Annotated in this window: 42 protein-coding genes and 1 tRNA gene (1 of these 43 cut by a window edge); 18 read left to right on the forward strand and 25 right to left on the reverse strand. The window is 29.5% G+C overall.

All coding sequences use genetic code 11. The features are described from left to right. On the reverse strand, nucleotides 1–747 hold the 5' portion of the coding sequence (gene prfB / locus ABY863_RS00255; RefSeq protein WP_372792142.1) for a peptide chain release factor 2. The gene continues 360 nt to the left of window position 1, outside the view; 747 of the gene's 1,107 nt are visible here — the first part of the coding sequence; the start codon lies at nucleotides 745–747; its stop codon lies off the left edge, out of view. Between the two features lie 44 nt (nucleotides 748–791). On the opposite strand from prfB, the gene ABY863_RS00260 reads away from it, so the two are divergent. The 3 genes from ABY863_RS00260 (at nucleotide 792) to ABY863_RS00270 (ending at nucleotide 2,858) form a co-directional block, all read left to right on the forward strand. Beyond that, a complete protein-coding gene (locus ABY863_RS00260; protein ID WP_372792144.1) occupies nucleotides 792–1,814 on the forward strand; it encodes a low specificity L-threonine aldolase in 1,023 nt (340 codons plus the stop codon). 175 nt (nucleotides 1,815–1,989) lie between these two features. Then, nucleotides 1,990–2,535, forward strand: coding sequence for a peptide-methionine (S)-S-oxide reductase MsrA (msrA, locus tag ABY863_RS00265; protein ID WP_372792222.1), 546 nt, complete (start codon nucleotides 1,990–1,992; stop codon nucleotides 2,533–2,535). Between the two features lie 47 nt (nucleotides 2,536–2,582). Next, nucleotides 2,583–2,858 (forward strand): hypothetical protein, encoded by a 276-nt coding sequence (locus ABY863_RS00270; protein ID WP_372792146.1) that lies wholly within the window; start codon nucleotides 2,583–2,585, stop codon nucleotides 2,856–2,858. Here ABY863_RS00270 and ABY863_RS00275 read toward each other — a convergent pair. Beyond that, complete coding sequence (locus tag ABY863_RS00275; RefSeq protein WP_372792148.1) at nucleotides 2,855–3,166, reverse strand: DUF6787 family protein; 312 nt, start codon at nucleotides 3,164–3,166, stop codon at nucleotides 2,855–2,857. The genes ABY863_RS00270 and ABY863_RS00275 overlap by 4 nt on opposite strands. Before the next feature lie 106 nt (nucleotides 3,167–3,272). After that, nucleotides 3,273–3,911 carry a DUF937 domain-containing protein gene (locus ABY863_RS00280; RefSeq protein WP_372792150.1) on the reverse strand — a complete coding sequence of 213 codons (639 nt, stop codon included), beginning with the start codon at nucleotides 3,909–3,911 and terminating at the stop codon, nucleotides 3,273–3,275. Nucleotides 3,912–4,087: 176 nt separating this feature from the next. Between ABY863_RS00280 and ABY863_RS00285 the strand changes: the two genes are divergently transcribed. Both ABY863_RS00285 and ABY863_RS00290 read left to right on the forward strand, forming a co-directional pair. Beyond that, nucleotides 4,088–4,582 carry a hypothetical protein gene (locus ABY863_RS00285; protein ID WP_372792152.1) on the forward strand — a complete coding sequence of 165 codons (495 nt, stop codon included), beginning with the start codon at nucleotides 4,088–4,090 and terminating at the stop codon, nucleotides 4,580–4,582. A gap of 108 nt (nucleotides 4,583–4,690) precedes the next feature. Continuing rightward, entirely contained in the window at nucleotides 4,691–5,995 is a 1,305-nt protein-coding gene (locus ABY863_RS00290) for a dicarboxylate/amino acid:cation symporter (protein ID WP_372792154.1), read from the forward strand. A 64-nt stretch (nucleotides 5,996–6,059) separates the two neighbouring features. Here the strand turns inward: ABY863_RS00290 and ABY863_RS00295 are convergent, their stop codons facing one another. After that, the gene (locus tag ABY863_RS00295) at nucleotides 6,060–6,473 is read right to left on the reverse strand and encodes a thiol-disulfide oxidoreductase DCC family protein (protein ID WP_372792156.1); all 414 of its coding nucleotides are present in this window, start codon (nucleotides 6,471–6,473) and stop codon (nucleotides 6,060–6,062) included. 100 nt (nucleotides 6,474–6,573) lie between these two features. On the opposite strand from ABY863_RS00295, the gene ABY863_RS00300 reads away from it, so the two are divergent. The 5 genes from ABY863_RS00300 (at nucleotide 6,574) to ABY863_RS00320 (ending at nucleotide 11,575) form a co-directional block, all read left to right on the forward strand. Continuing rightward, nucleotides 6,574–7,266 carry an ABC transporter ATP-binding protein gene (locus tag ABY863_RS00300; RefSeq protein ID WP_372792158.1) on the forward strand — a complete coding sequence of 231 codons (693 nt, stop codon included), beginning with the start codon at nucleotides 6,574–6,576 and terminating at the stop codon, nucleotides 7,264–7,266. 2 nt (nucleotides 7,267–7,268) lie between these two features. Next, nucleotides 7,269–8,498, forward strand: a complete 1,230-nt coding sequence (locus tag ABY863_RS00305) for an ABC transporter permease (RefSeq protein WP_372792160.1) — start codon at nucleotides 7,269–7,271, stop codon at nucleotides 8,496–8,498. A gap of 4 nt (nucleotides 8,499–8,502) precedes the next feature. Beyond that, on the forward strand, nucleotides 8,503–9,747 hold the full coding sequence (locus ABY863_RS00310) for an ABC transporter permease (RefSeq protein WP_372792224.1): 1,245 nt from the start codon (nucleotides 8,503–8,505) through the stop codon (nucleotides 9,745–9,747). Nucleotides 9,748–9,890: 143 nt separating this feature from the next. After that, nucleotides 9,891–11,006 carry an efflux RND transporter periplasmic adaptor subunit gene (locus ABY863_RS00315; protein ID WP_372792162.1) on the forward strand — a complete coding sequence of 372 codons (1,116 nt, stop codon included), beginning with the start codon at nucleotides 9,891–9,893 and terminating at the stop codon, nucleotides 11,004–11,006. Between the two features lie 188 nt (nucleotides 11,007–11,194). Continuing rightward, nucleotides 11,195–11,575: a hypothetical protein gene (locus ABY863_RS00320; protein WP_372792164.1), complete on the forward strand. Its 381-nt coding sequence runs from the start codon at nucleotides 11,195–11,197 to the stop codon at nucleotides 11,573–11,575. Nucleotides 11,576–11,607: 32 nt separating this feature from the next. Here the strand turns inward: ABY863_RS00320 and ABY863_RS00325 are convergent, their stop codons facing one another. Genes ABY863_RS00325 through ABY863_RS00335 form a run of 3 tightly spaced genes read right to left on the reverse strand, consistent with a single transcriptional unit; the run spans nucleotide 11,608 to nucleotide 14,242 of the window. Then, complete coding sequence (locus ABY863_RS00325; protein WP_372792166.1) at nucleotides 11,608–12,495, reverse strand: 3-hydroxyacyl-CoA dehydrogenase family protein; 888 nt, start codon at nucleotides 12,493–12,495, stop codon at nucleotides 11,608–11,610. A 9-nt stretch (nucleotides 12,496–12,504) separates the two neighbouring features. After that, the gene (locus tag ABY863_RS00330) at nucleotides 12,505–13,281 is read right to left on the reverse strand and encodes a PhzF family phenazine biosynthesis protein (protein ID WP_372792168.1); all 777 of its coding nucleotides are present in this window, start codon (nucleotides 13,279–13,281) and stop codon (nucleotides 12,505–12,507) included. A 1-nt stretch (nucleotide 13,282) separates the two neighbouring features. Next, nucleotides 13,283–14,242 (reverse strand): Gfo/Idh/MocA family protein, encoded by a 960-nt coding sequence (locus ABY863_RS00335; RefSeq protein WP_372792226.1) that lies wholly within the window; start codon nucleotides 14,240–14,242, stop codon nucleotides 13,283–13,285. A gap of 85 nt (nucleotides 14,243–14,327) precedes the next feature. Between ABY863_RS00335 and ABY863_RS00340 the strand changes: the two genes are divergently transcribed. Next, the gene (locus tag ABY863_RS00340; protein ID WP_372792170.1) at nucleotides 14,328–14,969 is read left to right on the forward strand and encodes a protein-L-isoaspartate(D-aspartate) O-methyltransferase; all 642 of its coding nucleotides are present in this window, start codon (nucleotides 14,328–14,330) and stop codon (nucleotides 14,967–14,969) included. A gap of 54 nt (nucleotides 14,970–15,023) precedes the next feature. Here the strand turns inward: ABY863_RS00340 and ABY863_RS00345 are convergent, their stop codons facing one another. From ABY863_RS00345 to ABY863_RS00390, 10 genes are all read right to left on the reverse strand, one after another. Then, on the reverse strand, nucleotides 15,024–15,458 hold the full coding sequence (locus ABY863_RS00345) for a DUF2147 domain-containing protein (RefSeq protein WP_372792172.1): 435 nt from the start codon (nucleotides 15,456–15,458) through the stop codon (nucleotides 15,024–15,026). Nucleotides 15,459–15,492: 34 nt separating this feature from the next. Continuing rightward, the gene (locus ABY863_RS00350) at nucleotides 15,493–16,017 is read right to left on the reverse strand and encodes a KdsC family phosphatase (protein ID WP_372792174.1); all 525 of its coding nucleotides are present in this window, start codon (nucleotides 16,015–16,017) and stop codon (nucleotides 15,493–15,495) included. Next, nucleotides 16,001–16,762: a Rossmann-like and DUF2520 domain-containing protein gene (locus ABY863_RS00355; RefSeq protein WP_372792176.1), complete on the reverse strand. Its 762-nt coding sequence runs from the start codon at nucleotides 16,760–16,762 to the stop codon at nucleotides 16,001–16,003. Before ABY863_RS00355 ends, ABY863_RS00350 begins: the two co-directional genes overlap by 17 nt. An 88-nt stretch (nucleotides 16,763–16,850) precedes the next feature. Further along, nucleotides 16,851–19,571 (reverse strand): pyruvate, phosphate dikinase, encoded by a 2,721-nt coding sequence (gene ppdK / locus ABY863_RS00360; RefSeq protein WP_372792178.1) that lies wholly within the window; start codon nucleotides 19,569–19,571, stop codon nucleotides 16,851–16,853. Nucleotides 19,572–19,768: 197 nt separating this feature from the next. Continuing rightward, nucleotides 19,769–21,085, reverse strand: coding sequence for a TolC family protein (locus ABY863_RS00365; protein ID WP_372792180.1), 1,317 nt, complete (start codon nucleotides 21,083–21,085; stop codon nucleotides 19,769–19,771). Then, nucleotides 21,075–24,368 (reverse strand): efflux RND transporter permease subunit, encoded by a 3,294-nt coding sequence (locus ABY863_RS00370; RefSeq protein ID WP_372792182.1) that lies wholly within the window; start codon nucleotides 24,366–24,368, stop codon nucleotides 21,075–21,077. Before ABY863_RS00370 ends, ABY863_RS00365 begins: the two co-directional genes overlap by 11 nt. Beyond that, complete coding sequence (locus ABY863_RS00375) at nucleotides 24,368–25,489, reverse strand: efflux RND transporter periplasmic adaptor subunit (RefSeq protein ID WP_372792184.1); 1,122 nt, start codon at nucleotides 25,487–25,489, stop codon at nucleotides 24,368–24,370. The genes ABY863_RS00370 and ABY863_RS00375 overlap by 1 nt, the downstream gene beginning before the upstream one ends. 26 nt (nucleotides 25,490–25,515) lie before the next feature. Beyond that, on the reverse strand, nucleotides 25,516–25,977 hold the full coding sequence (locus ABY863_RS00380; RefSeq protein ID WP_372792186.1) for a MarR family winged helix-turn-helix transcriptional regulator: 462 nt from the start codon (nucleotides 25,975–25,977) through the stop codon (nucleotides 25,516–25,518). A gap of 140 nt (nucleotides 25,978–26,117) precedes the next feature. Next, the gene (locus ABY863_RS00385; protein ID WP_372792188.1) at nucleotides 26,118–26,981 is read right to left on the reverse strand and encodes a hypothetical protein; all 864 of its coding nucleotides are present in this window, start codon (nucleotides 26,979–26,981) and stop codon (nucleotides 26,118–26,120) included. A gap of 356 nt (nucleotides 26,982–27,337) precedes the next feature. Then, entirely contained in the window at nucleotides 27,338–28,186 is an 849-nt protein-coding gene (locus ABY863_RS00390; protein WP_372792190.1) for a Two component regulator three Y domain protein, read from the reverse strand. Nucleotides 28,187–28,422: 236 nt separating this feature from the next. Between ABY863_RS00390 and bshB1 the strand changes: the two genes are divergently transcribed. Together bshB1 and ABY863_RS00400 are read left to right on the forward strand one after the other, a co-directional pair. Beyond that, on the forward strand, nucleotides 28,423–29,139 hold the full coding sequence (gene bshB1 / locus ABY863_RS00395) for a bacillithiol biosynthesis deacetylase BshB1 (protein ID WP_372792192.1): 717 nt from the start codon (nucleotides 28,423–28,425) through the stop codon (nucleotides 29,137–29,139). Between the two features lie 49 nt (nucleotides 29,140–29,188). Next, nucleotides 29,189–29,264: transfer RNA gene (locus ABY863_RS00400), tRNA-His, on the forward strand. A 19-nt stretch (nucleotides 29,265–29,283) separates the two neighbouring features. Here ABY863_RS00400 and ABY863_RS00405 read toward each other — a convergent pair. From ABY863_RS00405 to ABY863_RS00430, 6 genes are all read right to left on the reverse strand, one after another. Then, nucleotides 29,284–29,676, reverse strand: a complete 393-nt coding sequence (locus ABY863_RS00405; protein ID WP_372792194.1) for a response regulator — start codon at nucleotides 29,674–29,676, stop codon at nucleotides 29,284–29,286. A 47-nt stretch (nucleotides 29,677–29,723) separates the two neighbouring features. After that, on the reverse strand, nucleotides 29,724–32,840 hold the full coding sequence (locus tag ABY863_RS00410; RefSeq protein ID WP_372792196.1) for a PAS domain S-box protein: 3,117 nt from the start codon (nucleotides 32,838–32,840) through the stop codon (nucleotides 29,724–29,726). 14 nt (nucleotides 32,841–32,854) lie between these two features. Continuing rightward, nucleotides 32,855–33,283 carry a response regulator gene (locus ABY863_RS00415; RefSeq protein WP_372792198.1) on the reverse strand — a complete coding sequence of 143 codons (429 nt, stop codon included), beginning with the start codon at nucleotides 33,281–33,283 and terminating at the stop codon, nucleotides 32,855–32,857. 11 nt (nucleotides 33,284–33,294) lie between these two features. Next, nucleotides 33,295–35,766 carry a PAS domain S-box protein gene (locus tag ABY863_RS00420; protein ID WP_372792200.1) on the reverse strand — a complete coding sequence of 824 codons (2,472 nt, stop codon included), beginning with the start codon at nucleotides 35,764–35,766 and terminating at the stop codon, nucleotides 33,295–33,297. 37 nt (nucleotides 35,767–35,803) lie between these two features. Next, nucleotides 35,804–36,919: a PocR ligand-binding domain-containing protein gene (locus ABY863_RS00425; protein WP_372792202.1), complete on the reverse strand. Its 1,116-nt coding sequence runs from the start codon at nucleotides 36,917–36,919 to the stop codon at nucleotides 35,804–35,806. A 74-nt stretch (nucleotides 36,920–36,993) separates the two neighbouring features. Beyond that, a complete protein-coding gene (locus ABY863_RS00430) occupies nucleotides 36,994–37,968 on the reverse strand; it encodes a PAS domain-containing protein (RefSeq protein ID WP_372792204.1) in 975 nt (324 codons plus the stop codon). Nucleotides 37,969–38,392: 424 nt separating this feature from the next. Here ABY863_RS00430 and ABY863_RS00435 point away from each other — a divergent pair, with 424 nt between their 5' ends. Further along, on the forward strand, nucleotides 38,393–39,073 hold the full coding sequence (locus tag ABY863_RS00435) for a tetratricopeptide repeat protein (protein WP_372792206.1): 681 nt from the start codon (nucleotides 38,393–38,395) through the stop codon (nucleotides 39,071–39,073). A gap of 28 nt (nucleotides 39,074–39,101) precedes the next feature. Here ABY863_RS00435 and uvrA read toward each other — a convergent pair whose 3' ends face one another. Beyond that, nucleotides 39,102–41,885, reverse strand: a complete 2,784-nt coding sequence (gene uvrA, locus ABY863_RS00440) for an excinuclease ABC subunit UvrA (RefSeq protein ID WP_372792208.1) — start codon at nucleotides 41,883–41,885, stop codon at nucleotides 39,102–39,104. A 271-nt stretch (nucleotides 41,886–42,156) separates the two neighbouring features. Here uvrA and ABY863_RS00445 point away from each other — a divergent pair, with 271 nt between their 5' ends. Beyond that, nucleotides 42,157–42,741, forward strand: a complete 585-nt coding sequence (locus tag ABY863_RS00445) for an RNA polymerase sigma factor (RefSeq protein ID WP_372792210.1) — start codon at nucleotides 42,157–42,159, stop codon at nucleotides 42,739–42,741. Between the two features lie 236 nt (nucleotides 42,742–42,977). On the opposite strand, the gene nth is transcribed toward ABY863_RS00445, so the two are convergent. Then, on the reverse strand, nucleotides 42,978–43,613 hold the full coding sequence (gene nth, locus ABY863_RS00450; RefSeq protein ID WP_372792212.1) for an endonuclease III: 636 nt from the start codon (nucleotides 43,611–43,613) through the stop codon (nucleotides 42,978–42,980). 142 nt (nucleotides 43,614–43,755) lie between these two features. On the opposite strand from nth, the gene bcp reads away from it, so the two are divergent. From bcp to ABY863_RS00465, 3 genes are all read left to right on the forward strand, one after another. Beyond that, the gene (bcp, locus tag ABY863_RS00455; RefSeq protein WP_372792214.1) at nucleotides 43,756–44,208 is read left to right on the forward strand and encodes a thioredoxin-dependent thiol peroxidase; all 453 of its coding nucleotides are present in this window, start codon (nucleotides 43,756–43,758) and stop codon (nucleotides 44,206–44,208) included. Between the two features lie 232 nt (nucleotides 44,209–44,440). Continuing rightward, nucleotides 44,441–44,833 (forward strand): HU family DNA-binding protein, encoded by a 393-nt coding sequence (locus ABY863_RS00460; RefSeq protein WP_372792216.1) that lies wholly within the window; start codon nucleotides 44,441–44,443, stop codon nucleotides 44,831–44,833. A gap of 177 nt (nucleotides 44,834–45,010) precedes the next feature. Further along, a partial coding sequence (locus ABY863_RS00465; RefSeq protein ID WP_372792218.1) for an endonuclease occupies nucleotides 45,011–46,779 on the forward strand: 1,769 nt, incomplete at its 3' end.

A 46,779-nucleotide genomic window follows, 5' to 3' on the forward strand; every position in this document is an offset into this window, starting at 1 on the left:
GTTTACATTTTGCCCACCAGCGCCACTAGATCTCATAGTTTCCCATGTAATTTCGGTAGGATTTATCTCAATTTCAATAGTGTCATCTACTAAAGGATAGACATAAACCGAAGCAAAAGTAGTATGACGTTTTGCATTGCTGTCAAAAGGAGAAATACGAACCATTCTATGAACACCATTTTCACCTTTTAAATATCCAAAGGCATATTCACCTTCAATTTCTATGGTAACTGTTTTAATTCCAACAACATCACCAGCTTGAAAATTGAGTTCTTTTACTTTATAGCCTTGGTTTTCGCTCCACATTAAATACATTCTCATTAGCATTTGAGCCCAATCACAGCTTTCTGTACCACCAGCACCTGCAGTAATTTGAAGTACAGCACTTAAATTATCACCTTCATCAGAAAGCATATTTTTAAACTCTATTTTTTCAATTAAAGAAAGTGTTGTATCGTATAATTTTTCAATTTCTTCTTCAGAAGCTTCACCATCAGCATAAAAATCAAGCAGGATTGAAACTTCTTCAAAATTTGTTTTTATTTTATTGTAATCTTCAATCCATTGTTTTTTAGATTGAAGTGTTTTCATAACCATTTCAGCTTCTTTCGGATTGTTCCAAAAATTAGGATTTGCAGTTTTTTCTTCTTCGTTTGAAATTTCAATTATTTTCTTGTCAATATCAAGGTAAGTTTTTAACTTGCCAATGCGTTCCTGTAATTTATTTATATGTTCGTTAGCTATCATTTCTTTAATTAAGTAATACAAAAATAACCTTTCATTTTTAAACTATGCAAATAAATTTAATAAGCGATACTGTAACAAAACCAACTAAAGGAATGTTGCAAGCAATGATGAATGCTGAAGTTGGTGATGATGTTTTTAAAACAGACCCAACTGTTAATAAATTACAAGATAAACTTGCTGAAATGTTTGGTATGGAAGCTGCATTGTTTTTTCCTTCAGGAACAATGGCAAATCAAGCTGCCATAAAATTACATACACAACCAGGTGATAAAATGTTTTGTGATAAATGGGCTCATGTATATAATTTTGAAGGCGGAGGACCTGCTTTTAATGCAGGAGTTACTTCTTTTTTAATTGATGGAGATAGAGGAATGTTCACAGCTAAACAATTGCAAGAAGTTGTTTCAGGAAGTAGATCAGATATACACACACCATATTCTAGATTAGTTGCACTTGAAAACACTACAAATAAGGGGGGTGGAGCTTGTTGGAGTTTTGAAGAAATATTAAAAGTAAAAAAAGTGAGTACTGAAAATAATTTAGCATTCCATTTAGATGGTGCACGTTTATTTAATGCGATAGTTGCTAAAAATGAAACACCTGAACAATATGGAAAAGTATTTGATACCATCTCAATTTGTTTGTCTAAAGGTTTAGGTGCTCCAGTTGGTTCTGTTTTATTAGGCACTAAAGATCACATGGAAAAAGCTTTACGGATTAGAAAATTGTTTGGTGGTGGTATGCGACAAGCTGGTTATTTAGCAGCGGCAGGTATTTATGCTTTAGACAATCATGTTGAAAGATTGGCAATAGATCATACAAGAGCAAAAATATTGGGCACTTCGCTTCAAAATTGTGAACTTATTAAAAATGTTGAACCAATTGAAACTAATATTGTTATTTTTAACGTTATAGATTCTATTAATGAACAAGATTTTATAAGTCGTTTAAATGATGCTGGAATAGGACTTATTTCAATGGGACAAGGTAAATTACGTATGGTAACGCATTTAGATTTTACAGAAGAAATGTTAGAAAGTGTTGTTCATACTATTGAACATATTTAATTGAAACATAAATAGAAATTAAAATATTTTTTAACGACATGTAATTTTGAGCTAGAAGAATCGACTTATTTCAAAAAGATTAAATATAATGAGACAAAAAGCAGTAGTAATTATAGTTTTAATTTTTGGAATTATTAATTTTTATGGACAATCTTTAATTACAAAAAAATCTAAAATGTCAAATAAATTAGAAATAGCAACCTTAGCAAATGGATGTTTTTGGTGTACAGAGGCAATTTTTCAACGCTTAGAAGGAGTTGAAAGTTTAAAATCTGGATATTCAGGTGGAACAATTAAAAATCCAGCTTATAGAGAAGTAACTACAGGAAGAACAGGTCATGCAGAAGTAATTCAAATAGAATTTAATCCTTCGATAATAACATTTCAAGAAATTTTAGATGTTTTTTTTAGTACTCATGACCCAACAACTTTAAATAAACAAGGTTATGATAAGGGAACTCAGTATAGATCTGCTATTTTTTATCATTCAGAAGAACAAAAAAATGTTGCGGAAGAGTTTATTAAGAATTTAAATGAAGCTAAAGTTTTTGAAAGCCTAATTGTTACAGAAGTAACTAAATTTGATGCTTTTTATGAAGCTGAAGAATATCATCAAAATTATTATAACAATAATAAAACACAAGGATATTGTATGGCTGTGATAAATCCAAAATTAGAAAAGTTTATAAAAAAATACAAGACTAAATTAAAGAAGCAATAGACTTGGCATTTAAATTGTTAAGGAGATAAGATGGTATATATTAGTATATGAATAAAAAATACAAATTATTAATACTCAGTATTCTTTTTGATGGAATTGGAATGCTTTCTTTTGTAGTTCCTTTATTTGGTGAATTTTCTGATGTTATTTGGGCACCATTATCTGCCTTTTTAATTTATAAAATGTATCAAGGTATTGAAGGTAAAGTAGGAAGTCTAGTTAGTTTTGTTGAAGAAGCCGGTATTTTTGGAACCGATTTTTTACCAACCTTTACCTTAACATGGATTTATAAATATGTAATTAAAAAAGGTAAGAATGTTTAATTTTTTACAAAAAACTTTTTAAAACCCATTCTCATCAACATTTTTTTAGTGAAAAAATTCCAGAAGAATTTAAATTGTCCAAAAATGAAACCAACTAAAGGTAATGTAAGTTGGTAAATGAAGAAAATTAAAAGAATTCTAACTGGCCAGAATAACCAAGGATTTGTAGTGTTGTAATCTAAACCAATAGTTTCAGTTAAAGGTCTTACAATTAAAGTAGCGAAGGAGCCATTTACAGAAAATACTATTAAAATTAATAGCACTTGAAAATTGGATGTTAATCCCCAGCGTTGTTTTAATTTTTCCATTTTAAATATTTTCGGTACAAAAGTACATATACATTTTAATAATAAAAATAATCGAATAAAAAAGGTTAAATAGTTAAATTTGACCTTTTTTATATCATTTAAATTTTTATTTTCCAAAAAGTCCACCAAGCATACCACCTAATCCACCTTTCTTTTTATCACCACTTAATATCATTCCTGCAACATCATCAATTATACTTCCGTCACCATCAGCATCTAATAATTTAGTAATTAAACTTTGTTGATCATTTGAGGCACCAATAAGCATTCCACCTAATAAATCTCCAATACCATTTTGGTCAGAAATATCTTTTTGACGAGTTTCTTTTCCTAAAGCTCCCATTACTAGAGGTCCAGCAACTTTTAAAATGTTCATTGCAGTATCCATATCAATTCCGCTAGATTTACTTACCGCATTTGCAACCCTTTGCTCTTTACCTCCAAAAATATGACCTAAAATTCCAGCACCATCATCAAGCACATCTTGATTAACTTCACCACCGCCTAAAATGCTTCCTAAGTTGTCTAAAATTCCACCGCTATGTTTATCGTTACCAAGTGCACTTAATAATCCCGAAGCTCCTTCTGGTGTAGAAGCATTGTTTTTCATTGCCCCTAAAATTAAAGGTAAAGCAGTACTTAAAGCGATAGTTGTTTTCCCTTCATCTTGTCTAAATTGTTTACTTGCTCCACTAATAAGAGTTTTACCAGTGTCACTGTTTAAAATATCTAGTATTCCTGCCATTTTTTTGTATTTAATATTATAATTATTTGACCAAAATATAAATATTTTTTTTATTCTATATAGATTAATTTACAAAATTATAAAAAGGTCATTTATTTACAACTAAAATATTAATTTAGAGTTTAAATGGTATAGTATTTGTTAATAATTTCGCTATTAATTTAACGAGTTTTATTATGAAAAAAATATTTTTGATGTCTATATTTCTACTTGGTTTTATTTTAACAATAAATGCCCAAGAAATTTCTAAGAATGCAATTGGTGTTAGATTTGGTGATAATGATGGTTTTGGTGGTGAGATTTCCTATCAAAATCAATTATCAGAAATGAATCGCTTTGAACTGGATTTAGGCTACAGAAATCATAAAGATTATGATGCATTTAAATTAACTGGGATCTATCAATGGGTTTGGAACATTGATAAAGGTTTTAATTGGTATGCTGGTTTTGGTGCAGGTTTAGGTTCTTGGAATTATGCTAATAGTTACGTTGGAGATGGAAATGAGGGACTATTTATAAATGCTGATGGAAATATAGGTATTGAATATAACTTTGAAGAAGCACCGATATTAATTTCCCTTGATTTTAGACCCGAAATAGGTATTATAGGTGATTATGGCAAAGACACTAATTTGGATTTAGCACTATCAATTAGATACCAATTCAATTAAATTTATGGTTTTTTGCATAAAAAAAGCACCTCGAGTGCTTTTTTTATGCAAAAAAATGACATAAGCTTTATGTTTTTTTTATCTTTCAACAAATTTTAAAAGTTTTAGATGAAAAAATTAGCATTACACTGGCAAATATTACTTGGAATGGTTTTGGGTGTTTTACTGGGGTTAATAATGACACAGTTTGATGGAGGTAAAGAAATAGTGCAAGATTGGATAAAACCTTTTGGAAAAATATTTATTAATGCTTTAAAATTAATTGCAGTACCATTAATATTAGCTTCACTTATAAAAGGTGTTTCTGATTTAAAAGATATTTCAAAATTATCTAAAATGGGAGGGCGTACCATTGGTATTTATTTAATCACTACAGTTATAGCTGTTTCAATAGGATTATTATTGGTTAACATTATTAAACCAGGAAATTCAATTTCAAATGAAACACGTCAAGAATTAGTTCAAAATTATAGTGGTGATGCAGGAAAATATGCAGAAGAAGCGGCAAAACAAAAAGAAAGTGGTCCTTTACAAGCTTTAGTTGATATTGTTCCTGAAAATATTTTTGGGGCAGCTTCAGAAAATAAAAATATGCTTCAAGTTATATTTTTTGCAATAATCTTTGGTATTGGGTTAATATTAATTCCTGAAGAAAAATCAAAAGTTGTTAAAGATTTCTTTGATGGTTTTAATGAAGTCATTTTAAAAATTATCGACCTTATTATGCTTGCAGCTCCGTACGGTGTTTTTGCATTATTAGCGGCTTTAGTTGTTGAATCACCAAGTTTAGATTTATTTAAAGCGTTGGTTTGGTATGCTTTTACAGTTATTCTAGGACTGCTTATTATGATAACTTTCTATAATTTAATTGTATGGATAGTAACTAAACAAAAGCCATCAACATTTTTAAAAGGAATTTCACCTGCTCAATTACTTGCATTTTCAACAAGTAGTAGTGCCGCAACTTTGCCAGTTACTATGGAAAGAGTAACAGAACATTTAGGTGTAGATGAAGAAGTAAGTAGTTTTGTATTACCAATTGGAGCCACCATAAATATGGATGGAACAAGTCTATATCAAGCAGTAGCAGCAGTATTTATTGCACAAGCTTTTGGAATGGACTTATCTTTAGGTATTCAATTAGGTATTATTGTAACTGCAACTTTGGCAAGTATTGGTTCAGCAGCTGTACCTGGAGCAGGAATGGTTATGCTGGTTATTGTTTTAGGACAAGCGGGTATTCCGGAAGCAGGTTTAGCTTTAATTTTTGCAATTGATAGACCTTTGGATATGATGAGAACTACTGTTAACGTAACAGGAGATGCATCAGTAGCAATGTTGGTTGCTAAATCATTAGGGAAACTGCATACTCCAAAAGTAAAAGAGTGGGATGATAATTATCCTAAAAAATAATAATGAATAAAAAAGAGAAGTATTAATACTTCTCTTTTTTATAAAAACAACAATAGATTAGAAGTTAGTCCGTTAAAAATCTGTTTTTAATTTCTTCACTCGGAATCATACATGTATCTTTTTTGCCAAACCAATTATATCGATTTTTTGCAATATAATTATATATCCAATCTCTTATAAATTTGGGTAAAATTATAAAAAGATAAAGTAATTGATAACCATTATATAGATGCTTCGAAATTTTTAAAGCAGCTGTTGATTTTTCATAGATTAATCCGTTTTCAATAAGTATAATTGAATCTAAATTGAAAATTTTCATTGGGAACTGTAACAAAATTTTCTTTGCAGCGTCTGATTGAAGAGAGGTAAATATAAATTGTTTTTTTTTATCGTGTTTTAGGATAAAATTTACAGTTGAATTGCAAAGATTACAAACACCATCAAAAAGAATAATTGATTTGCCTTTAAAATTGTTCATAAAACAAAGTTACATTTTAAAAAATATAATTGTGTTTTAACAAAAAATTAATAACTATTTAAAGGAGCAATTCATAAATTCGTTTAAAACAACAAACCAAATGATTAAGATTGAAAAACTGCATAAATCTTACCCAATGGGAAAAGATTCTCTTCATGTATTAAAGGGTTTAGATTTACATATTAAGGAAGGTGAATTTGTAGCTATTATGGGTTCATCAGGTTCTGGAAAATCAACATTGTTAAATATAGTTGGTTTATTAGATACTCATGATGAAGGAAAATATTATTTAAACGGACAATTAATTGAAAATTTAGATGAAACAAAAGCAGCAATTCTTAGAAATAAGTTTTTAGGTTTTGTATTTCAATCATTTAACTTAATAACCTATAAAACAGCTGTTGAAAATGTAGCACTTCCTTTATATTATCAAGGTATAGGAAGAAAAGAACGCCAAGAAATTGCTTTAAAATATTTAGATAAAGTTGGTTTAAAAGATAGAGCAAACCATTTGCCAAGTGAACTTTCAGGAGGAGAAAAACAACGTGTAGCTGTTGCTCGTGCCTTAGCTACAAGTCCAAAAGTTGTATTAGCAGATGAGCCAACAGGAGCTTTAGATTCTGCTACATCAGATTCTGTAATGCAATTGTTAAAAGATATTAACAGAGAGGGAATGACCGTTTTTGTAATTACACACGAAGAGGATATTGCAGAACAAACAGATAGAATTGTTCGCTTAAAAGATGGTGTAATTATAAGTGATGAAAAAGTTAATAAAAATGTAAACGCTTAATTATGTTCGATTTAGATCGTTGGCGCGAAATTTTTCAAGCCATTAGTAAAAATAAACTAAGAACTGCTTTATCGGGTTTTACAATATCTTTTGCTATTTTACTTTTTACTCTTTTATTTGGAATAGGGAATGGCTTAAAGCATACATTTGAGAAACAATTTGCGGGAGATTCACAAAATTCAATTTATATAAATTCTGGGAGTACAACAAAACCTTATAAAGGATTGCAAAGTGGAAGGCAAATTCAATTTAGAAATGATGACTCTAAATTTATGAATGAAAAGTTTGAGGATGAAATTCAATATTTCAGCCCAAATATTCAAAGGAGCATGCAAGTAATCTATAAAGGAGAACAAAATAGATATACTATTAGAGGTGTTTATCCAGATTATCAACCTTTAGAATCTGCAGTGATTCAAGATGGAAGATTTTTATCGTATTTAGATATTGAAAATAGAGCCAAAGTTGCTGCTGTTGGAAGATTGGTTGAAAAAGATTTGTTTGGTAGTTTAAGTGCTGTTGGAAAAAATATTAATATGGAGGGGATTTCCTATAAAATTGTAGGAGTATTTAATGATCCAGGAGGTGACAACGATGAACGTTTTATTTATACACCTTTTACTACAATGCAAGGAATGTATAAACCTAATGATGAGTTAGATTATATAGGACTTACATTTAATCCTAAATTAAGTGTAGATGAAGCTTTAGCTTTTAGTAATTTGTTAACAAAAATGTTAAAAGAGAAACACAATGTAGATCCTAGAGATCAAGCTGCAATTCGTGTTAGAAATTATGCTGAAGGAACTAAAAATGTACAACAATTTATGACAGTACTTAATGTTATTATATTGTTTATTGGAATTGGAACTTTAATTGCAGGGATTATAGGTATAAGTAACATTATGGTTTATATAGTAAAAGAACGAACTAAAGAATTAGGTATTAGAAAAGCATTGGGTGCAACACCAAAATCAATTATTGGAATGATTATGATGGAATCCATATTTGTTACTGGTTTAGCAGGATATTCAGGTTTAATGTTAGGTGTTTTTGCTTTAAAAGCTTTAGGAACTAGTTTAGAAAAATATTTTATAATTAATCCAAGCGTTGAAACATATGTTGTTGTTGGCGCAACAGTGATATTAATAATTGCTGGAACAATTGCAGGCTATATACCAGCTAAAAGGGCAGCAAGCATTAAACCAATTGTAGCATTAAACGACGAATAATATGATTAAATTTTTATTTGATAAAGATACTTGGCAAGAAATATTTAGCAGTATTCGTAAAAATAAAATGCGAACTGGCATTACAGTTATTGGTGTAATGTGGGGAATATTTTTATTGGTAGTGTTATTAGGAGCAGCAAAAGGAGTTGAAAATAATTTTAATAAATTATTTGGAAGTTTTGCAACTAACAGCGTTTTTGTTTGGGCACAACAAACAAGCAAACCTTTTAAAGGGTTCCAAGAAGGTAAAAGTCTTACTTTAAAAATGTCAGATTTAGAAAATATTAAAAATGAAATTAAAGGTTTAGAATTTGTAGTCCCACGCCATCAAACACAAGCAATGGCAACCAATAATTTTAAATCGGGTACTTTCGGTATTTTTGGTGATTATCCTGAGTTAGATAAAGTACAAAAGAAAGATCTAGTATATGGAAGGTTTATTAATGATAATGATATAAAGGAAAAGAAAAAAGTATGCGTAATTGAAGAAGAAATTTACAAGCAACTTTTTGATAAAGATGAGTATCCTATAGGAACTTATATTAAAATTAACGATATCAATTATAATATTGTTGGTATGTATAAGCAAGGTCAAGTAGGAACAGGTGGGCCTCAAGGTAATATACATATTCCTTTTACTACATTTCAACAAGTATATAATAGAGGAGACAGTATTGGCTGGATGATGATAACTGGAAAGCCTGAATTTGATATTACTCAAATAGAAGCAGACATAAAATTATTGTTAAAAAACTTGCATAAAGTTCACCCTAAAGACGAAAGAGCTTTCGGTAGTTTTAATTTAGGAAAAGAAATAGCGAAAGTAACCGGTTTTTTAACAGGAATGCAATTTTTAACGTGGTTTGTAGGTATTGCAACTTTAATTGCTGGAGTTTTTGCCATTGGAAATATTTTATTAATTACTGTAAAAGAGCGTACTAAAGAGATTGGAATTAGACGAGCAATAGGTGCAAAACCTTGGGAAATTAAACGTCAAATTATATTAGAATCTGTATTTTTAACCAGTATTGCGGGTGCTTTAGGAATTATATTTGGAGGTTTGGTTTTAATGTTAATTGATGCTACTTTAGGGCAAGGACCAGAAGCAGCATTATCAAATCCTACAGTAGATATACCAGTAGTGTTAATCGCAGTATTAACATTAATTACGTTAGGTACTTTAATTGGATTAATTCCTGCACATACAGCTGTTAGTATACGCCCAATTGAAGCACTAAGAGAAGAATAAATATAAATAAACAGATTAGAAAGGATTACATAATAAAAAGAAAATCAACATTAATGAAATAAATCTTATCTATGTTGTGAATACATTCAAAATAAACTATAAGATGAATTTCATAGACCTTAAAAACAATAAAAAATAAACAAATGAAAAAAACATTAATTTTTGGAGGAATAGGATTGGCACTTATTGCTATTTTAGTCTGGTTTGGAGTTAAGAATAGCAAATCTCCAATACAATATGAAACAGAAAAACCATTTAAAACGAATATTGTTAGAAAAACGGTAGCTACGGGTAAAGTGGTTCCTTTGGAAGAAGCTGAAATAAAACCTAAAGTATCAGGAATTATTGAAGAAATATTTGTCGAAGAAGGAGCACAAGTTAAAATAGGTGATTTAATAGCTACTATTAGAGTAGTTCCAAATGTACAATCATTAAATAGTGCCCAAGGAAATGTTAAAACATCTCAGCTTCGTTATGATAACACTAAAATATTATTTGAAAGAAATAAAGGATTATTTGAAAAAGGTGTAATTTCTCGTCAAGAATTTGAAACTACTGAATTAAACTTTAATAGTGCAAAGCAAGATTTAAATAGTGCTCAAAATAATTTGGATATTATTAGAAAGGGATCCGCAGCAGGTATGGGGAAAACAGCAAACACTTATGTGAAAGCTGAAATTTCTGGTACAATTTTAGAAATCCCAGTTCGTAGAGGTACTCAAGTAATTGAAAGCAATACTTTTAATGCAGGTACTACTATAGCAACTATTGCAGATATGACAAAAATGATTTTTGAAGGGAAAGTTGATGAAGCTGAGGTTGGAAAAATTAAAAACGGCACTGTATTAGAAGTCTCTTTAGGCGCAATTGAAAAGAAAAAATATCCTGCTAAATTAAACTTTATTGCTCCAAAAGGAACAGAAGAGAATGGTGCTGTACAGTTTAAAATAAAAGGTGATGTAACTTTAGATGATGAATTTTTTGTTAGAGCGGGCTATAGTGCAAACGCAGATATTGTTTTAGAAAAGAAAGATAGTGTACTTTCTATTAAGGAAGCTTTATTGCAATTTGATAAAAAAACTGAGAAACCTTACGTTGATGTTAAAACTGGTGATCAGGAATTTGAAAAACGTGATGTGGAATTAGGAATTTCTGATGGGATTAATGTAGAAATACTATCGGGAGTTACTATTGAAGATGAAATAAAAATTTGGAATAAAACATCTAAAAAAGAAGAAGAGGAAAATGGCAATGACTAATGAGTAACTTTTTATAAAATTTAAAAGCGTTTTAATATCTATTAAAACGCTTTTTTTATATCTTTATAGAAATACTTTTAGAGATATAAATTATTTTGTTCATTTAAATCTTTTATGATTTTTATCAGCGGAAAATTTAAATTAAAGTAAGAAATTTATAGTATTAAAATTTTAAAAGCAGATAGCGTATGGAAAGTCAGTTAGTTTACTTAAGTGATTTAAACTTCAATTTAGATGTATGGAAAAGAGAATTGAAGTTTCAGGAAAGTGAAATGGATTATTTTGAAGAAAAACTAGAGCATATTGCAATTCGTAACCTTGGAAGTGATGTTATGGTGCAGTTAGAAGGTTTTCAAAATAAAATAATTCGTGAACGAGAGGTGATGGGTCATTTAAGACATAGAATTAGAATGAAGAAGAGAGAATTAGCACAATCAAAATTTGAAAAAAATGCAGAAGTTTTATTTCAAGAAAAACAGGTAATGTTAAAAGATGAAATGGCAACATTTGTAAAAATGCATTATGAACTGAAAGAAAGCATGATGGATTTTTTCTTAAAGTATCTATAATAAAAAAAGAGCCGCAATTTGCGGCTCTTTTTTTATTTAAATTGTTGGGAGATAATTTCTGCTTTTCGTGATTCTGAATAATCATAAAAACCTTCACCAGATTTTATTCCTAGTTTCCCAGCTTGTACCATATTCACTAATAAGGGGCAAGGTGCATATTTAGGATTTTTAAATCCGTCATACATTACATTTAGAATAGATAAGCAAACATCTAGACCTATAAAATCGGATAATTGCAGTGGTCCCATTGGGTGTGCCATTCCTAATTTCATTACTGTATCTATTTCATAAACTCCAGCAACGCCATTGTACAATGTTTCAATAGCTTCATTAAGCATTGGCATTAATATTCTGTTAGCAACAAAACCAGGATAATCATTAACTTCAACAGGTACTTTTTTTAAACTTTCTGAAAGCTTCATAATGGTTTTAGTAACTTCATTAGAAGTATTATAACCTCTAATAATTTCTACTAATTTCATAATTGGAACAGGATTCATAAAGTGCATTCCTATTACTTTATCTGGACGGTTTGTAACCGCTGCAATTTTAGTAATTGAAATTGACGAAGTATTTGTTGCTAAAATAGTTTTTGAAGGAGCTTCAGCATCTAATTGTTTAAATATTTTTAATTTTAAATCAACATTTTCAGTGGCAGCTTCAATAACTAAATCTGCATTTTTAACCCCTTCAGAAATAGAAGTGAATGTGGTCAAATTGTTTAGCGTACTAATTTTAGTAGCTTCAGTAATAATATCTTTAGAAACTAATCGATCTAAATTTTTGGTAATTGTTGCTAAACCAAGGTCTAAAGCATCTTGAGAAATATCAACTAAGTTTACAATGTAATTATTTTGAGCAAAAACATGTGCAATACCATTGCCCATTGTTCCAGCACCAATAACGGTTATATTTTTCATAATTTATATTTATAGTGTAATTTTTCCTTTTAAATAGGTGGATGCTTGTCCACTCATTTCAACTCGATTGTTTAAATAGGTGCATTTTAAAATGCCAACTCGTTTTGAAAGTTGAACAGCGTTTAATTTAGTTTTATTTAACTTTTCAGCCCAAAATGGAATTAATAAACTGTGTGCTGAACCAGTAACAGGATCTTCGTTTATACCAAGTTTTGGGGCAAAGAACCTTGAAACAAAATCTACTTTGTCCCCTTTTGAAGTGACTGCAATTCCGTTTGATTCTAATTCAGATAAGAGACTAAAATTGGGTTTTAAATTTGCAACAGTAGTTTCATCTTCAAGTTCAACCATTAATTTCCAAGTTCCTTTATATGTTTTTAAAATAGAAACATTTAATGCTTGTTTTAAAAGTATAGGCGTTTCAATTTCTTCAATTTCTTCAGAAGGAAAGTTTAGCGTATACCAGTCATCATTTTTTTTAACAGTAAGATTTCCACTTTTAGAATTAAAAACTATTAGTTCTTCTTCAAAATCTAATTCAGTATAAATTATGTGTGCTGCAGCTAGCGTAGCATGGCCACATAAGTCAATTTCACAAGAAGGAGTAAACCATTTAATATCAAAAGATTGTTCATTTTTCACAAAGAAAACAGTTTCAGATAAATTATTTTCTTCAGCAATAGCTTGCATTAAATAATCTGAGATCCATTCATTCAAAGGAATTACCGCCGCAGGGTTTCCTTTGAATATTTCATTGTTAAAAGCATCAACCTGATAAATAGTCATTTTAAAAATCGTTAATAATCATGTGCGCAACACGCAAAGATTCTGCTCCTTGTTCTAAAGTTACAATAGGTGTTGTATTATTATTTATTGCATCAGCAAAGGTCTCTAATTCATCTAAAATAGCGTTGTTGCTAGCAATAATTGGGTTTTCAAAATAAATTTGCTTTTTAACGCCTTCAGCATTTTGTAAAACTAAATCAAAATCACCTTGAACTTTTGGAGCGTCTTTCATTCTTACAACTTCAGTCGCTTTTTCAAAGAAATCTACTGCAATATATGCGTCACGTTGAAAAAAACGTGTTTTACGCATATTTTTTAATGAAATTCTACTGGCAGTCAAATTTGCAACACAACCGTTTTCAAATTCAATACGAGCATTTGCAATGTCAGGTGTATCACTAATTATAGAAACACCACTTGCATTTACACTTTTAACCTTAGATTTTACAACACTTAAAATAATGTCAATATCATGAATCATTAAATCTAAAACCACAGGTACATCAGTTCCTCGTGAATTAAATTCAGCTAATCTATGTGTTTCAATAAACATTGGATTTGTAATTAAATCTTTAACGGCTGTAAAAGCTGGGTTAAAACGTTCTACATGACCAACTTGACCTTTTACGTTGTGTTTTTTTGAAAGCTCAATTATTGTTTCAGCTTCTTCAACTGTTTTTGTTATTGGTTTTTCAATAAAAACATGTTTACCTTTTTCTATGGCTTCTTTAGCGCAATCAAAATGAGACAGCGTAGGAGTTACAATATCAACTACGTCTACTGCATCAATTAATTCTTGAATGGAATCAAAAGATTTATAACCAAATTCGGCTTCAATTTTTGCTGCATTTTCTTTTATAGGATCATAAAAACCTACTAAATTATATTTTTTGGAATGATTTAATAAGTTTAAATGAATTTTACCAAGATGTCCGGCACCTAAAACTCCTGCTTTTAGTATCATAAGAATATTTATTTTTAGATAAACAAAAGTAAGAATCTTTAAGCATTTATTCCTATTTTTAGCAACTCAAATTTTGTAATTAGTGAAGGATACACACAAACATCAAGGACTTAGAAATCAATTAGTAAAAATTTTAGAAGAAAAGGGAATTACAGACAAAAATGTGTTGACAGCAATTGCGAATGTTCCCCGACATTTATTTATGGATTCTGGTTTTGTAGATTTTGCGTACCAAGATAAAGCATTTCCAATTGCAGCAGATCAAACAATTTCACAACCATATACAGTAGCTTTTCAAACAGAATTGTTGGAAGTAAAACCCCATCATAATGTTTTAGAGATAGGTACAGGTTCAGGGTATCAAACTGCAGTGTTGATAGAAATGGAAGCAAAAGTATATACCATTGAGCGACAAAAAGAATTGTTTAAAAAAACAAAATTGTTTTTACCTAAAATTGGGTACAATCCTAAAAAAATAATATTTGGAGATGGCTATAAAGGTTTGCCAGAAAATGCTCCTTTTGATAGGATTATAGTAACCGCAGGAGCTCCTTTTGTACCAAATCCATTATTAGCTCAATTAAAAATAGGAGGTAGGTTAGTTATTCCTGTAGGTGAGGATGAACAAATAATGACGTTATTTGTTAGGACTAGTGAAAAAGATTTTAAAAAACATGAACTAGGTAAATTTAGATTTGTACCTATGTTAAAGAAACGAAATTAAAAGTATAAAAAACTCCTATTCAATAATAAATAGGAGTTTTTTCATTGAATTTATTTAATCTTGAAACCTTGTCCAATATTGTGTTCTCCCAATAATTGCAAAACCAATAAAACCTCTAACTTTTAATTTGTTTTCGTCTTCTAAAGTAATATAACATTTATATTCTTTTCCTGTTTTTGGGTCTAAAATTTTACCATTGTTCCACTCATCATCATCTTGTGATAAACCATTGATAATAACCATACCTTTTACGGGTTTATTTTTATTATCACCTTTGCATAAATCACAAATTTTGTCTTCTTTTCCTTTTTCTAAAACTTGCAAAACTTTTGCGTAAGCTTTACCATTTTCCTTATAAATTTCAACTATAGATTTTTCTTTACCTGTTTCATCATCAATAGTTTTCCATTTCCCAAAAATTGACTGTGCGTTACTTGTAAGAGTACCGAATGCTATGCAAGCAATTAAAATTAAAATATTTTTTTTCATCTTTTTATGTATTTATTATTTATTAATTTACTAATCATATTTTTGCATCAAATTGACCTTCCCATTTTCCTTGAACTTTTAAAACCTGTTCTATAACGTCACGTACACATCCAATACCACCTTTTTTATGAGAAACATACAATGATATATCTTGAATTTCTGGGGCGGCATCATTTGGACAGCAAGGTAAACCTACTTTTTTCATCACAGGATAATCAGGAATATCATCACCCATATATAATATATTTTTGGTTTGAATGTTGTGAAGTTTTGTGTATTCTTTAAATTGATCTAATTTATTGTGAGCTCCCAAATATATATCTATAATTCCTAAAGCTTTTAGGCGTGTGCGAACTCCTTCATTGGTTCCTCCAGAAATTATACACACGTTATAACCTGCCATTACAGCTGTTTTAAGTGCGTAACCATCTTTAATACTCATATTTCTAATCATTTCACCGTCAGGAAAAATAGTAACCATACCATTCGTTAAAACTCCATCAACATCAAAAATAAATGTAGTGATTTGAGGCATAATTTCTTTATAACTTTTCTGCATATGTTTTATGGATAGATTTGGTTAGCAATGTATAAATTTCTCGTTGATTTATAGGTAACATTGTTTTGTGTTTTTCAATAGTATTTGTATCATTTCTTCTTGCTGGCCCTGTTTGAGCTTCATAAGGTGAAATTTCACCTATTTTTGAAGCAGTTTCAAGTATCAGCGGTTTTAAAATTTCAAACGGTACATTGGCAGTATTACAAATATCATGCCCAATTTTATACATCACATTTACAAAGTTATTTACAAAAACTGCTGCAAGGTGCAAATGCTTACGTTGTTCAGAATTTATTTCATAAATAGTACTTGAAATTTCTGAAGCTAATTGAAATAATAATTTTAAATCTTTTTCATTTTCAGCTTCTAAACAAACAGGAATTGAAGAAAAATCTGGAATTCTATTTTTAGTAAAAGATTGCAATAAATAAAAAACACCTTTATTACAATTAGTATGTAAATCATTCATACCAATTGCTCCAGAGGTATGAACAACTAATTTGTTTTTAAAATTTATTTTTGAAGCAATTTCTATAACAGCATCATCTGAAACCGCAATAATATAAATATCAGCCTCTTTTAATTTACTTAAATTATTGGTAATTGAAGTGAAATTTTTTAAATGTTGAATTTTATCTAGACTTCTATTGTAAACCTGAATTAGATTTACAGAAGCATTTTTTAACAAATGTGTTGTTAAATGATATGCTACATTTCCACCACCAAGAATTACAATGTTAATCATGCTACGAAGATAAATGAATTGAAGCATAAAAAAAATTCCATCTTTTTAAAAGATGGAATTTTTAGTAATAATAATTTATTATAGATACTTATTCTCTCATTGCAGCTTGAGCAGCAGCTAAACGTGCGATTGGCACACGGAAAGGAGAACAAGATACGTATTCCATACCAACTCTATGGCAGAATTCAACTGAACTAGGTTCACCACCATGTTCACCACAAATACCTATTTTTAAAGTTGGACGAGCAGCTTTACCTTTTTCACATGCCATTTCAACTAATTGTCCAATACCTTCTTGATCTAACACTTGGAAAGGATCGTGTTTTAAGATACCTTTTTCAATGTAGATAGGTAAGAATTTACCAGCATCATCACGAGAATATCCGAATCCCATTTGAGTAAGGTCATTTGTTCCGAATGAGAAGAATTCAGCATGTTCAGCAATTTTATCAGCAGTTAAACAAGCACGAGGAATCTCAATCATTGTTCCTACTAAGTAGTCAACTTCTATACCTTTTTCAGCAAATACAGCAGCAGCAACCTCACGGATGATGTTTTCTTGCATTTTAAACTCTTGCATAGTACCAATTAAAGGAACCATGATTTCTGGTTTAGGATTAAATCCTTTAGCTTTTAGATCACAAGCCGCTTCTATAATTGCACGTGCTTGCATTTCTGTAATTTCTGGGTAAGTGTTTCCTAAACGACAACCTCTATGACCTAACATTGGGTTAAATTCGTGTAAAGATTCAACTTTAGCTTTTACAAGCTCAACATCAACACCTAATCTTTCAGCCATTTCAGCTTGAGAAGCAGCATCGTTTGGAGTAAACTCGTGTAATGGTGGATCTAATAAACGAATTGTAACACCAAATCCATCCATTGCTTCAAGAATTCCATAGAAATCTTCACGTTGGATAGGTAATAATTTAGCTAATGCATTTTTACGTCCTTCAACGTCTTCAGCAAGAATCATTTCACGGATAGCCCAGATACGATCTCCTTCGAAAAACATATGCTCAGTACGACAAAGTCCAATACCTTTTGCTCCAAATTCACGAGCAGCTTTTGCATCATCAGGAGTATCAGCATTTGTACGAACGTACATACGTGTATTTTTTTCAGCTAATTCCATTAATTTAGCAAAGTCACCATCTAATGTAGCAGTCATTGTATCTACTTTTCCATCATATACAATACCTGTAGTACCATCTAATGAAATAAAATCACCTTCTTTATACACAACACCATTTACAGTCATTGAAGATCCTGAAACAAATACACCTGCAGCAGAAGAGATACAACATTTACCCATTCCACGTGCAACTACAGCAGCGTGAGAAGTCATACCACCACGTTCAGTAAGAATACCTTCAGCAGCATACATACCTTTTAAATCTTCAGGAGAAGTTTCTCGACGAACCAAAATTACTTTTTTACCATCAGCAGCCCATTTCTCAGCAGCATCAGCAGAAAAAACAACTTGACCAGTTGCAGCACCAGGTGATGCAGGAAGTCCTTTAGAAATTTCTTTTGCAGCAACAACAGCGTCGTGATCAAATACAGGGTGCAATAATTCATCTAATTTATTAGGCTCTTGACGTAAGATTGCAGTTTTTTCGTCAATAAGACCTTGCGCTAACATATCTACTGCCATTTTTACCATTGCAGCACCAGTTCTTTTACCGTTACGAGTTTGAAGCATCCAAAGTTTACCTTCTTGAATTGTAAACTCCATATCTTGCATATCACTGTAGTGATTTTCAAGTTTTTGTTGTGTTTCATTAAGTTCTTGATATAATGAAGGCATAACTTCTTCTAAGGAAGGGAAGTTTTTAACTCGGTCTTCTTCTGAAGTACCGTTACGTTCAGCCCAACGTTTAGATCCTATTGTTGTAATTTCTAATGGAGTACGAACACCAGACACAACATCTTCACCTTGTGCATTTACTAAATATTCACCATTGAATTGGTCTTCACCAGTTGCAGCATCACGAGAGAAACAAACTCCTGTTGCAGAAGAATCACCCATATTACCATACACCATTGCTTGTACATTTACAGCAGTACCCCACTCAGAAGGAATGTTTTCCATTCTTCTGTAAAGTATGGCTCTTTCAGTATTCCAAGAATCGAATACAGCACAAACAGAACCCCAAAGTTGATCCCATGGATTTGTAGGGAAATCTACACCGGCGTGTTCTCTAATAACTGATTTATAACCTTCAACAAGATCTTTAAGATCTTCAACAGTTAATTCAGTATCAATTTTATATCCTTTAGCTTCTTTTAATTTGTCAAGAATAACCTCAAATGGGTTATGATGTCCTTCTTCAGCTTCAACACCCATTACAACATCACCATACATATGTATGAAACGACGGTAAGAATCGTATGCAAATTTTGCGTTACCTGATTTTTCAGCAATAATTTTTACTGTTTCATCATTCATACCTAAGTTAAGAACTGTATTCATCATACCTGGCATAGAAGCACGAGCACCTGAACGAACAGATAATAACAAAGGAAAAGAACCATCAGTTGGGTCAAATTTTGCACCCATGATAAGTTCAGTAGCTTTAACGGCTTCTTCAACTTGTTCTTTTATAACTTTAACCACAGCATCTTTGCCATAAAGATTGTATTCAGTACAAACTTCTGTAGTAATTGTAAATCCAGCAGGAACAGGTATTCCAATTAAACTCATTTCTGCCAGATTAGCTCCTTTACCTCCTAAAAGGTTTTTCATAGTGCTATTTCCATCTGCAGTCTTACCTCCAAATTTGTATACTCTTTTTTTTCCTTCCATTGTTATTATACTTTAATTTATTATGTTATTTTTTATTTTACGAGGGCACAAATTTAGGGAATTTCCTCTTAATCTTGTATGATTTATATCATTGATTTTTAGCACGAAAACGATTTAGATGTAAATATTTTAACTTATTTAATATGTAATAAGTAAGGATTTCATGAAATAACTACATTTATTGAATCATTTTTAACTTAAAATTCTTGACTTAATAATTCTCCAGAAAGTTGTAATAATTTTAATTCAGCATTTTTAGCATCATATTTAGCTAAGTTAAAGTTTGACTGTGCATTAAAAAGATTTACCTGTGCTTGTCTAAATTCTATAGATGTTATTTGCCCCAATTTAAATTGTTCTTCGGTTCTTGAAAAATTTCTTTTATTAGTTTCTACATTTTTTTCTTCTGAATTTAAAATAAATAAAGCATTGTTGTAAATTTCTAAAGCATTCGCAATGGAGCGTTCTAATTCATTTTCTACTTGTTCTTTTTGAACTTGTAAATTATCAGCTACTATTTTTGAATTTTGAATACGTGTTTTTGTATTTCCCCCATCAAATAAATTCCAATTTAAACTAACTCCTGCATTTAAACCTTTTGATAATTGCTCTGCATTTGTAAATGTAATATCATTATCATATTTATTGAAACCGAATGAACTATTAAAATTAAGAGTAGGATATAGGCCAGACTTGTTAATTTTTATATCAAAATTACTTAGTTCAATGTTTTTTGTTACTTTTTGCATTTCAATATTATGACTTTTAGCTTTTTCTAATAAATTTTGATAATCGAATATTAAATTAAATGAAACATCCATATCAACAGTGAAATTGGCTGTAACGGATCTTCCTAAAAGTAAATTTAAATCGCGTTTAGAATTTGCTAAAAAGCGTTGGGTATTTATATATCTGATACTATCATTATTTACATCAACTTCTGCATTTAATACTTGTAGTTTGGTACTTTGTCCATAGTCAAAACTATAATTTGCACGTTCTAATCTTTGTTTTGAAATTTTTAAGGATTCTAAAATATTTATAGCATCCACAGTTAATTGGGCTACATTATAATAGGTTGCGAAAATTTGCAATACTGAATTTTCTATAATAGCTTGGGCTTCGAGTTCAGATAAATTATACGTTTCTTTTAGCTTTTTATAGTTATAGGTCCTTCCTAAGCCATCAAATAATGTGTAATTTAATCCTATTGATGCATTGTATACTTTAGACTCAGCATCATTAATTTCAGATTTATCACCGCTTTGAGAAGTGAATTCACTTGAATTGTTATTATAATTTGCACCAGCATTAGCAGTTACTTTTGGTAAATAACCACTGTTGTAAATACTTGCGTTATTTTCAGCAATTTTCACCTTATTTTTGGCTATTTTAATACCATAATTATTTTCCAAAGCTAACTTAATAGCATTTTCTTTACTTAAAAGTTCTTGGGCCTGACTAACCGAAAAACTTAAAAATACAGCTATTAATACTATATTTTTATAACTCATTTTCTTTATTTTTTTGTGTAAGAATTTTTCTGTCAAGATACTCTTCGTGTATTAGTTTTAGTTCCAAATCTTCTGTTAAATCAACATCTGAATTCAATTGTTTTTCACTTTCATCTTCTTCTTCACTTTTCAATTCAATAATTGCTCTTTCAACTTCTTCTTTGGTAACTTTTTTACCAGTTATTAACCATTTTATAAAAACTTTAATATCATTTGAAACCGATAATAATAGCGGTAACATAACCAAAGTTAAAACTGTTGCAATGGCAATACCGTAGGAAATGGAAATAGCCATAGGTTTTAAAAATTGAGCTTGTCTGCTTTTTTCTAATAATAATGGAGCTAAACCTGCTACTGTAGTTAGTGTGGTTAATAAAATTGCCCTAAACCTTGATATGGAAGCTTGTATTAGAGCCTCATCATATTTCATGCCTTGCTTTAAATAACCATTAAATTTTTCAATGAGTACAAGTCCATCATTTACCATAATTCCTATTAAAGCTATAATTCCAAGCCAAGAAAGAATATTTATTGGGAAATCATGAATCCAATGTCCCCAAATAACACCAATTAAACTAAAAGGAATCATTAATAATAATAAAATTGGCTGTTCATAAGATCTAAAGGTAAAAGCAATTACAATATAAATAAGTGCTAAAATTATGAGTCCAACTTTTTTTACTGAAGTTATTGTTTTTTGAGCTTCTCTATTTTGACCTTCATAAGCAGCAGAAACGGTTGGGTATTTTGAAATAATTTCTGGTATTATATTTGTTTTAATATCATCTAAAATATCAGTTGCACTTTCCCCAGGAGATTTCATATCTGCAGTGATTTGAATTTCACGTTTACTGCTTAAATGATTAATAACAACATCTCCTCTTTGAATTTCATAAGTTGCAATTTCAGATAAAGGTACGTTTTGATTTGAAGGAGTTGTAATCCACATATCATTCAAATCTTTAATAGATGATCTATCTTCTTTTTTATAACGAACCCAAACTTTAATTTCATCTTGCCCACGTTGAAATCGTTGAGTTTGCATACCGAAAAACCCTGAACGAACTTGGCTCATAACAGTTTGTAAGTTTAATCCCAATAAATAAGCATTATCTTTTAGTCTAATTTGAATTTCTTTAATCCCAGCAGGATCATTATCTGAAATATCTTTTAACTGCGAGTTTTTTGCTAAAATTTCTTTCAATTCAATTTTAGCGGCTTTTAATTCTTCAATATTATTTCCCAACAAAGAAACGGCAACCGGACTTCCTCCAAAATTACCGCCAGATCCAAATGTTAAGCTTTCAACACCATGTATAATACCCACTTTTTCACGAATGGCATTTGTAATTTCGGGCGAAGAAAATTCTCTAGCTTCTCCGGGAAGTAAATTTACGGTTAAACTCCCATTTGAAGTCCCAGGGCCAATTCTCTTAATTACATTTTCAACTACTGAAATATTTCCAGTTTGTTTTTTTGTGAATTCATCGTTTATTTCCCATACAGCTACTTCAATTTTTGAAATAATAGAATCTGTAATCATTTCATTAGTTCCTTGAAGCATTTTTAAATCTATGCTAACTCTATCACTTGCAATTGATGGAAAAAAAGATGTTTTAACAATTCCTCCTCCAAGGGCTCCAATACTTAAAATAAGTAATGTGATAGGTATTGCAAATCCAAATAATTTATGTTTTAAAAAAAAACGTAAATAAGGGGCATAAAAAGTATCTCTAAAATAAAAGAGCCCTTTTTCAGCCTTTTGGTTTACATTAAAAAAGAAGGTGTTTAATTTATTTCTCTTTTTTTCTTTTCTCTCTAAAGCTTTAGAATGAGCAATATGTGCAGGTAAAATAATTAAAGCTTCAATTAATGATACAGCTAATGTTAAAATTACAATAACTGATACTTCACTAAAGAAGTTTCCTATTCTTCCATCTAAAAAGAAAAATGTTGAAAAAGCAATAATAGTAGTTAATATTGCTGAAACAATAGGAGGGATTACTTCTAATGTACCATCAATTGCAGCACGTATGGGAGTTTTTCCTTTTTCGTAATGGTGATAGATGTTTTCACCAATAACAATACCATCATCAACTAAAATACCAATTACAATAATCATCCCAAACAATGAAAGTACATTGATGGTTACTCCTAAATTTGCAGCAAAAATAAACATCCCAAAAAATGCAATTGGAATACCAAATGCCACCCAAAATGCCAAACGAATATTTAAGAATAATGCCAAGAAAAAGAGCACTAATAAAACACCCATTCCAGCATTTTTAATTAATAATTCTGTGCGTTGTTTTAATGCAATTGAATTATCACTAGAGATATCTATTTTAACATTTTTCTGTTGCTGGTTGAATTTAGTTATATATTCTTTTACATTCTCGGCAGTAGAAATTAAATCTTCGCTGTTGGTATTACTTACGGTAATATCAATGGCGTTTTTTCCGTTAAAGTATAACCTGTCGGGGTTTTCAGACCAAGTGTCAGAAACATTTGCAATATCACTAAGTCTAATAATATTTCCACTTGCATCAGCTCTTACTATTAAATTTAATAGCTCATTACCAAAATAATTTTTGTTACGAGCTCTAATTAAATAATCTTCATCATTGGTTTTAATATTACCACCTGAGATTAATAAATTGGTTTTGCTAATAGCATTTGATACCTCTGCAAAAGATAAATTATAGGCGCGTAAGTCACTTTCACGAACTGCAATTTCAATTTCTTGAGCGGGAAAACCAGAAAGTCTTACTTGAGAAATCCCATCAATACTTCTTAAATCGTTTTCAACGGTTCTTGCGTATTGTTTTAATGTAGCTAAAGGAATATTTTCTCCACTAACGGTAAAGCTAATGGTTGGTCTCATGGTTTCTATTTTAGCAATTATAGGAGGTTCCATGCCAGAAGGAAAGGAGGGAACTCTGTCTACTGCATTTTTAACATCAGCTAAAACAACATCAATATTTTTACCTTTTATAGTTTCAATATTTATGCTGGCGGAGTTTTCTCTGGAAACCGATGTAACTCTATCAACACCAACAATTCCTTTTAAGTTGTCTTCAATTTTTAGTACAATACCTTCTTCCATTTCTTCAGGAGAAGCGCCAGGGTAGTTTAAACTTATGGAAATGTTTTGTGAATCAGTTAATGGAAAATAGGATGATTTCATGGATAAGTAACCCGCTAAACCAAACCCGAAAAATGCCAAAATAAATATATTTACTGCAACAGGAAATTTTATAAAATAGGATATTACTTTTTCCATTATTGTTTATTGTTTTCAGTTGAAATTTTAACAAGCATACCTATATGAGATCCAGGAACGGGTTTAGATAAAAGTATAGTTCCATTTGCTAATCCTTTAACAACAACCGATTTTTCACTCTCAAAAATTAGATTCACGTTTACTAAATCTAAAACAGAATCTTTTACGATGTATAATTTAGAGTTTTCAATTAACAAATTTCTTGAAACTTCAAATGCATTTTCCTCGGCTTTTGCTTGCAAGGCAATTTCAACATATTGACCTTCTTTTAAATCTTTTGAGCTTACTTGTATAAAAGCTTTAATGGTTTGTGTTGAAGCATCTACTTTTCCATTTATTCTAACAACTTTACCTTTCCAAGTTTTAGTTTTTTCTAAGTTATACAATTCAACTTGTTTGCCAATTTGTAGTAGATCTCTGAATTCAGATTTTATAGAAACACCTATTTCATAAACTGATGGATCTATAAATTCTCCTAATTTCTGACCAACTCTTATCAATGTTCCAGGATTTACTAACGATTCAGTTAGTATTCCATTAAAAGGGGCTCTTAAATTATATTTATTTAATTTAACTTCTAAGTTTTTAACATTGTAATATGCTGTATTTATACCACGACCTGAAATAAAGAATTTTTCTTTTTCTGAAGTTGTTTCTGGTAGTTTCTGAAGTGATTTTTGAGTATCGAAACTTAGCAAGTACGTTTGCCATTTACTATATTCATTAGGGTAATCTAATCTAATATCTGGCATAATAGCAGTGATAGTGTTAAATAAATTGCTTTTTTGCGCTTGTAAATTAGCATAAAACTCGTCACTATTAATTTTAATAATAGTTTCACCTTTGTTATAAGATGTTCCTTGTTTAAAATCTTTGGAAGTAGTTTCTAAAACACCTTGTACTTCAGCATACAATTCAATTTTATTTTTAGCAACTAAATTACCATTTGTAGTAATTACCAAAGGAATTGAGGTGTTGTTTACAGTTTCAGTATAAACAGTTTTTAAAATTTTCTCAGTTTTCGGTTTTGGTTTATTTTTATTGTTAATTAAATATTTAGCAATAAATATAGAGCCTCCTATAAGAACAATTGATAAAATTAAGATTATAATATTTCTCATTGATTTAAATTTGGGTGATTATATAATTAAATAGTGTGATTTTTTAAATTAGTTTGAATTTTGGTCATAACATTGATAAAAACTTCTTTTTCATCTTCTGTAATTCCATTTTGAAGCATTTCTAATGTGTTTAGCATTAAAGGTTTCATTTTAAGAAATAGTAATTTACCTGTTTCAGTAATTTGAATTAAATTTTTACGAGAATCTTTTTTTGAAGGAATTCTAGCTACTAATTTATTTTTCTCCATAACGTTTATAAGTCGTGTTAATGAAGCTTTGTTGCGATTTGTTATAAATGCAAGTTCGTTTTGAATAAGATTGTCATTATCTTCATATAATATTTTCAAAACAATCCATTGCTCTTTGGTTACTTGTATATTATTGTGTAGAAAAACATCTGAAATATGTATGTTTATAAGCTTTTCAGTTCTTCCAATCCAAGGCGCTAATGTTTTATTAAAATCAGAGTTGTTTGAATTGAAATTCATGTATTTAATTTTGATGCGAATATACTAATTGTTATTTATTAGTTGCATATGCAACTCTGTTAAAATTTAAATAAATTTCATTAAAAAAGAGACTGCTTTTAACAGTCTCTTTTTTAATGAAAGTAAAATTTAATGAACTCTTATTGGAGCATTAAGGAATTGTATGTTATGGGGGTTGAATTATTTGAGTATACCTCAACGTCAAATGAATTGTTATTGAATTCAAAGTTTAAAAGTTGTGGCATGTTTTTTATCGAAGGGTCTATACTACCTATAAATCTATTATTATTTAAGAGTAATGTTTCTAATTTAATAAGGTTACTTATTTCACTAGGAATTTCACCTTCAAATAAATTATTAGCTAGTGCAAGTTCTTCTAAATTAATTAGGTTACCTATTTCTGAAGGAATCAGACCAAACATTGAATTGTCAAAAAAGCTTAATGTTTTTAAATTTACTAGATTTTTGATTTTTGATGAAATTACACCAGTTAATTTATTGCTGCTAATTTGTAAAACTTCAAGTTTATTTAATTTATAAATAGATTCAGGAATGTAGCCACTTATTAAATTATTAAATAAAACGAATTCACTAAGATTTATTAGATTCCCAATATTAGAAGGAATTTCACCTTCAATTTGATTCATAAATAACTGAATTTTTTCTAAAGATTCAATAGTAGTAATTTCTTCAGGGATTACACCAGAAATTTTATTAAATCCTAAATTTAAATTTTGTAAAGATGTTAGATTGCTTATAGATGTAGGTAAAACGCCATTTAAGTTATTCATACTTAAATTAATTTCAGTAACAGTATTATTTTCTATAGTAATTCCATGCCAAGTATTTGGAGCGTCATTTAAATTCCAACGAGTATTCCAGCTTTCACCATTTGTTGATTTATATAAATCAAGCAAAGTATTTTTTTCTAAATCTGAAATTTGAGAATAAGTAAGCGGTGCTATTGTTAAAAAAAACAATATTAGTAGAGCTATTTTTTTCATTTTTCAGGATTTGGACATTAAATTTATTTAAATGATGCTGCTAATGTATATAATTATTTTTAATATATCTAATATAATTTACCATTTGTTTAATTTTCAATACCATTCATTAGTTGTAAGTGTTATTTTATTTAAATATAAAATTATCATCCAACTTCATATGAGTATAAAAATTTATGTTTTTAAGTAAAATAAAAATTAATTAAAAAATGAGGAATTTAGAATACAATTAAGTGAGTATCTAATTTGTTTAAAATAATAAAAAGTAATAACTAGTTACAATGTTGTTAATGTGTAAAAAAAAATCACTCATTTTGAGTGATTTTTTTTTAACTAACTTAAAATAATTATTATGATTATTGTGGTAAATTTACGGTTACAATATTTGTTATAACTTCAATTTTTATTGGGTTATTTTCAAAATCAAAGTTGATAAGTTTAGGTAAGTTTTTTATAGATTTATTAATAGTTCCAATAAATCTATTATTATTTAATAATAAGGTTTCTAAATTAGTAAGTTTATTTATTTCCACAGGAATTTCACCTTCAAATAAATTATTGGCTATTGTCAATTCTTTTAAATTTGTAAGGTTACCAATAGTAGCAGGAATGCTTCCATACATTGAATTATCAAAAACACTTAAAGTTTCTAAATTTGTTAAATTTTCAATTTCTGAAGAAATGGTTCCTGTTAAGTTATTACTACTTATGTGTAAAGTTTTAAGATTTTTAATTGTATAAACTGAAGTTGGCAAGTAACCGCTTAACATGTTATTAAAAAGAATTAATTCATTTAGATTTATTAAATTACCAATACTAGAAGGAATTTCACCATGTAACTGATTCATAAATAATTGAATACTGGTTAAAGATGTAATTGTAGTTAATTCATTAGGAATAGTTCCATCTATTTTATTAAATCCTAAATTTAAATTTTGAAGATATTTAAGATTACCAATAGAGGTAGGAAGCTGACCACTTAAGTTATTCATACTTAAATTTATTTCAACTACCGTATTGTTTTTAATAGTGATACCATACCAAGTATTTGGAGCTTCATCTAAATTCCAAGGCGTATTCCAATTGTCTCCATTTGTTGATTTGTATAAATCAATTAATGCATTTTTCTCAATAGATGAAATTTGTGAAAAAGCAAATGGTGAAATCACCATAAAAAAGAAGAATAGGATTGTTGCTTTTTTCATAATATTAGGGACTTTGGGGTTAATTATATTTAAAATCTATAGCTAATGTAATTAATTATTTTTAATCCACCAAACATTTTTAACCATTTACTATATATTTATTACCATTTATTAAAATATTTATACGTTTTGATTTATTTCGTGTTTTAATTAAAAAAAATGTTTTGAAATTAGAGTAGCTATTAGAAGGTTTTAAAAATCACTATATTTGTTGAAATATTAAAGGATTAGATTTTATGAAATTAGATATTTTAGCAATTGGAGCTCATCCAGATGATGTAGAATTGGGTTGTGGTGCAACCATTGCAAAAGAAATTTCTTTGGGAAAAAAAGTTGGAATTTTAGATTTAACTAGAGGAGAATTAGGTACAAGAGGATCTGCTGAAATTAGAGCTATTGAAGCTAATAATGCTGCTAAAATTTTAGGAGTTGCAGTAAGAGAAAACTTAGCTTTTGCAGATGGGTTTTTTGTAAACGATCGTAAACATCAACTTGAAATTATTAGAATCATTAGAAAATATAAGCCTAATATAGTGTTGTGCAACGCTGTTGATGATAGGCATATTGATCACTCAAAGGGAAGTAACTTAGCTTCAGATGCTTGTTTTTTATCAGGATTGGTTAAAATTGTGACTGAATTAAATGACGAAAAACAAGAAGCTTGGAGGCCAAAACAAGTATATCATTATATACAATGGAAAAATTTAGAACCAGATTTTGTTGTTGACGTTACCGATTTTGTTGAAATTAAGATGGATGCAGTTAAGGCTTATAGTTCTCAATTCTATGATCCAAATAGTAAAGAGCCAACTTCACCAATTTCAAGTAAGAACTTTTTAGATAGTATTAAATATAGAGCTCAAGATTTAGGTAGATTGGTAGGTGTAGATTTTGCAGAAGGCTTCACCTCAGAACGTTACGTGGCCATAAAAACTTTAGATAATTTATTTTAAAAAATGTTTGTAATAAAACAGAAATGTTTTACATTTGCATCCGCAATATGGTGGTTGTAGCTCAGTTGGTTAGAGCATCGGTTTGTGGTACCGAGGGTCGCCGGTTCGAGCCCGGTCTTCCACCCAAAATTAAAGGTCTGTTTTTCAGACCTTTTTTTGTGTTGTATTAAGATCAATTTTAAATATTGATTTTATTAAATTTAATAAATCAGTTTTATTTATGGGTTTGGTTATGTAGTAATTACACCCAGCACTTAATGCTTTTTCTTCTTCACCATTTTGAGCAAAAGCTGTTTGAGCAATAATAATGATGTCTTTATTAAAAAGCCTTATTTGGCGGGTAACTTCATATCCATTAATATCAGGTAATTTAATATCCATTAAAATTAGGTCAATATCAGAATGATTTCTAAAATGTTCAATTCCTTTTATACCGTTAGTTGCATATAAAATTTCTCTAGCTAAATTTTGAATAATTTCTGTAAGAAATAAAGCTGAGATATCATGATCTTCTACAATTAATATTTTTAGTTTCATTGCATTTAAAATTATGATGAATTTATTTAAATGGTTATTAATAGGTTTTAGAAACTTCTTTGGTAAGGAATTGTAAAATAAAATTCACTTCCTATTTCTTCTTCTGAAATTAACCCAATAGTACCTTCTAACATTTCTACATACGATTTTGAAATGGCAAGCCCTAATCCAGAACCTTCATACACTAATTTATCTTCAATATCTGCCTGAACAAAACGATCAAAAATGTGTGGTTGTCTATCTTTTGGTATCCCAATTCCAGTATCCTTTACATAAAATTCAAAGAAATTGTCACTTTTACAACAACCTATCTCAACACTTCCACTTGGTGTAAATTTTATAGCGTTTTTAATAAGATTAGTCATAATAGAAATTACTTTTTGTTCATCTGACAGTAATAAATATTCATCTTCTGTTAAGTTATTTTGTATTGATAAATGCAATCCCTTTTTAGAAGCTTCAGTTTCAAAAAAACTAAAAAGGTCCTCTAATTTTTCTTTCAAATTAAAGGTTGATTTAGACACATTCATTAAACCTGCTTCAATTTTAGAAATGTCCATAATATCATTAATCGTTGTCAACATACGTTTTCCACTTTTTTCTATGATATTGATATATTTTTGTTGTTTTTCTGAACTTAAATCTGGAGATTTTAACAGATCTGAAAAACCTAAAATACCATTCATTGGTGTTCTAATTTCATGACTCATATTAGCTAAAAAGGCCGATTTTAATCGGTCGCTTTCTTTTGCTTTTTCTAGTGCTTTTAGCAACGCCTCTTCATATTGTTTACGCTCTATGGAAATACTAATTTGATGCGAAATAATTTCTAACATTTCTTTATCTTTCTCTGTATAAACATTCGTATTTTTATAAGTCTGTATTACCAAAGCGCCTGTTACTTTTCCTTTTATTTTAAGTGGAACGCCAAGCCAAGCTTCTGAAATATCACCAACTAGTTCTATCAACTTATCTCTATCTAATTTTTTTAAGTCTGTGTTACTTAACAGTAAAGATTTACCTTGTTTAATAAGGTAACCTGTTACTGTTTTTTCAGCAGGAAAATAGGATAAATCATCCTTTTCATCTTCATAATAAGGCAAATGAATAGTGTCATTTTCTTCATTATATAACGCTACAAAGAAATTTTTTGTATCTACTAAACGACCTAATTCTTTTTGTATAAATTTAAGTAATGTTGGTAAGTCTACCTCAGTTTGCGAAGCATTTGAAATGTTTAAAATTATTTTTTGAATTATTTCTGCTCTTTTTCGATCTGAAATATCCGTTACAAAGGCCATGCTGCGATTTTCCAAAAGAGTTACAATATTTAAACTGGCGAAAAATTCTAAACCGTTTTTTCTTTTCAATAAAAATTCACCATAATAACTCCCTTTTTCTTGACTCTCTTGAAGTATTTCAGATCCTCTTGAAACCTCTTTTGTTGAAATAAGATCTTCAATGGTAAGCGATAATAATTCATCTTTAGCGTACCCAGTCATTTTACAGGCAGCTTCATTTACTTCTAAATATTGACCTTCGAAATTGGTGATAAAAATTCCTTCTGGTGCATTTGTTACATACAAACGATGTTTTTCTTCACTTTCTTTTAAAGCTTTATCGGCAAGTTTGCGCTGAGTAATATCACGTTGTATTCCAATAAACCCACTAATTTTTCCATTTTCATCAATAATAGGGTTGGCAGAGGCCTCAATATCAATTAGTTTTCCATCTTTACATTTGTTAATGAATTGAAAAGAGTCAATACTTTTCTTTTGTTGAATATTTTTCCAGAAATTGGTATAAATTTCTTCCGGATGAGTTCCGCTTTTTAAAATTCTTGGAGTTTCTTTTCCAACAATTTCATCAGGTGTATAACCGTATTTTTCAGTAAAAACGGGATTGATATAGGTTATAACACCTTCAACATCAGTCATAAAAATAATATCACTTGAGTTATTGATGGCTTTATTTAATTTAAGTAATGTTTCAACCTGTTGTTTAAATACGGTAATATCTCTGTTATTACCACGTTGTCCTAAATAATTTTTATCATCATCATATACAGGTCTGCAAAAATGGCTAATCCATTTAATAGATCCGTCTAATGTTTTTATTTTAAACTCAATAGGGTCGTGTAATTCTGATATATTTTTAGAAAAATGTTCAGCAACCAATGTTTTATATTCGGGAAGGGCAATATCTCTTAATAAGTCTTTATTTTTTACAAAATCTAGGGGTTTATATCCTGTAGTTTGTTCACAAATTGGAGAGTTATAAATATATTCTCTATGTTGATCTACCCAATATTCCCATTCAGACGAATAATCGGCTAACAAACGGAATTTTAGTTCACTTTGTTTTAAAGCGTGTTGTTGACGTTCTAATTCTCTATGCTGATAGGAACTCATTATAACAGAAGGCAAATGCAATAAATATTGTTCTTTTTTAACTACATAATCATCTGCACCAATTTTAAGGGCTTTAGCTGCTATAGTTTCATCTCCTTGACCCGTTACAATTACAATGGGTATAAATAATTTTCGTTCTTGACGAATTATTTTGATTATTTCTAAGGCGTTTAAGCCTGGTAATTTGTAATCAAGTAAAATCAAATCATATTCACACGGCAAACTTCTGTTTTTCGGCAAAATACCCAAAGCAATATCCCCATCTGAAACGTTTTTTATATGAATATGGGGAGCGTGTTTTTTTAAATAATGATTGGTTAATTCTACATCAGCCTTATGATGTTCTATATATAGAACATTTAATATTTTCTTGTATTTAAGTGTTTGGACTAATGTAAATTCTATTTGTTCAGGTAATAGTTTTTCATAACCTAGTTTTTTTGAAATATAATCATTAGCGCCTAATTTTAAAGCAGTTGCAACTACTTCTTCTGATCCTTTACTCGTGTAAATAATGATAGGAGTTTGAAAATCTTTGTTTCTCAACTCAGTTAACAATTCCATTCCGTTGCCATCAGGTAATTTTAAGTCAAAAATAGCGATGTCAAAAACTGAATCATCAGTAAATAGCGCTCTAGCCTCTGATAATCTTCTTACCACTTTTAAGTCTACATCTGGCCATTTTTTTTTGAGCTCTCTGCTTACCAAGTCAGCATCAAAAGAATTATCTTCTAGCAACAATATTTTTTTCATTCTCTAAAAATTATTTAAGGCAATTTATTTAACACATTCCAGTACAATTCTATTTGAACTGCCACTTTTAAAAAATTATCAAAATTTACTGGTTTCACAATATACGAATTTACTCCTAATTTATACGCTGCCTCAATATCAGAATTTTCTGCTGATGAAGTGAGTACAACAATAGGAATTGTTTTATAAATTGGATGTTCTTTCATTGTTTTTAAAACTTCTAAACCATCAACTTTAGGCAATTTTAAATCAAGCAAAATAACTACTGGGGTAGCTGTACCGTCTTCCCATTTTTTAATATATTTTAATGCTTCTTCTCCATCACGAGCAACTTCAATAGGATTTACTAAATTGCTGCTTTTAAATGCGCGTATCGTTAAATCAACATCAATGGGATTATCTTCTACTAATAAAATTGGATTGTTTTCTAATTGATTTTTCATAAGATAAAAATTTATTTTTTAAATTCTAAATAAAAACAGGTTCCTTTACCTAATTCACTTTCTGCCCAAATTCTTCCATTCATTCTATGCATTGCTTTTTCTACCATTGCTAAACCAATTCCAGTTCCTTCATATTCTTCAGGTAAATGTAGACGTTGGAATATTTTAAAGATTCTATCATGGTATTTCATATCAAAACCAACTCCGTTGTCTCTAACAAATATAAGCCAATGTGTTGAATTCTCGCTAGTTCCGATCTCAATTTGTGGATTTTTACCTTTACTTGAAAATTTTAGAGCATTATCTAATAAATTACGAAGCACTAATTTTAATCCATTAGTATCAGCCAAGAGCATAAAATTTTCAGAGAATGAAGTTTTAATTTGAATATTTGATTTTTTAATTTCACTTGATAAAAGTATCAAAAGGTCATTTATTAATGGCTGCAGTACTATATTTCTAATTTCAAATTCTTGTCGTTCCAAGCGAGAATAAGACAGTAAATCTTCAATTAAAATATTCATTTGTAAGGTTCCTGCCCGAATATTTTTTAAAAATTCTTGTGCTTCTTCATTCAAATCGTTTTTATACAGATCTAGTAAAAGTTTACTGTATCCATCAATTCCTCTTAATGGGGCTTTTAAATCATGTGATACAGAATAGGTAAAGGTTTCCATTTCAGCATTAATGTTTGCTAATTTTATATTAACGTTATTTAATGCTGTAGTTTGCATATTTAAATCATCAACCAAATTTAACAAAGCACCTTCACTAAGTTCTATTTTATGGGTGCGTTCTTTAACCAATTCTTCTAAATGGAAGCGATAATTTTTAAGTTCAAGTTCTGTTTTTTTACGATCGTCAATATCTCTAGTAGTTGCTAAGAAACGGTATTCATCATCAATCTTAATATATGCGATACTTACTTCGCCCCAAAATAGGTGCCCATCTTTATGTTTACAATGCCACTCAAAGGTTTGTTTACCTTCTGTTTTAGATTTTAAAAGCCATTGTATTGCTTCTTTTTCAGTATAAGATTCTGTATTTGCACTAAAATGTTCAGTGGTTTTTCCTATAACTTCACTTTTTTCATAACCAAACATAGTGCACATTTGTTTATTAACATCTAAAATTTTACCTGTTTCAGTATCATGAATAAAAATACCATCTGTAGAGGAATCAAATATGGTTTGAACATAATTTTTATTATTTTCAAGGGATTTTTCTATTTTTTTACGGGCCGTGATATCGTAAATAAAGGCCACATAAACTTCTTTTTCATTAAAATTAGAAAGTGTAATTTGTATATCAATAGGATAAACAGTATTGTTTTTTCGATGATAATTGGACTCAAATTGAATTTTTTCAGTTCGTTTTTGCTCTAAGGGCGCTACTAAATTCAAAAATTTCTCACGGTTTGTATTAGCCAATATATCAAGAAATGTTATATTTTGTAATTCACTAATTGAATAGCCACAATTTAGCATTGCTCCTTTATTTGCATGTACAAATTGTAAATTGTCTTTTAAGAAAATATAAATCTCATTGTTAGATTGATCAATAATATTTCCAAATTGTTTTACAAGCTCTTCAGTTTGTATAATATCCTTGCCAATTGACTTTAATTCTCGAATATAGATTTGATCAAAAGGTGGTTGATTGTTATTTTTAGATAGTGGGTTTTTAATAATGTTAACTAGTTTATCGAATTGATTTTGGATAAATTTGGCTGCATAATTTGATAAAAACAACAATATTAGAAGCATTGGAATAAAAACACCAATACTTATTATTAGACGATTATATAATTTGTTATTTAACTCTTTTTCCATTAACATAATCTCATTATCAAGATTGTCTAAATAGTCACCTGCACCTAAAATCCATTCCCATTGGTCAAATCCCATAATATATGACATTTTTGGATATGGTTTAGGATCATCTATTTTCATAAATTCATATTGAAAAGAGCCTCCTTCAGGAAGTTTAGCTAAATTCATTTCGGTTTCATATAAATTGATACCACTTGGTAGATTTAAATCAGACATCTTTTTGGGTTCTTCTAATTTTTTACCGTTAAAAAGTAATGCATTTCCATTGTATGTATTCACAAAAACATAGCCATCATTTCCAAAACGTATGCTTTCAAAGTACCGCAATACCTTTTCTTTTAATTGTTCTTGAGAATACCTAATAGAATCTTGTTGCGTAAATTTTAAATAGGTTATAAGATGCGAGACTTCTTCTTTTAATTCTCCTTTTTGATATTCTAGGGCTTTTTCTTTTAGTAAATTAATTTCCTTTTGAACGCTATTAATTTCTAATTTCACCTGTACCGAAGTAGTTATAAGGATAGCTAAAATTGAAGATGAAAGAATTAGAATAAGTGAAAACTGATAAACACTTAACCCCTTTTTTTTAAATAGGTTAAAGAAATAAGACAATAAATTATTTGCTGATATAAGTGTGTTTAATTTTTTCATTTTTTAATTTGTTGATAAATAGCGATGTTAAAATATTTTAGAAATTATTATTTTCTTTCATTTTTTTAATTTCTTTTTTAAGCTCTGCCATTCTTATTTCTCGCCCTACAAAAACTTTATTCAATTTGTCTAACTTTTTGTTTTTTTCTTCTAGTTCTAAAGTTCTTTTTTTTATTATTTCTTCTAAGTTTTTTCGGTAATTTGTAAGTTCTTTTTCAGCTTTTTTTCGCTCTGTGATATCGTGAATAGCTACCACTGCACCAAGTGAATTTCCATCGGCATCAATTATTCTTTGTCCGTTGGTAATAAAGGTTTTTGCTTTTTCGTTTTTGGGAATAATTGTTATTTCAGCATCTTTTACAATACCCTCTTTTAATGCCCTGAATAAAGGTACATCTTCATTTTGCATAAGTGTTATTCCATCGGGATAGTATAAATTATAGTGTTTTGCCCATTTATTTGCAGGAATTGATTGTTTTGGCAATCCATGAAACTCCACTGTTGCATTATTAAATCGGGTAAGAATTCCATTTTCATCACAGGAAACGATTCCTTCAGAAAGACTATTGAAAACTGCCTCAAGATATTTTTTTTCTTCTAATAATAATATTTCTGATTGTTTTCGTTCCATTTTTTGCTTTGTAATATCACAAAATAGCAAAGTCATATTCAGCATAAAGTCCATAGCGTTTTTTGCTTCTTCTTCCGACACAATAGGTACTTTTTGAAGCGCATTCATGTAAGTTTCCTCATCAAAACCACACTCATTGGCCTGATTACGAAAAAAATCTAAATCGGGTTCATCAAAAAGGAATTGTCCAGTAAAAAGATTACCTAAATGTTCACTGTCAATTATAATGGGAACTGCCACATCTACCAAGCCGTTTAAACATTTATAGGAATGATATTTCTCACCTTCGGCCATTTGTCTGGAAAGGATGGTATCACTCAGGATACATTTTTTGCAGCTTTTTGGATTCACGCGATGAAAATCAGTACAGATTTCCCTCCACCCAGATTTTGAAAGAACATTCCCTTCAAGATCAAGTATTGCAGTAAGAAAGCCTGTAGTTTTATGGAATAAATCTAATAGTATATTAATCCTTTCGGAATCAATTAAATCTTGTAGTTTATATTTCATATTGTTATTCATCTTAAGCTTATTTAAGTGAAAATAAATTCATTTACTAAGAAATTTAGGAACTCATTAAATGAATTACTTTTTATTTAACTATTTCCTTTTAATTTTTCAATTTCTTCTTTTAATTCTACCATTCTTAATTCGCGACCCACAAATAGTTTGTTTAAACTGCTTAGTTTTTCGTTTTTTTCTTCCAGTTCTTTTGTGCGTTTTTGCACTAGGTCTTCTAAATTTAATCGATAATCTTTTAACTCTTTTTCAGTTCTTTTTCGTTCGGTAATATCAACTGCTGCAGACACTAAGAATTTTTCTTGGATAGCTTCATCATTGAAAATAGAGGAGGATATTTCTGCTGAAAAAGTGGAACCATCTTTTCGTTTTAAGGTGTATGAAAGTCCGTGAGAGGTTCCTTCTTTTAGAATTTTAGCAATGTCTTTTTGCGCGCGTTCCACTTCAAAATCAGGGAAGAGCAAGCTGCTTGGTTGCCCTATCAACTCTTCTTTAGCAGTATAGCCGTGCATAGCAAGTAAACTGTGGTTACAATCTATAATTATACCTTTACTATCCACTAAATTAACAGCAAAAGTAATCGTTTCAAAGATAGAGTCTAATTTTTTTTGACTTTCCTTAAGCAACTTTTCTGTTGTTTTAAGTTCATGATAGGCTTCTTTAATTTCGGAAGTTTGTTTGTTAACAATTTGGGCTATTTTATTATTTTCTTCTATTTCTAAAGGTAACCACCTTTTAATCAGTAATATTAAAATGATGATGGCGGTTATCAAATTTAAAATTTTTGGAAATATTACAATCTGTGGTTGTGATAAATTGTTATAAACAGCTATGGGGAAGTACCCTGAGAGGGATGTAAACCAAGAGCCAAAATAAACACTTTCAAATAGTGACCTAAAGGCATCTAACGCCAAAATTATTAGCAATAATTTTAATAATTTAAAGGATCTTAAATTATTAATTTTATGAATGTAAAAGATAAATATAACTCCCCAAATAATAGCTATACACCAGTAAATAATTGGTGTTAATAAGTTAAAAAATCTTTCCATAAATATTATATTGCAAAGTATTGCTTTAGTTTAATTTATTAAATATACAATTTAATTTAACCCATAAACAATAAACAAAAAATAAATAGCTGATGATCAATTGAATCAAAATCTATAAAACGTCAGAAAAAGTGGGTTTATTTAGATAATTTTATAGAGCGTATTTATCACAGAACATAGTGTGTTTATAGGTTGATTAATTGGTTTTTAAGCATTTGTTTTATAGTGTTTTACATTGTGTGGGGTTCGTTTAAAATACAAATTTTGTGATAATAATTATAATAAATTTAGGTAACATTAATACTTGAAAATCAGAATGACTCTTTAATTTATAAAGAATTTGTTTTATTATTTTTAAGATATTTTTATGCTTCTGGGATAAATAATTTATATATTTTTATGCCTTAAAACAAAATTAAAAAGAATGAAAAACCTAATCTATATTTTAACTTTTATAATTACAACAACTGTAATAGCTCAAAATGCAACTCCTTTAGATGTTAAAAAGCAACAATTAAAACAAGCTTTAGCTTATGGTGATGATGCCGTTGCGGCTGCAAACATGTATGCTATTATAAGTATAGAAGGTCCACAAAGTACTTATAAAGATAGTTTGGCATATTTGTATTTTAATGCTAGAAATTATTCTTCTTGTTTTTTAGTAACGAATGATATTTTAAAAAATAATTCAAATAATTTAGAATTATTGGAAATGCAGGCTATTTCATTAGAATCATTAGGAGTCTATGGTAAAGCAGCTGAAGTATATGAAACTTTATTAACGAAGACTAATAATAATTACCACGCTTATAAATTGGCAGGGTTACAACTGGCTTTAAATAAATTTGAAGCGGCAAATGCTACCATTAAAAAAGCGAATCAATTACCTGATGATGGTAAAATAGAAGTTACTTTTCAAGTAAATAAAAACTACAATGAGAATGTTAATTTAAAGGCAGCGATTGCTTATGTTGAAGGTATTATAGCATTGAATTTAAAAAAGAATGCTGAAGCAAAGCTAAGTTTTGAACGTGCCATAAAATTATTTCCTGATTTTGTATTGGCAAAGGGAAAATTAGAAGCGTTAAACGCCATAAAAGAATAAAGGTAAACCAGAAAATAACTTCAGAAAATTATTTAAGTTTCTCAGCTAAATAAGGTGCCGTATAGGATTCAGAGCATTTTATGAGTTCTTCTGGTGTTCCTTGAAAAATAAGTTCACCACCTAATTTACCACCTTCTTTACCTAAATCTATAATATAATCTGCACATTTAATTAATTCAATATTATGTTCTATTACAATAATTGAGTGTCCGTTAGTAATTAAAGCATTAAATGATTTCAATAATTTTTTAATATCATGGAAATGTAGTCCAGTTGTAGGTTCATCAAAAATAAATAACGATTTACTTTGTCGAGTTCCTTTTACCAAAAAGGAAGCTAATTTAATACGTTGTGCCTCACCACCAGAAAGGGTAGAAGATGATTGCCCTAAGGTAACATATCCTAAACCAACATCTTGTAGTGGTTGTAGTTTTTTTGCTATTTTAGTTTCTTCATAGTTATTAAAAAATAAAATAGCATCATCAATAGTACAATTCAAAATGTCATTTATAGATTTATCATGAAATTTAACTTCCAAAACTTCTTTTTTAAATCGTTTTCCTTTACATGTTTCACATTCTAAATGCACATCGGCCATAAATTGCATTTCTATGGTAACTTCACCCTCTCCTTTACAAACTTCGCATCTGCCACCTTCAACATTAAATGAAAAATGTTTTGCTTGGTAATTTCTAATTTTAGATAACTTTTCTGAAGCAAATAATGTTCTAATATCATCATATGCTTTAATATAAGTTACTGGATTTGACCTGCTTGAACGTCCAATAGGATTTTGATTGATGAATTCAATGTGTTCAATAGTTGAAATATTCCCTTTAATTTCAGTGTACTGACCCACTTTTTCGCCAAAACCACTTAGTTGTTTTTGAATTGCAGGATACAATATTTTACTAACTAAGGTGCTTTTTCCACTTCCTGAAACTCCTGTTACAACGGTTAAACTATTTAAAGGAAATGAAACATTTATATTTTTTAAATTATGTTCTCTAGCGCCAATAACTTCAATTATATTTTTAGATTTTCTACGGTTTTTAGGAACTTCAATAGTTAGTTCGTTGTTTAAGTATTTTGCCGTTAAAGAATCTGATTTTAAAATTTCTTCGAAAGTACCTTCAGCAACAATTTCACCACCAAAAGTTCCTGCTTCAGGACCAATATCAATAATCATATCAGCAGCTTTCATAATATCTTCATCGTGCTCAACTACAATTACGGTATTTCCCAAATCACGTAAATCTTTTAAAACTTTTATTAAGCGTTCGGTATCTTTTGGATGTAAACCAATGCTTGGCTCATCTAAAATATACATAGAACCAACCAAACTACTACCTAAAGAAGTTGCTAAATTAATTCGCTGACTTTCACCACCTGACAATGTGTTTGAGGTTCTGTTTAAGGTAAGATATGTTAACCCAACATTATTTAAAAATTGGAGTCTGTTATTAATTTCAATTAATAAACGTTTCGCAATATTTTGGTCGTTAACGGTTAATTTTAAATTTTTAAAGAAGTCAATTAACTCATTTAAAGGCAAATCAACCAATTCACTAATATTTTTGTCTTGTATTTTAATATTATTCGCTTCTTCACGCAATCTTTTACCATTACAAGTAGTACATTTTGTCTTTCCGCGGTAACGAGAAAGCATGACTCTATATTGAATTTTATAACTTTTTTCTTCTAAATGTTTAAAAAAGGAATGCAATCCTTCAAATGTATTATTTCCATTCCAAATAAGTTGTTTTTGTTTTTCGGTAAGTTGAAACCAAGGTTTATGAATAGGAATATCAAAGGTGTAAGCATTATTGATAAGATTGTTTTTATAATCTTGAAATGAATCTGATTTCCACGGTAAAATAGCATCTTCATAAATAGATAATGAAGTATTTGGAATCACTAAATCTTCATCAATACCAATTACATTCCCGTAACCTTCACAAGTTGGACAAGCACCATACGGATTGTTAAAGCTAAATAAATGTGTATTTGGTTCTAAAAACTGAATGCCATCTAATTCAAACTTATTGTTAAAAGTAGTTTGTAAACCAGTTTTTATAGCTTCAATAATACATTCGCCTTTTCCTTCAAAAAATGCAGTTTGAATAGCATCACCCAAACGGTTATAAAAATCTTCGTCATCTTTTACAATAACCCGATCAATAACCAAGTAAAAATCGTGTTCAATTTCTGTTGAAATGTCTTCAATTCTAAGAACTTCATCTTTATATTTTATTCTGGAATATCCTTGTTGTGCTAAAATTTTTAATGTTTGTAAAACGCTTCTTTCATCAGGAATATGAACAGGAGAAAGCAACAGTAACTTGGTGTTTATTTCTAAAGTTTTAATATAATTTAAAACATCAGTTACGGTTTGTTTTTTTACTTCTTCACCAGAAATAGGAGAGTAGGTTTTACCAATTCTGGCAAATAATAACTTTAAATAATCATAAATTTCTGTTGAAGTACCTACAGTAGAGCGCGGATTGGTAGAATTTACTTTTTGCTCAATTGCAATGGCAGGAGCAATTCCTTTAATATAATCTACCTTTGGTTTGTTTAATCTTCCTAAGAATTGACGCGCATAAGAAGACAAACTTTCAACATAGCGACGTTGCCCTTCTGCAAACAGCGTATCAAAAGCTAAGCTAGATTTTCCTGATCCTGAAAGCCCTGTTATTACCACCAATTTGTTTCTAGGAATAGCAACATCAATATTTTTTAAATTATGAAGTCTGGCACCTTTTATAAGGATGTTTTCTTTCGGATTTAATGTTGCAATATTTTTAGTCATTTTGATTAAAAAAGTGAATAATTGCAAAGATAACTACAATAAATGAAAATTAATGTATTGCGTTCATGTAAAAAATGAGATAAAAACGAAATTGTAGCTAATAGTTAGAATTACAAATTTTATGTTAATACTTTGGGTAAAATTTGTAATTCTAATAAAAATAACGCATATTTGGCACTAATTAAACCCAAACTTACGCCTATAACACACAATTACTTTTTATAAAATTTTAAAAATACAGTTACATTTAAACCCTAATGTATTTAAAGTTATGGAAAGTAAACACACTACTGATGGCGTATTAGTCAGCAATTATATTCAAGGAAATGAGAGATCTTTAGAGATTTTAATTATACGTCATAAACAACGAATTTTTAGTTTTGTTTTATCCAAAGTTCAGGATAAAGAGATAGCAGAAGATATTTTTCAAGATACTTTTATTAAAGTTATAAATACTTTAAAAAGAGGTAAATACAATGAAGAAGGTAAATTTTTACCTTGGGTGATGCGTATAGCTCATAACTTAGTTATTGATCATTTTAGACGCAATAAAAGATTGCCTAAATTTAATAATACGGATGAATTTGATATTTTTGATGTACTAAGTGATGAAATGTTATCTGTTGAAAATCAAATAATTAGAGAGCAAATTTTAAATGATGTTCGCAATTTAGTTGAAGAGTTACCAGAAGATCAAAAAGAAGTTTTATTGATGCGTATGTATAGAGATATGAGCTTTAAAGAGATTTCAGAAAATACAGATGTAAGTATTAATACAGCACTTGGAAGAATGCGCTATGCATTAATAAATTTGAGAAAATTAATTGAAAAACATCAAATTATTTTAGTAAATTAAAAAATAAATATAATATAAGAGAAATTTTATCGTTATAAGTATTATAAACCAGATATTTATGATGAAACTTTACTCTCAAAAGACTCCCATGATGGAGCAACCTAGGAAAGAAATAATTCAATATTTGATTAGCTACTCGAAACAAATGCGAGTAGTTAAAACCAACAAAAGCGACTATATTGAATTACATTTGAATTAATGTTCTTTAAACCCACTTTAAACCGAAGTGGGTTTTTTTATTTTAAAAAAGATTTTCTTCCTATTGTTTTAGTAATTACGTCCTTTTCTATATCCCAACCTCGAGCAGGTGAATATTCTCGTCCATAAAAAATAATTTGAAGGTGTAATTTATTCCATAATTCTTCAGGAAATAAGCGTTTGGCGTCTTTTTCTGTTTGGGTCACATTTTTCCCATTGGTTAAATTCCATCTGTACATTAATCTGTGAATATGGGTATCAACAGGAAATGCTGGTACACCAAATGCCTGACTCATAACTACACTTGCAGTTTTATGGCCAACGGATGGTAATTCTTCTAAATATTTGAAACTTTGTGGAACCTTACCATCGTGTTTTTCAATTAATATTTTTGACAATCCATATATACCTTTAGATTTCATAGGTGATAAACCAGCAGGTTTAATAATTTCTCTAATTTCTTCAACTGAAAGCTTTATCATATCATAAGGATTGTCTGCTTTTGCAAACAGAATAGGAGTTATTTTATTAACCCCTTTATCGGTGCTTTGAGCAGATAATAGCACTGCAATTAACAAGGTGTAAGGGTCTTTATGTATTAATGGAATAGGTGTTTCAGGATATATATTTTCAAGGGTGTCAATTACAAATTGTACTTTTTCTTTTTTGGTCATACTTCTAAATAAATTAAAAAGTTAAAAGTACAAAGTTTATTCTTTTGTAAAAGGTTCATGAACTAATTGTTTTTATTTATGGATTTAACTTTTTAACTTTCACCCTTTAAAATTGACAACTAAGAACTTAAAACAAAAAATAATGACAAGATTAAAAGAAGGAGATTTAGCACCAAATTTTGAAGCTTTAGACCAACAAGGAAATACTATTAAACTTTCAGATTATAAAGGTAAAAAATTAGTATTGTTTTTTTACCCTAAGGCAAGCACACCAGGTTGCACCATGGAAGCATGTAATTTACGAGACAATTACCAAACTTTTTTAGCAAAAGGGTACGATGTTTTGGGTGTAAGTGCAGATTCAGCTAAACGTCAACAAAATTTTATAACTAAAAATGAATTGCCTTTTCCATTATTGGCTGATGAAGATAAAACAGTGATAAACGCTTTTGGTGTTTGGGGACCTAAGAAATTTATGGGAAGAGAATTTGATGGAATCCATAGAGTTACTTTTGTAATTGATGAAAATGGCATTATTGAGGATGTAATATCAAAGGTTAAAACGAAAGAACATACAAGTCAGCTATTGAAGTAATTAATTTAATAGGACGATTTTATAGCATTACTAAGTAGTTTATAAAAATTGCTAAGTAATTCACATAGATGATCTAGATATTCTATGTAAAACATCTAGATCTTATTAAGTACACATCTAGATGTTATCACCAATCTCTTTATTAGAATAAGTTTTCTATTAAGCAAGTTGTAATAACTACTAAACAAATTAAAAATTTTAAACAGTATAAAAATTTAATCTTATTATAAAAATGGTATTACCACTAAAAATTGTGAAGAAAAGAGACCCTAGAGATGTAACTAAACCAGTTAAATATTACGTTCCTATCAAAGCCATTTACATAATAGATTTTGAAGATTTAGTGAGAATAATATCAGAGCAATGTACCGCTACTGTGGGAGATTGTTATCTTGTTTTAAAGGCTTTAGAGCACGATATTAAAGATGCATTAAGCTTTGGCAAAATAGTACGATTAGGAACTTTAGGAAGTTTTCAAATTAGTATTAGTTCTCATGGTGCAGATACTAAAGAAGCTTTAAGTATAACATCTGTGAAACAAGGAAGGATATTATTTAGACCTGATAAACGTGTTAAATCTTTTTTAAAAGGATTAAAGTTTATGAAAGTAGGTTTTAAGGAATAGTTTTTAAGGATATGTGTTTTTGTAATTAGCTATTTTACATACCATTAAAAGGCATATTTAACACAGAATTAATCTATAAAATGCTTGATTAAGTTTGTTAACAGTATGTTAATATCTTTATGTTACTATATACTGTAAATCTTGATAGCTTTACTCCCCTTAAATAAATTTTTATATATGAAAAACTTTTACTTTAAGAAGCAGTTATTTTTTTTAGCTGTTTCAATTTTTTTTACCTCTTTTGGCTATAGTCAAGTACAATCGTATTACAACGATGTAAATTTAACTTTAACAGGAACAGCTTTAAAAGATGAATTAGCTACAAAAATTATTAGTACACACACCAAATTTTTATCCTATGATGGGGCTAGAGAAGCGTTGAAAATTGTAGATTTAGAACCAGGTTCTTCAACACATGTTTTGCTTTTATATGGTTTTAGTAATAACACATGTCCTTCAAGTACAGGAGATGATAATGATCATAGACTTAGAGATAAAAATAGTTTTGGAGGAGGTTCATCATGTGAATGGAATAGAGAGCATACGTATGCTAAATCTTTAGGATCTCCAAATTTGGGTACTTCAGGACCTGGGTCTGATGCACATCATTTAAGAGCAAGTGATGTACAACGAAATAGTAACAGAGGTAGTCTTAAATTTGTAAATGGCTCAGGTAATTCAGGATCAACAGGAAGTGGATGGTATCCTGGTGATGAATGGAAAGGAGATGTAGCTAGAATGATGATGTATATGTATCTTCGTTATGGTAATCAATGCTATCCTTCTGGTGTTGCTATAGGAAACACAAATTCAATCGACTCAAATATGATTGATTTATTATTAGATTGGAATGCACAAGATCCAGTTTCAACGTATGAAGATGTTAGAAATACGTATTTATCAAATACCTCAAATACTTATGGTCAAGGAAACAGAAATCCGTTTATTGACAATCCGAATTTAGCAACTCAAATTTGGGGAGGAACCGTTGCAGAGGATAGATGGAATACAACGCCTGATACAGAAGATCCAACTGCACCAACATTTTTAGTGGCTTCAAATGTAACGAATACAACAGTAGAATTAAATTGGGTAGCATCAACGGATAATACAGCGGTGGTTTCTTATGCTATTTATGTAAATGGTTTAGCATATAGTACATCAACTACTAATTCAGTAACACTTTCAGGCTTAGCACTAAATACACTATATAATATTACGGTATATGCACTAGACGCTGTAGGAAATACATCAGTAGTAAGTAATACTGAAACTATTACAACAACCAATATTATAGATGCCGAAATTCCTTCAACTCCAACAAATTTGGTTTCGTCAGAAACAACACAAACAGAAACATTATTAACTTGGACACCTTCAACAGATAATATGGGAGTTTCTGAATATCAGATATTTAGTGGTGTAACTCAAATTGGAACAACCACAAGCATCCCTTATACAGTTACAGGTTTAATAGCAAATACAACCTACACTTTTACAGTGAAAGCAGTAGATGCAGCAGGTAATATTTCTTTGGAAAGCAACTCAGAGACTCTTACAACATTAGAAGATATAATTATTACACCTTCAACAGGTGATAGTATCGTTTTTCAAGGTTATGAAGGTGCATTAAATGACACATGGACATACACACAATCACTTGCTTTATGTAATAATAATGGTGATGTTTGGGATATTGTTTCTAGTTTAGGCTCTATAAGTGCTCCTAAAACAGGAGCAAGCTTTTTTGGAGTTCAAGATTTAGAAGGGAATTGTGGAACTTCAGCAGGAGGGACTATTTCTTTTGATACCGTAGATATTTCAGTATATACAGATGTAAATCTTTCATTTGCAATGAATGTTGATGGTTTTGACGTTTCAAATGGGGATATAATTACGTATGAAATTTTTCATGACAATGTTTCACAAGGCGTTGTTACAGTTAC

The sequence above is a fragment of the Lutibacter sp. genome (assembly GCF_041562875.1).
Classification (GTDB): Bacteria; Bacteroidota; Bacteroidia; order Flavobacteriales; family Flavobacteriaceae; genus Lutibacter.

Bases quoted from the DNA above. Each gene is read 5' to 3' on its own strand.
- ABY863_RS00260 (WP_372792144.1), top strand. From the start codon at position 792: ATGCAAATAAATTTAATAAGCGATACTGTAACAAAACCAACTAAAGGA.
- msrA (WP_372792222.1), top strand. From the start codon at position 1,990: ATGTCAAATAAATTAGAAATAGCAACCTTAGCAAATGGATGTTTTTGG.
- ABY863_RS00270 (WP_372792146.1), top strand. From the start codon at position 2,583: ATGAATAAAAAATACAAATTATTAATACTCAGTATTCTTTTTGATGGA.
- ABY863_RS00275 (WP_372792148.1), bottom strand. From the start codon at position 3,166: ATGGAAAAATTAAAACAACGCTGGGGATTAACATCCAATTTTCAAGTG.
- ABY863_RS00280 (WP_372792150.1), bottom strand. From the start codon at position 3,911: ATGGCAGGAATACTAGATATTTTAAACAGTGACACTGGTAAAACTCTT.
- ABY863_RS00285 (WP_372792152.1), top strand. From the start codon at position 4,088: ATGAAAAAAATATTTTTGATGTCTATATTTCTACTTGGTTTTATTTTA.
- ABY863_RS00290 (WP_372792154.1), top strand. From the start codon at position 4,691: ATGAAAAAATTAGCATTACACTGGCAAATATTACTTGGAATGGTTTTG.
- ABY863_RS00295 (WP_372792156.1), bottom strand. From the start codon at position 6,473: ATGAACAATTTTAAAGGCAAATCAATTATTCTTTTTGATGGTGTTTGT.
- ABY863_RS00300 (WP_372792158.1), top strand. From the start codon at position 6,574: ATGATTAAGATTGAAAAACTGCATAAATCTTACCCAATGGGAAAAGAT.
- ABY863_RS00305 (WP_372792160.1), top strand. From the start codon at position 7,269: ATGTTCGATTTAGATCGTTGGCGCGAAATTTTTCAAGCCATTAGTAAA.
- ABY863_RS00315 (WP_372792162.1), top strand. From the start codon at position 9,891: ATGAAAAAAACATTAATTTTTGGAGGAATAGGATTGGCACTTATTGCT.
- ABY863_RS00320 (WP_372792164.1), top strand. From the start codon at position 11,195: ATGGAAAGTCAGTTAGTTTACTTAAGTGATTTAAACTTCAATTTAGAT.
- ABY863_RS00325 (WP_372792166.1), bottom strand. From the start codon at position 12,495: ATGAAAAATATAACCGTTATTGGTGCTGGAACAATGGGCAATGGTATT.
- ABY863_RS00330 (WP_372792168.1), bottom strand. From the start codon at position 13,281: ATGACTATTTATCAGGTTGATGCTTTTAACAATGAAATATTCAAAGGA.
- ABY863_RS00345 (WP_372792172.1), bottom strand. From the start codon at position 15,458: ATGAAAAAAAATATTTTAATTTTAATTGCTTGCATAGCATTCGGTACT.
- ABY863_RS00350 (WP_372792174.1), bottom strand. From the start codon at position 16,017: ATGCAGAAAAGTTATAAAGAAATTATGCCTCAAATCACTACATTTATT.
- ABY863_RS00355 (WP_372792176.1), bottom strand. From the start codon at position 16,762: ATGATTAACATTGTAATTCTTGGTGGTGGAAATGTAGCATATCATTTA.
- ppdK (WP_372792178.1), bottom strand. From the start codon at position 19,571: ATGGAAGGAAAAAAAAGAGTATACAAATTTGGAGGTAAGACTGCAGAT.
- ABY863_RS00365 (WP_372792180.1), bottom strand. From the start codon at position 21,085: ATGAGTTATAAAAATATAGTATTAATAGCTGTATTTTTAAGTTTTTCG.
- ABY863_RS00370 (WP_372792182.1), bottom strand. From the start codon at position 24,368: ATGGAAAAAGTAATATCCTATTTTATAAAATTTCCTGTTGCAGTAAAT.
- ABY863_RS00375 (WP_372792184.1), bottom strand. From the start codon at position 25,489: ATGAGAAATATTATAATCTTAATTTTATCAATTGTTCTTATAGGAGGC.
- ABY863_RS00380 (WP_372792186.1), bottom strand. From the start codon at position 25,977: ATGAATTTCAATTCAAACAACTCTGATTTTAATAAAACATTAGCGCCT.
- ABY863_RS00385 (WP_372792188.1), bottom strand. From the start codon at position 26,981: ATGAAAAAAATAGCTCTACTAATATTGTTTTTTTTAACAATAGCACCG.
- ABY863_RS00390 (WP_372792190.1), bottom strand. From the start codon at position 28,186: ATGAAAAAAGCAACAATCCTATTCTTCTTTTTTATGGTGATTTCACCA.
- bshB1 (WP_372792192.1), top strand. From the start codon at position 28,423: ATGAAATTAGATATTTTAGCAATTGGAGCTCATCCAGATGATGTAGAA.
- ABY863_RS00405 (WP_372792194.1), bottom strand. From the start codon at position 29,676: ATGAAACTAAAAATATTAATTGTAGAAGATCATGATATCTCAGCTTTA.
- ABY863_RS00410 (WP_372792196.1), bottom strand. From the start codon at position 32,840: ATGAAAAAAATATTGTTGCTAGAAGATAATTCTTTTGATGCTGACTTG.
- ABY863_RS00415 (WP_372792198.1), bottom strand. From the start codon at position 33,283: ATGAAAAATCAATTAGAAAACAATCCAATTTTATTAGTAGAAGATAAT.
- ABY863_RS00420 (WP_372792200.1), bottom strand. From the start codon at position 35,766: ATGAAAAAATTAAACACACTTATATCAGCAAATAATTTATTGTCTTAT.
- ABY863_RS00425 (WP_372792202.1), bottom strand. From the start codon at position 36,919: ATGAATAACAATATGAAATATAAACTACAAGATTTAATTGATTCCGAA.
- ABY863_RS00430 (WP_372792204.1), bottom strand. From the start codon at position 37,968: ATGGAAAGATTTTTTAACTTATTAACACCAATTATTTACTGGTGTATA.
- ABY863_RS00435 (WP_372792206.1), top strand. From the start codon at position 38,393: ATGAAAAACCTAATCTATATTTTAACTTTTATAATTACAACAACTGTA.
- uvrA (WP_372792208.1), bottom strand. From the start codon at position 41,885: ATGACTAAAAATATTGCAACATTAAATCCGAAAGAAAACATCCTTATA.
- ABY863_RS00445 (WP_372792210.1), top strand. From the start codon at position 42,157: ATGGAAAGTAAACACACTACTGATGGCGTATTAGTCAGCAATTATATT.
- nth (WP_372792212.1), bottom strand. From the start codon at position 43,613: ATGACCAAAAAAGAAAAAGTACAATTTGTAATTGACACCCTTGAAAAT.
- bcp (WP_372792214.1), top strand. From the start codon at position 43,756: ATGACAAGATTAAAAGAAGGAGATTTAGCACCAAATTTTGAAGCTTTA.
- ABY863_RS00460 (WP_372792216.1), top strand. From the start codon at position 44,441: ATGGTATTACCACTAAAAATTGTGAAGAAAAGAGACCCTAGAGATGTA.